Below are 57,671 nucleotides of genomic sequence, written 5' to 3'. Positions count from 1 at the left end.
TGCCGTAGCAACTCTTGCAGGTCTGGATTCAAACTTTTTGTACATCGTAGTGCCTGCGTCCCACACCTTCGTCCTAAAGATGCGAATCAGATCAACGTAGGAAAGATTCGTAATCAGCATAAAGCTGATAATAAACATGACAATCATAATTAGACGTGCTCCTAAACTGCCAAACAACCATAGGAAAAGAGCAAACTGACCTGCGCCAAGGTATCCGCCACTAATATCCTTGCCCAGCATCGATTCTCGTTCGCCTGGTGCAGGCTGAAGCAACTCAGTCTGCATATCATTATGTACCTGCGTAATTACCGCACCCGGTTCAAGCGCCCCAACGGGAATTAGCTTCTGGTGCATCGCGGAGACTGTACTCATTAAGGTTAACGCGAACACTAGAAGTACTAGTCCCGTCTTGCGCGTAGTCCAACCACTCGGCCACTTCCGGTGAATCATTACCATTAATCCGTAATAAATCCCGATCAGTGGAATTATAAAATAAAATTTGCCCAGCATTAGTCCAAACATCTTGGACAGGGAACGTCCTACTGTTGCCTCACCCGACAGTGCAATGACTGCAAGGGTAATCAGGACAATCCCGTAAATTTCATATTTTAAAACGCCACCAAACGCAGCAGCCTTTTTCTTCTTCTTTTTTCTTCTGGCCAAAATCAGGTCACCCCCAGAAGAATATTATACCATACAAATATAATCCGTACATATGTTCTTTTCTTGCTCTATTTGTCTTATTTCGTCGCGTTATGTTAATTCCTAGTTACCGGAAAGTGGCACCCTGGATCCAGGAGTATTGGAAGCATCCAAATACGCTTCGAGCGGGCAATCAAGCAAACGAATAATGACAGCCTCTGTCTCACTGACAGGCCTAACCTGCATCAACAGGCCGTTTACCTTGACCTCTCGTGTATCCTCAGCCTCTTGCCACATTCCAGACCAGAGCTGTTCAGGAGGCATTACGGTGTACATCGTCATTGCGTATAACCTCCTACCTGCATCGTTTGTTTTTTGTCCCCAATCAATTGATTCAATTGAGCAATGGCTTGTCCAATTCCACCAACAGCATCCATTAACCCATATTTAACAGCATCCGCACTGCCTACCGCAGTTCCAATATCTCGATTAAGCTCACCTGTCTTAAACATCAGTTCCTTGAACATTTCCTCTGAAATATTGGAGTGTGTGGTGACGAAACGTACGACCCGTTCTTGCATCTTCTCCATGTATTCAAACGTCTGAGGCACTCCAATGACTAGTCCGTTCATACGGATCGGATGAATGGTCATCGTTGCACTTCCTGCAATTAACGAATAAGTTGAGGCTACCGCAATAGGAACGCCGATACTGTGACCTCCTCCAATCACGACCGTAACCGTCGGCTTGCTCAGAGAAGCAATCATTTCGGCGATGGCCAGACCCGCTTCAACGTCGCCTCCTACTGTATTCAAAATAATCAATATCCCCTCAATACGTGGGTTTTGCTCAGCCGCAACCAACTGGGGAATAATATGTTCATATTTTGTCGTTTTGTTTTGTGGAGGCAAAATCAGATGCCCTTCCACCTGACCAATAATGGTCATGCAAAAAATATTGGATTCACCTGCAGGTGACTGTGTTTGTCCAAATTGCTGGATGGCCTCCGTGACAGGCGCCATGCCCTTTTCTTCTTTTTCAGGTGTTTCTGGTAGCTCTGTCTCAGGTTGATTCGCTTTAGGCATCTGTCTGTCGTTCATTTCATTATTCATTAGGCTATTCCCCTTCTCCAGTACATTTGATGTATTCCTTAGTATGGGGAATTTTCCAGCCTCCTTATACCCTCCTTGCATTCAAATAGGTATATCACGTTGCAAAAAGAATGTACCCAACACAAAAAAAGCCCCTTCTCTACGAGGAACCGTCCAATATTACTCGTAGAGAAGAGGCGACTGTGTGCCTGAATATATGTTTGTTTGTACGTTTAAACTTCCATGATGATTGGCAAAATCATCGGTCTACGACGAGTTTGCTCATACAAGAAGCGTCCCAGTGCATCTTTGACATTTGTTTTGAGCGAAGCCCATTCGTTTACGTTCTCACTCATTAGCTTCTGCAATGTGCTACTTACAATGCGATTCGCTTCATCAAGCAGTCCTTCAGATTCCCGAACGTATACAAAACCACGGGAGATAATGTCAGGACCAGATACAATTTTGCCATCCTGTTTGCTGAGCGTTACCACAACAACCAGAATACCATCCTGTGATAACAATTTGCGGTCACGAAGTACGATATTACCGACGTCGCCTACACCCAGACCATCGATCAATACGTTACCTGCAGTAACTTTACCTGCTCTACGAGCAGAGCCACCTTGAATTTCTATCACTTCACCGATGTCCGTGATAAAAATGTTATCCGGATCAATGCCTACCGATTCAGCAAGCACTGCATGTCGGCGTTGCATACGGAATTCACCGTGAATTGGCAAGAAGAATTTTGGTTTCATCAGGTTGAGCATCAATTTCAATTCTTCCTGACTACCATGACCGGATACGTGAACGCCACTGTTTGCACCGCTGTAATGCACGTTAGCACCCAGACGGAACAATTCATCAATGGTACGTCCTACATATTTTTCATTACCAGGAACCGGTGTTGCAGCAATGATTACAGTATCACCTGGCAGAATATCTACTTTACGATGCGTTGAACGTGCCATCCGAGTCAGAGCGGACATTGGCTCGCCTTGGCTTCCTGTGCAGAGAATCACAACTCGGTCAGCAGCCATTTTGCCTACTTCTTCCGGTTCGATAATCATACCATCTGGAATCTCAAGATAACCCAGCTCAGAAGCGATCCCCACTACGTTCACCATACTGCGTCCGATAACTGCAACTTTACGTCCAGTCACTTCCGCTGCATTGATGACCTGTTGAATCCGGTGTACGTTCGAAGCGAAGGTTGCTACAACAACACGTTGACTCGCTTTACGGAAAATATCTTCCAGAACGATACCCACATTTTTCTCCGAAGGCGTGAATCCTGGCTTCTCTGCATTTGTACTGTCGGACAAGAGAGCAAGTACGCCATTCGTTCCGATCTGTGCCATACGTTGGAGATCCGCATATTGACCGTTGACTGGTGTGTGGTCAAATTTGAAGTCACCTGTATGAACAACAGCACCTTCTGGTGTTTCCACGCATACACCTACAGAATCCGGAATACTATGGTTAGTGGCGAAGAATGTTGCTTTCAGCACAGAACCCAGTTGAATCTCGGAATCAGCATCGATCAAAATTCGTTTGGTTTCACCCAGCAGATTAGCTTCTTTCAGCTTGTTCTCTACAAGACCGAGGGTAAGTTTTGTTCCGTATACTGGAACGTTCAGATGTTTCAGAACATATGGCAAGCCGCCGATATGATCCTCATGTCCGTGAGTCAAAATAATGCCTCTTACTTTGTCACGATTTTCAGTCAGATAAGAAATGTCAGGAATGACGATATCGATTCCAAGCATATCTTCTTCAGGGAATTTAAGACCAGCATCTACGACAACAATGTCGTTGGCATATTGGATGACGTACATATTTTTACCAATTTCACCTACGCCGCCCAGTGCAAAAATCATCAGTTTATCGTTATTATTTTTCTTAGACAAATGAATCTAAACCTCCTATGGTAGTTGGACGTCGTACCTTATTATTTATTGTAAGTTAAGAAAAGCAGTCCTCACATCTTCAACCTAAATATTAGGTATCAATGTTAATGAACGCCTCTATTCACGATATTTGGAAGAAGTTCTTCGAAGTTATTCCCCTTCACCAACAAGTTGGATTTTTGAAATGATTCCTTCTTAGCCGTTCCTTCCCTTTTCACCGCAAAGCCACATCACCTAACGATGTCGCTTTCAATTTCAAAAAAATACCGCACCCAGTCACTTGACATCATTATACATGATTAAAAACAAAAAAAACAAGTCACTGTGTCGTTATACATAGGTTTCCCTCTGACATTGAATGTGAATCAGCCTAAAATAGGGGAATAAAAAAAGAACCGCCTTCTCATTGAGCAGAAGAACGGTTCTTGATCCATTTAACATTTTGGAAAATATTAATAAAATAATAGTCCTAAGTATTACTCACTCGCTCTAGTTAAACAGCCCGCGAATATACACTTGCTCTTCTTCCGTTGGAGCAATGAGCGGAAGGCGCACTGAACCTACGTTTAACCCACGCATTGTCAGCGCGTATTTCACCGCTACAGGGTTAGGAAGGGGCTGCGGACAATCAAATAGGCCTTTGAAAATTGGAAAGAGCTTCTGATGAATCTTAGCGGCTTGCAGAGGATCTCCTCCAATAAACGAATCAATCATCGTTTTCATTTCTGCACCAATCACATGACTTGCTACACTTACGATGCCGTGGGCACCTACAGCAAGCGCAGGCAATCCAGAAGCATCATCTCCTGTGTACACTCTGAAATTCTCAGGAGCACCTGCAGCGATTAACGTAACGTGCTCTAAGGAGGCACACTCTTTCGTTGCAATAATGTTTGGAATCTGAGCAAGGCGAAGTGTTGTAGCCGCAGTAAGGCTTGCTACTGTACGTCCAGGAACGTTATAGAGCATAACCGGAAGTTTAGTCGAGGCTGCGATGGCCTCAAAATGTTTAAACATCCCTTCCTGACTTGGCTTGTTGTAATAAGGAACCACCAACAATACACCATCAGCACCTACGCGTTCGGCTTCTTGCGTCAGGTGGATCGAATGTGCCGTATTGTTACTTCCCGTGCCGGCGATAATTTTGCAACGGCCAGCAGCATGTTTGACTGTAAACTCGAAAAGTTGTACCTTTTCCGAATCGCTAAGCGTGGGAGACTCCCCTGTCGTTCCAGAAACAACAAGTGTTTCAGACTTTTGTTCTACAATCAGATAGTCAATTAGTCGTGCTGTTTCCTCCCAATGAATCTCTCCTTGATCGTTAAACGGAGTGACCATTGCTGTAATCAATCTTCCAAAGTCCACTTCGATTCCTCCTCAAAACAGGTCTGCTCGGTTCAATTCAGCTTATAAATGAAGTTCGAATGAGGCGTGAAGCGCCCTCAATGCCTGAACCATATCTTCTTTTTTTACAAGTACCCATATGGTGGTGTTGGAATCTGCGGATTGCAGAATCTGAATATCTGCTAGCGTTAATGACTCCACAATTCTAGCCATGATCCCTGGTACACCATTAATGCCTCCACCGATCACTGATACTTTGGCACAACCGGACAAACTTTGGGGTTTGAGACCAATCTCCTGCAAAACTTGAATCGCTTTCTCAGAATCACTGTCAAACACCGTATATACGACTCCCGATGGGGTCACATTAATAAAATCGACACTAATCGAATTCTCAGCCATGGTTTTAAACACCTTAAGCTGTAACCGATCCGCACCGCCTGGAACTTCAACCGCAATCTGAGTTACATTACTTACATAGGCTATACCTGTTACATAACGGTCAATAATGCCTGTCTGTACATCCTGAAATCCTTCGGGATGTGTTACCAGCGTACCTTCACTGTCGGCAAAAGTAGAGCGAACCCGCACCGGAATTTGCGCTTGCATGGCAATCTCTACTGCACGAGGATGGATGACCTTGGCACCATGGTGCGCCATATTACAGATTTCAGCATAACTCACAACAGTCAAAGGACGCGCATCCTCTACGATTCGAGGATCGGCAGTCAATATGCCATTGACATCGGTATAAATATCTACCATCTCCGCACGTAGCGCAGCACCCAATGCTGTAGCCGATGTATCACTTCCACCACGACCCAGCGTAGTAAAGTCTCCATTCTCCGTCTGCCCTTGAAACCCTGTAACAATAACGACACGTCCCTGACCAAGCTGCTCCAGTACACGAACAGGACGGACATCCAAAATCCGGGCATTCCCGAAATTGTCGTCCGTCACAAACCCTGCCTGCGCTCCGGTCAGCACTGTCGTGGATATCCCTTCATGTTCCAGCAAACTGCTCAGTGTGGTTGCCGATATGATTTCACCACAGCACAGCAGTAAATCCTTCTCACGTGCAGATATGGCATTTCCGTTCTGGGCAGTCCAGTCCAGTAATGTATCTGTTGCGTAAGGCTCACCTCGGCGACCCATGGCGGAAACAACAACCACCAAACTTAGGCCTGCTTCAAGCTCACGTTTAATATGACGGAGCACGTGCTCTCTAGCCTGAACGGTAGATAGCGACGTGCCTCCGAATTTCTGTACCATGATGCGCATCTTTATTCCTCCATTTGTGTACGCAAGAAGACTAGACACGGGCCAAATCAACAAATGGATCAACCTAGGGAGCGTCCCGATGCGATAACTTCACCCACTGTATGACATACATGGCATCCCCGTTGGTAGAATGTTTGCACCAGACAATCTACATACGGGTCACGATTGTTACCGCCATAATATGCAAGACCTCTGAACGCATCCCGCTTGCGGTAACCTTTAAGCATCGCAAACAGGAATGCCCTTACACGACAGGAACGCGGACACAGGCTGGTGTTCACACCTGGTTGATCGTCCCCCATGATTTTCTTTGTCTATCGAACCTTATGCATCTCTTCAAGCGTATAACCGTTATCCTTGAACTTGTTCCTCTGCGAAACCGTATCTAACAGCAAACCGTGATTATATAATAAACTACATTAAGCTTGTGGAGAACGCTCAACAATCATCGGCTGCAGCTGTTTACCATCGAGTGCACTCCAGCAAGCTTCCGGAATCAGTTCCATCTTAGCTACTAACGAATTAGGTTTCTTCACCGGATCATCCTGCCCAAACGGCACAAAATACATGTATTTAGCGACAAGCAGTTTGGCAATGTTCGCCGCATTCAGACCAAGACCATCATTCGTAGAAATAGCGAGTACGACAGGACGCTGATTACGCATCTGCGCTTTGGCTGCCATTAGCACTGGACTATCGGTCATTGCATTAGCGAGCTTACTCGTCGTATTCCCTGTGCAAGGAGCGATAACGAGTACATCCAGCAATTTGGAAGGCCCTAACGGTTCCGCCTCAACAATTGTAGAAATAATATCATTACCCGTTATATCTTTCAACTGTTTCTGCCAATTCTGAGCCGTTCCAAAACGTGTATCCGTCGTTAAAACTGAATTGGAAATAATAGGGATCACATTTGCGCCTTCAGCTACGAACCGACTAATGACCGGCATAACCTCTTCAAACGTACAATGAGACCCTGTAATTGCGTAACCTACCGTTTTTCCCTGCCAGTTCATTGTTCAACCTCCCGTGCGTTTTGTTCTTCCAAAAGCAAACGGATCAACGCGTCGGCAATAATGCCGCCAGCCGTTTTGGGAGCAACTATACCGGGGAGGCCAGGCGCAAGAAGCGCCTTCATACCGCGTTTCTCAGCATACCGAAAATCACAGCCCCCAGGGGCAGATGCAAGATCGATAATGACTGCTTTTTGCGGCATTCTGGACAGGATTTGTGCTGTGATTATCATAGTCGGTATCGTATTAAAAAGCAAGTCAACTTCCCCGGTTTGAGCAGCCAAATCCGTTGTCATAAAAGGCTTCCAGCCCATAATTGTCGCGCGAGCAACATCCTCTTCACGCCTAACTCCTACCCGTACATTTGCTCCAAGTCCCTGTAATGTTTTGGCCATGGTAAACCCCGTACGACCCAAACCAAGCACAATACATTCCGACCCGTGGATCGTGAAGTCCGTTTCGCGAATCGCCATAGCGATGGCACCCTCTGCTGTCGGAATAGAGTTATAGAGCGCAATATCATCACGATCCAACACTTCGATCAAGCGCAGGCCATTCTCTTGGCAAACATTACGTAAGAATGGTTTAGCCATGCCTGTAAAGACAATGCAATGCTCCGGCAATGCCGCAACATGCTCCTTTTTTAAAAAGATTGGCAACTCACTGAATGACGTATTCACTTTACCCTGGTCATCACAACCTATTACGGGGAGAACCAATACATCTGCGGAAGCAAATACTTCATCATCCAATTCCTGAAGTTCAATTCCCGGAATTGAGCACTCCAGCTTGTCGAATCCAACCACGGTTATCGTCGCATCCAACTCTGCGCACTTTTGAATGACTTCAAGCTGCCGCGCATCTCCGCCCAGGACTACTATCCGGACACCGGTCAGCATCGGGACGTCACTCCTTTCACCACACGTATGCCTTATCGTATGCAGTTGCCTACATAGGGGTGAAGACACATTAAAAAAAGAGCCATCCCACTGTATCGGGATGACTCTTCCTTATCCGTTCACATGCGCATATCTGGTCATCGCGATCGACTCGACCAAGAATGCATATGTACTTCATTTATTTACCTGTATGACCAAATCCCCCTTCTCCACGAACCGTTTCCGAAAGCTCACTTACTTCAGATAACTCGACTGCAGGTACCGTTTGAAAAACGATTTGAGCAATGCGCTCCCCACGTACAATTGTAAATGGCTCTTGCCCAAGATTAATGAGCAGCACCTTTACTTCTCCACGATAGTCGGCATCAATGGTGCCAGGTGTGTTCAGACACGTAATCCCGTGTTTGAATGCAAGTCCACTACGTGGACGGATCTGTGCTTCAAGTCCTGCAGGCATAGCCATTGCGAGACCTGTTGGAATAAGTGTACGTTGACCCGGTTGCAATGTAACTTCTTCCTGTAATGCGGCTACTACATCAAAACCGGAAGCAAGCTCCGACATTTTTTGTGGCAGCTTAATATCTTCATTGCCCGGTAGCTTTTGAATTTGAACGTAATGCAACAAAATCATCCCTTCTGAGTCCAGCAATAGATCGATCCGAAGCCCCAACCATCGCAAGAGCAAAAGGCTCAGCAAACATCAGGTTTAGTACAGCATCGATATCGTCCATGGTTACTTGTTCAATTTTGGCAATCATTTCATCTAACGTATGATGCCTGCCCAGCATAAGCTCGTTTTTACCGAGACGGTTCATACGACTGCCCGTGCTCTCCAAACTGAGGATTAGACTTCCTTTGAGCTGCTCTTTTCCTTTGCGTAGTTCATCTTCGGACAAACCATGAACTGCCAGGTCATTAAGCACCTCTTTTGTTAGATCCAATACTTCCTTCGTCTGCTTCGGCGCAGTACCTGCATAGATTGTGAAGAGCCCGCTGTCCGCATGAGAGCTATGATAGGAATAGACTGAGTAAGCCAAACCACGTTTCTCCCGAATTTCCTGGAACAGTCTAGAACTCATTCCCCCGCCGATGGCATTGTTCAGCACAACCATAGCGAACTGAAGCGGATCACCAATTTTGCAGCCTGGGAAAGAGATACAGATATGATTCTGTTCGGTTTTTTTCTTGTGGAAGAGCTGTCCACTCTGGAATTTAGGCTCCGTCACTTGCTCGGCAACCCCGTTCACATCGAACTCACCAAAATGCTTTTCCATTAATTCAATGACACTGTCATCAATATTGCCTGCAATACTAATGACGGTATTTTCGATGGTATAGTGCTCCTTCATATATGCACGCAGATGGCTCGAATCCATCGACTTGAGACGTTCTTCCGTACCTAGAATTGGATAAGCCAGCGGATGCTCGCCATAAGCAGCGAGTGCCATAAGATCATGCACCATATCATCTGGTGTATCTTCGTACATCGATATTTCTTCAAGGATGACATTCTTTTCCTTGCTCAGTTCACCCTCATCCATTTTGGAACGGAAAAACATATCAGACAATACGTCTACTGCAATCGGCAGATGTTCGTCCAATACTTTTGCATAATAACAAGTGTATTCTTTTGAAGTAAAGGCATTCACATTACCACCAATAGCATCAAATTGCTCCGCAATCGCTTTTGCATCGTAACGATCCGTTCCCTTGAACAACATATGCTCAATAAAATGAGAAACCCCGTTGCTTGCAAGCTGTTCATTACGCGAACCTGTTTTGACCCATATACCGAAAGACACGGAACGACAGGTCGGAATCTGTTCCATGACAACCCTGAGGCCATTGCCCAGCTGAATTTTTTTCACGGTTGGCCCTCCTACATCTCTATAATTGCCCTGATCTCAATAAAATTAAATTGAAATCGACATTTGGTTCCAACTGTTTGATATTAACAAAAAAACATCGTTCACTCAACCGCCTTAGCCTTCACTCGCTCCGAAGATAAGGTTTCCGTGACCGTACCTAAGGTAAGTCCTTTGGCTCGAATAGATTCGATCATGCCTTTTAACGCGCCTGAGGAAGCAGCCGTTGGGTGCATTAGGATTAAGGTTCCAGCATCCACGTTTTTGGCAATTTTGGCTACAACCGACGCTGAGCTTGGCTTACGCCAGTCCACGGTATCCAGTGTCCATAACACGGTTTGCAAACCCATGCTGGAAGCAATATCTACCGTTTTTTGATTAAAGTCTCCAGATGGGGGTGCAAACCAACGATTTTCTACCCCCAACGTCTTTTGTAATAAATCCTGCGTCTTACTGATCTCCAGCCTTGCCCGTTCTGCACTCAATTGACTCATATTAGGGTGGGAATAGGCATGGTTTGATAACTCATGTCCACGTTTTTGAATCTCTTTTGCAAGTTCCGCATTTTTGCTTAACCAACTACCATCCAAAAAAAAAGTCGCTTTTACCTGCTCTGCATCGAGTGTATCGAGCATCGGGACAATAAATTCATTCCCCCAAGCTACATTGATCATAAAAGAAACCATAGGCTTCTCTGGGTTACCGCGGTATATCGGATGTGCCCCTAGATCCTTGAGACCAATCTCCGGTTCCGTTTGGCGATAAATATACGAAATTTTGGTATTCAGATTTCCTCCAAGCGCCTTTCGATACGTAGCCTCCACATCAATCTCTGTTCCATTATATCCGGGAATTGCTTTCCATACCCGATCTACTTTGGCATTAATTGGAGCAATTTTAGTCTCAGCTGCTTTTTCCCGTATAGCTGTTAACAAAGCATCTTCACCCGTAGCCTCTTTAAACATGTCAAATGCATTTTGAGTTCCCGGTCCATCACGAATCTCCGTGATGTATGTACGAACACTGTCTACTTGTCCGACTAATATAACCGTGATTATACCCGCCAGAACTGCAGCCAGCTTTTTAGACTTTTTTCTCACAGCTCCATCCTCCCGCCGTCTTTGTCCCCATCATATGAGGACAAGGGCAAGAATATGAATAAAACACACGGCTTGCTGTCACTTTTCTTGCAGTTTTCCGTAGATGAAACCTATTTCGGGCGTTAAAAAAAGAGCCAGAAATACAACCTTCTGTCTCTTCATTCAATGAACCTTTATAACTTAACTGTAAACTTAAGATTGAGCCGGAGCTTCTGTCGTCAATACAGCTTTACGTGACAGGTTGATGCGACCTTGTGGGTCAATTTCCGTTACTTTAACCGTAATGGAATCACCAATAGCTACAACATCTTCCACTTTGGCAACACGTTCTGTTGACAGTTGTGAGATGTGTACCAAACCTTCTTTATTCGGAAGAACTTCAACAAATGCACCGAATTTTTCTACACGTTTTACTTTGCCGACATAAATTTCGCCAACCAGTACTTCACGCACGATGCCTTCGATGATTGCCTTCGCTTTATCGTTCATCTCCTGATTAGAGGAAGCAATAAAGACACGTCCATCTTGTTCAATATCAATTTTAACACCGGTTTCTTCGATGATTTTATTGATAATTTTACCACCTGCACCGATAACATCACGGATTTTGTCCGGATTAATGTGCATTGTCGTAATTTTAGGAGCATATTGTGACAACTGCTCACGTGGAGTTTTCATTACTTCAGTCATTTTGCCCAAGATGTGCATACGACCTTCTTTGGCTTGAGCCAATGCTTCAGACAAAATTTGACGATCAATACCATCAATTTTGATGTCCATTTGAATTGCAGTTACACCTTCAGGTGTTCCAGCTACTTTAAAGTCCATATCGCCCAGGTGATCTTCCATACCTTGAATATCGCTCAGGATCGAAACGTGATCGCCGTCTTTGATTAGACCCATAGCGACACCTGCAACTGGAGCTTTGATTGGTACACCAGCATCCATCATCGCGAGTGTGCTCGCACAGATACTTGCTTGTGAAGTGGAACCGTTGGATTCAAGCACTTCAGATACAAGACGAATCGTGTACGGGAAGTCTGTTTCGGAAGGAATTACTTTAGCCAATGCACGTTCACCCAATGCACCATGTCCGATTTCACGACGACCAGGGGCACGCAATGGACGAGCTTCGCCTACGCTGAACGGTGGGAAGTTGTAGTGGTGCATGAAACGTTTAGTTTCTTCCAGACTGATACCATCCAGAATTTGAACATCACCGAGCGCACCAAGCGTACAAATGCTAAGTGCTTGTGTTTGACCACGCGTAAACAGACCAGAACCATGTGTACGTGGCAACAGGGATGTGTCACACTCAATTGGACGAATCTCAGCCAGGCCACGGCCATCCGGACGAACCTTATCATGCGTAATGAGGCGACGTACTTCTTCTTTTACGATATCGTGAAGCACTTCTTTTACATCTTTGAGCAGTTCAGGTGTTTCGATGTATTTCTCTTCAAAGTGAGCAACCGTTTCGTCATTCACTACATCAATTGCATCCTGACGAGCATGCTTCTCCGCAATTTTAACGGCTTCAACGAGACGTGCACTCGCAAATTCACGAACACTGCTATTTACATCAGCGTTAACTGCATGCAGTTTCACAGCCATTTTTTCTTTGCCAGCTACTGCTACCAGCTGTTCTATCACAGCTACAATGTTTTTGATCTCATCATGACCAAACATGATTGCTTCCAGCATGATTTCTTCTGGCACTTCGTTAGCTTCAGCTTCGACCATCATAATGGCATCTTTGGTTCCAGCTACCACAAGCTCGATCTCACTTACTTCAAGCTGTGCAATTGTTGGGTTAATGATGAACTCGCCATCAATACGTCCCACTTTTACACCACCGATTGGCCCGCTGAATGGAACATCTGAAATGCTCAATGCAGCCGACGTACCGATCATCGCAGCAATTTGTGGTTCACAGTCCTGATCAACACTCATAACGATGTTGAGAACTTGAACATCATTACGGAAGCCTTCTGGGAACAATGGACGAATCGGACGGTCAGTCAGACGGCTGGAAAGAATAGCCTTTTCACTCGGTCTGCCTTCACGTTTGATGAATCCCCCTGGAATCTTACCTACAGCGTACAATCTCTCTTCATAGTTAACCGTCAATGGGAAAAAGTCTAAATCTTTTGGTTCGCTGGATGCTGTAACGGTACACAATACAACGGTATCTCCGTACGTCACCTTAACCGCAGCGTTAGCTTGTTTAGCCAAACGACCTGTTTCAAGCACAAGCGTTCTTCCACCAAGTTGCATTTCTACACGCTTTTCCATGAAATCCCTCCTTTTAATCGTTCCTAACACAATGGATTCTGCATCTTCACAGTATTTCCTGCTTGTCCAACATTCATTAGCATCGGCAGGTTTCAACATTTCATTTACAGGGCAATAAACCCACTAGCAAAACAAAAGCTCCTTGCGGAGCTCCCATCTACAAATATATGGCAACATGTTCATCTACAAAACAACCCGGCTGTAAGTTCCGCTTGTCCTTTTAGACAAAAGGAAGGCGGATAACAGCCAGGTTGGTTTTGAAAACATGTACGATAATTAGCGACGCAATCCGAGTTTCTCGATCAATGCGCTGTAACGTTTAACATCTTTGTTTTTCACGTAAGCCAAAAGCTTACGACGTTGACCTACCATTTTCAAAAGTCCACGACGTGAGTGGTGGTCTTTCTTATGCGTACGCAAGTGGTCTGTCAAACTTCTGATGTTTTCCGTAAGGATAGCAACTTGCACCTCTGGAGATCCTGTATCGGACTCGTGAGTTTTGTGCTCGCTGATCAGTTGTTGTTTACGTTCTTGAGTCAATGCCATCCTATTCACCTCCTTCATATAATCGCCATTAGCCTCGTAACCGCCGGTGAGAGCATGCAACCAAGCTAAGGTTGTCTGTTGTCTCAATCGACAACGTAGTACATTGTATCATAGTTCGTAGGCTAAAGTAAATCTTAACCTACATTTTGTTTCATTTTTTTAGGATAACAAACGAGCAGCCGTCAATGCATCCTCACGGATCTGGCTGATCAATGCATCAATTGAGGCAAATTTACGCTCTTCACGAATATAGTGAACAAGCTCTACCTTCAATTCTTGATCATACAACTGCCCTTCAAAATCAAGCAGATGCACTTCAAATGTAGGCTTCATCCCACTTTCGTGGAAAGTCGGCTTCACACCTAAATTCATAACCCCACGCAGCATCTGTTCTCCATATTGCACTCGAACTGCATATACACCTTTGGCTGGAATCACATAACGATCCAATAGTTCAAGGTTAGCCGTTGGGAAACCAATGGTACGACCACGCTTCTCCCCATGAATCACGGTTCCTCGGATACTGTAAGGTCGACCCAGCCACTGACTAGCTTCATCCATCTGCCCGCGTTTGAGCAGCCCTCGAATGAGCGAACTGCTTACCTTATCCCCGTTTAACAAGAAAGGAGGCACTGTCTCAACCGTCATGTCGTTACCACCCAACGACCGAAGCAGTTGTTCGTCGCCTGCTCCTTGATGTCCAAACCGGAAATCAAAACCGACAACAGCCGTACGCGTCTGAAGTGGCAACAACAGATCATGAGCGAATTGCTCTGGAGTCAATTTCGAGAATTCGTCGTTGAATTCAACAACATATAATATGTCTATGCCGAGCCCCGCCAAGATTTCTTCCTTGTCTCGCAATGGAGTCAAATATCCTTCATAATCGCCTTTTCGCATGACTTCCTTCGGATGAGGATGAAAGGTCATTACCGCCGCTTGCACACCAGTTTCACGGGCAATGCGGACAGCTGACAAAATGACGCTTGCATGTCCGAGATGCAGTCCGTCAAATTGACCAATAGCTAGCACTTGGGGCTGTGTATGCAGCTCATCAGAAGTCAATGTCTGCGGATATGTTAGCATTACGGTTTTCACAATCATTCACCTGCATTTCACTTGATAGACAGAGCTTATCATCTACACAGTCTAAACTCAAGATCCGTTATTCGGGCAAAAACACCTTGACTGCTCTGACTGTCGCTTTAAGTTCGTCTCGTTCAAAAATGCCCAGAAACGTCCGATCCTGGGTGTATAACCGCAGAAGGCCAGGTTGATCTACAGGTGGCTCTAACAGACGCGCAGACAACTTCTGACCCTGAAGAGCTCCCTTGGCTAGTTCATCATTAACCGTGTGTGACGGTATAAAGTCAATTGCTTCGTCTACTGGTATGAATGCTTCGGTTATTGTATTCTCTGCCATACGCTGCTCAACCTCTTCAATTGTCAAACAACGATCTGCGGGAATCCCTGCCGACATGGTGCGTTCGAGCTGCACCATCGTGGAAGGATAACCTAGCTCACGCCCAATATCCACACATAACGTTCGAATATACGTACCTTTAGAACACAATGCACGGAATGAGATATCCGTTGTGTCTCCATGAGTCTCCATCCCGGTGAATTCAAGCTCATAGATCGTCACTTCACGGCTTTTGCGCTCAACCGTTTTCCCTTCACGAGCAAGTTCATACAGACGTTTGCCATCCACTTTAAGGGCTGAATACATCGGTGGAACCTGAGAGATCGTACCCTGAAACTTCTCCAGCACAAGACGTACCTGCGCTTCCGTCACGTTGACAGCTTCTTCCGAACGCTCAATGACTTCACCTGTCATGTCCTCTGTATCTGTCGAGAGACCAAGACGTAGTGTAGCCACATATTCCTTAGGCAGTTCCTGCATATACTCAACCACCCGTGTAGCACGTCCAAGACAAAGCGGAAGAACACCCGTAACCTGTGGATCTAATGTTCCTGTATGTCCGATACGCTTCATTTTCAGAATACGCCGTAGTTTGGCAACGACATCATGCGACGTGTAACCTGCTGGTTTATATACCGCTAATATACCTTCCAACGGTTTTACCATTGTGCATTCACCTGCTTCAGCACTTTAGCTACGATGTCTTCTAGCGTACCTTCTAATCGGCAACCCGCAGCCAGTACATGGCCACCTCCGCCAAATGTCTGCGCAAGCGCAGCTACATCAACCTTACCTGCAGAGCGAAGCGATACTTTTACGGCTGAATCATTAATGACCTTGAAAAAGATCCCTACTTCCACACCTTGAATATTACGTGGGTAGTTCACAATGCCTTCAAGATCTTCATTAGCCGCACCACAAGTAATCATATCTTCGGGCGTGATAACAACCCAAGCAATCTTGCCATCATCCGTCATTTGTAGGCTGTTCAGCGCCTGATTCAAAATACGAACTTGAGGCAAAGTAACTTGCTCAAGTAAAGCCTGAGCGAGGTAAGGGCCGTCTACACCGTGTTCAAGCAGCTTGGAAGCTGTTGTCATTACGTTTGGACTCGTGTTGGCATAACGAAACCCACCTGTATCGGTTAACAAACCAGTGTAGATGGCTGTCGCTGCATCTTTATCCAACGTCACTGGAAACAGGTTCACAAAATCAAACAAAATCTCTGCTGTTGCTGCAGCATCTGGTTTTATTATGTTCACAGTTCCGTATGCGTTATTGGTGGGATGATGATCAATATTCAAAATGACTGCATCTTCTTCAAAATAATGACGAGTCAAGCCTACTCTTGCAAAATCAGCACAGTCTACACAAATGACTGCTTTAAATTTTCGCGTTGGTGGTTGTTCGGTCATGTTCACGATGTCTTCTGCTCCCCATAAAAAGCGCATACGCCCGGGAATTTCACCTTCATTAATCATCGTGAATGTTTTGCCCAGACATGACAGCAGCCAGCCCACCGTTACCGTCGAGCTGACTGCGTCACCGTCCGGCTGTACATGCGACACGACCAGGTAATCATCATGCTCCAGCAGAAATTGCTTTCCGCTTTGAAGCGCCTGTTCATAAGTGTGCATTGCCGTCTCCTCTATTCTGTTACTGGGATTCGTTCTTGTCTGAACCAATATCGCCAAGTAGCTTCTCAATCCGGCTACCATAAGCGATGGATTCGTCGATCTTGAATATCAACTCGGGAACGTGGCGGAACCGGATACGCTTGCCCAGCTCTGAACGCAAAAATCCATTTGCTTTTTCCAGAGCTTTGAGCGAGTTATCCTTCTGTTCCTGTTCACCGAAGACACTCAGATAAACTTTGGCTTGCGACAAGTCGCCAGTTACTTCAACTCCCGTTACGGTAATAAAACCGATCCGTGGATCTTTCAGTTCTGACTGGATGAGCACACTCAATTCTTTCTTGATCTGCTCGCCCACTCTACCTGTACGAATCTTAGCCATTGTTGTTCACCTCATGCTTCCTTGCTTATCGTTGTACAGTCTCCATTACGAAAGCTTCGATAACGTCGCCTTCTTTGAGATCGTTGTAGTTATCCAGGGTGATACCGCACTCGTAGCCTTGAGCTACTTCTTTAGCATCATCTTTGTAACGTTTCAGGGAATCCAGCTTACCTTCATAAAGGACAATGCCATCACGAATCAAGCGTGCTTCCGCAGAACGTGTAATTTTACCCGAAGTAACCATACAACCTGCAATGGTTCCGACTTTACTAATTTTGAATGTGCTACGAACTTCTGCGTGACCGATAACATTTTCTTTGTAGATCGGATCAAGCATACCTTTCATCGCTTGTTCAATCTCTTCGATTACGCTATAGATGACACGATGCAGACGAATGTCTACTTGTTCTTGATCTGCTGTGATTTTCGCTTGGTTGTCTGGACGAACGTTGAAACCAATCACGATGGCATTAGATGCAGCTGCCAAGATGATATCGGATTCTGTGATTGCACCAGCACCGCTGTGAATGATCTTCACGCGCACACCTTCAACCTCGATTTTAGCAAGGGAACCTTTCAATGCTTCAACCGAACCTTGCACGTCACCTTTAATGATTACGTTCAAGTCTTTGATTTCACCGTCTTTGATGTGTTGGAACAGATCATCCAGCGTTACACGAGTGTTTGTACCCAGATCGGATTCACGTTGCGTAATCGCACGTTTGTCGGCGATGGAACGAGCTTTACGCTCATCTTCAAACACCATAAACGGATCACCCGCACCTGGAACCTCAGTCAAACCTGTGATTTCAACAGGCGTTGATGGGCCTGCTTCTTTTAATCTGCGGCCTTTGTCATTGACCATCGCACGTACACGACCGAAGCAGTTACCTGCTACGAACGCATCTCCGACTTTCAATGTACCGTGCTGTACGAGGATACGTGCAACTGGGCCACGTCCTTTATCCAGCTCGGCTTCGATCACTGTACCACGGGCACGTTTGTCCGGGTTCGCTTTGTATTCATTCACCTCTGCAACGAGCAAGATCATCTCAAGCAGACCTTCCAAACCGATTCTTTGTTTCGCAGAAACGTTAACAAAGATCGTGTCTCCGCCCCATTCTTCTGGAACGAGTTCGTAGTTAGTCAACTCTTGCTTCACTTTATCCGCATCTGCACCTGGCTTATCGATTTTGTTAACAGCAACGATAATAGGTAGACCTGCCGCTTTGGCATGGTTGATTGCCTCAACTGTTTGTGGCATTACACCATCATCAGCTGCTACGACGATAATCGTAATATCCGTCACTTGAGCTCCACGTGCACGCATCGCTGTGAACGCTTCGTGACCCGGAGTATCGAGGAACGTAATTTTTTTGTTGTTAATTTCAACTTGATAAGCACCGATATGCTGTGTGATACCGCCAGCTTCGCCGCCCGTTACGTTGGTAGAACGAATCGCATCAAGCAATGTTGTTTTACCATGGTCAACGTGACCCATGATCGTTACAACTGGAGGACGGGATTGAAGATCTGCTGGATCATCATTCTCTTCTACCGTTTCGAAACGATCATCTTCAAGCACAATCTTCACTTCAACCTCAACGCCGAATTCGCCTGCAAGCAGAAGAATCGTGTCAATATCGAGTTCTTGGTTGATTGTAGCCATAACGCCCATGCCGATGAGTTTTTTGATAACTTCTGAAGCATCTTTGTGAAGCAGCTTCGCAGTTTCACCTACAGTCATGTCACCGCGAACGATGATTTTCTTAGGCGTGTTATCAATTTTCTCACGTTGTTGGTACTGTTGTTGATTTCTGTTGCGATTGTTTTTTCCGCCACGGTTACCACGGAAGTTACCGCCACGGTTGTCATCATAACGACGACCGCCGCCACCGCTATTTGAACGGTTACCGCTGTTATTGTTACTACCCGAATTGCCTTGTCCGCCTCTGCGTTGGCCTTGGCCTTGCCCTTGGCTTTGACCTTGGCCGCCAGTACGGTTGCCACCAGTGCCACCACTGTTTGGTCCACCACTTCTTGCTTGACCGCCACCGCTATTATTTGGACGTTGTTGTCCTGAACCTTGCGGACGGGATGAAGTACTGCTTTGTCCGCCTTGAGCTGGTCTTGGACGGTTATTCGATTGTCCTCCCTGGCTGGAGCCTTGGGAAGAATTGGTTCTGTTGCGGCTATCTTGGCCGCTAGGTCTTTGGGAGCCATTGTTATTGTTGGAATTTGGTCTGTTGTTCATACCTACCTGCTTTTCCTGTTGTATTTTTGTTAGTACGGGACTACCGGATGAATTACTGTTACTCGGCGTGTTCGCTCCGCCGGCCGGCTTGTTGTTGTCCACTGTTTTGTCGCTACCCACTGCGGAAGTAGCAACCTGTTTTGCTTCATTACTTTGTTTAGAGGCTGCAGTGGATTTTATATCTTTAAAAAATTGTTCCACCTTACCCACTGATCCATTCTCCATGACACTCATATGATTGTTTACGGGAATATCCAGCTTTTTAAGAATGGTTATAATTTCTTTACTACTCATATTTAGGGACTTCGCATATTCATAAACCCGCAATTTATCCTTGTTTTCCTGTTTACTCAATATACTCCACCTCCGACATTATACCGACTTGCTTGGAGATCATTTTTGCAAACCCACGGTCCGTTACTGCAAGGACAACCCGCGTTTCTTTACCGATACTTGAACCTAAACTATCACGGTCAAATCCGATTACTAGAGGAACTTTATATGTTCCGCATTTGTCGCGAAATTTCTTTTGTGTATTGGCCGAGGCGTCGCCCGCAACAATAACCATCTTAGCTTCGGAAGAACGGATTGCTTTGAGCACAATTTCTTCACCTGTAACAAGTTTGCCTGCACGCATGGAAAGTCCTAGATAAGACAACGTCTTATTACTCATCTTCTTCACGCTCCTGTGCAGCCTTGAATGCATCCTCTACCTTAATAAAGTCTGCAGCCAATTGCTCATAAATTTCCGGTGAAACCTTGCCTTTTAGCGCCCGATCCAAAGACCGGTTTTTAAGTGCAAGCTTAAAACAGGATTCCTTACCGCATAAATAAGCACCACGTCCGGATTTTTTGCCAGTTAAATCGATCAGCACTTCATCCTCTGGCGTCTTAACGATTCGGATTAGTTGCTTTTTAGGCATCATTTCCTGACACGCCACACATTTGCGCAGCGGTACTTTTTTGGTTTTCATACGTTAACGCCCCCCCGTGCTTTACTTTAGTCGACGGAGACGGAATCTTGATGCATTTCCGAAGAAGAATCTTTTTCTCTGCCGAATTCCTGTTCCGCCTGGCTCTCGCTCTTAATGTCGATTTTCCAGCCGGTCAGCTTGGCTGCCAATCGGGCATTTTGACCTTTGATCCCGATTGCGAGGGACAGTTGATAGTCCGGAACGATAACCCGAGCCATCTTTTCTTCCTCAAACACTTGAACTTCCAACACCTTGGAAGGACTCAGTGCATTAGCCACATATTCGTCCACCTGATCGGAGTAACGAACAATGTCAATTTTTTCACCGCGCAGCTCACCCACAATGGTCTGCACGCGCATCCCTTTAGGGCCTACGCATGATCCAACTGGATCTACTTCCTCATTACGGGAATGAACAGCGATTTTGGAGCGGAAGCCCGCTTCACGCGCAACGGATCTAATCTCAACCACACCGTCGAAAATTTCAGGAACTTCCAGTTCAAAGAGGCGTTTCAACAAGCCCGGGTGTGTACGGGACAAAATGATTTGCGGCCCTTTGGTCGTATTCTCGACCTTGGTGATGTAAGCTTTAATACGATCACCATGAACAAATTTCTCGTTTGGCATCAATTCGGTCAGCGGTAAAGCCGCTTCGATTTTGCCCAGATCGATGTAGATATTGCGCAAATCCTGACGCTGCACTACTCCCGTCACGATATCCTCTTCCTTATCAACGAAAGCGTTGTAGATCAGGCCACGTTCGGCTTCACGAATCCGCTGGGTCACTACCTGTTTGGCAGTTTGTGCGGCGATACGGCCAAAATCGCGTGGCGTTACTTCGATCTCCGCAATATCTTCCAGCTGGAAGTGTGGGTTGATTTCTCGTGCAGCAGGCAATGAAATTTCGGTACGTGAATCCAGAACTTCCTCCACGATCAGTTTGCGAGCATATACCCGGATAACCCCAGTATTGCGGTTCATATCAACACGCACGTTCTGAGCGGTGTTGAAATTCCGCTTGTAGCTGGAGATCAGGGCTGCCTCGATCGCTTCAAACAGCACATCCTTACTGATCCCTTTTTCACGCTCCAACTCATTCATTGCTTCAATAAAATCCATACTCATGAATGTTGATCCCCCTTTCAAACATGGCATCTCATACGTAAAACGGCGAAAGGCTCTGAACTCCTGAGCACCTTGCCGTTATCGTGAGATGTGTCTTTTTCATTAATAAAGTGAACAAGGCACTTAAAACAAAATAGCTAGGCGCGCACTGGCAACCTTTTCATAAGAAACGGCATGCTGTTTCTTGCCTGCTTCGATGACAAGCTCCCCGTTATCAAAGGAAAGCAATTTACCTTCGAATTCCTTCATTCCATTCACCGGCTCGTAGGTTGTCACAAAGACATTTTTGCCTACGGCTTTGGCAACATCCGCCGCTTTTTTCAGTGGACGTTCCGCACCGGGAGAAGACACTTCAAGGAAATAGACGGTTGGAATCGGATCGTTCTCATCCAGCTTGGCGCTCAGCTTTTCGCTGATCAAGACGCAATCGTCGATGTCGATGCCACCTTCTTTGTCGACATACACCCGTAAAAACCAGTTGCTGCCTTCTTTGACGTATTCGATGTCAACCAGCTCGAAGCCTTGTTCATTCAAGTAGGGTTGGATCATTTCTTCCACGGTATCTTTAATGTTCGTTGTGCTCAAAACCGATAACCTCCAACTTAGGTTACACCAGCATCATCGCTGGCAGATGATTAAATACCCAAGATTCTTGTATACCAAAGACTAAAGAGTGGGTTTCCCCACTCTTCAGAAATTCGTACTATCTCGTTCACTTCAAAAATTATAACATAGTCTGGTAATAGTGACAAGTAAGCGATCTTTAAGGCAAATTACACACTAATGAAGAAAAAATTACGAGTTGACCTTAACCATGGTTGCCCCAGTAAAGACTACATTAGAAAAGAGAGAGTTGATTGCTCTCAGGAAGCCCCCGGAAACAACCCATACTGGACAACAGTTCGACAATCGTTTTAGATGCCTTAGACTTCTGCTGGAAGTCCTCAATCGACAGGAACTCACCATGATCTCTGGCACCTGCGATATTACGCGCAGCATTATCACCAATTCCTGCCAAAGCGGAGAACGGAGGAATCAATGAGGTTCCATCAACAATGAACTTCGTTGCTTCTGAGCGATAGAGGTCGATCGGCTTCAACGAGAATCCACGAGCTGTCATCTCGAGCGCCATCTCAAGAATTGGCAGCATGTTTTTTTCTTTTGGTGGTGCTTGGAATCCTAATTGCTCAATTTCTACGATCTTCTTATAGATTGCTTCATACCCCTGACATACCAGTCCAATGTCAAACTCATCTGCGCGTACTGTAAAGTATGTCGCATAATACTCTATGGGGTGGTAAAGCTTGAAGAACGCGGTACGAACTGCGGAAATAACATAAGCAGCCGCGTGAGCTTTAGGAAACATGTACTGGATCTTGAGACAAGAATCAATGTACCATTGCGGCACTTTACAATTTTTCATCTCATCAATCCATTCCTGCGGCAAACCTCTACCCTTACGCACACTTTCCGTAATTTTAAAGGCCAAGCTTGCATCCATGCCAGCCTTATAAATGAGGAACAACATGATATCATCTCGACATCCAATTACGGTTTTGATATTACATGTTCCGTTTTTGATGAGATCCTGTGCGTTACCTAACCATACTCCCGTTCCATGAGACAGACCAGAAATCTGCAGCAAATCGGCAAATGAAGTCGGCTGAGATTCAATTAACATCTGACGCACAAATTTCGTTCCCATCTCCGGTACTCCAAATGTGGCAACAGGGGAACGAATCTGTTCAGGTGATACGCCAAGAGCTTCTGTAGAGTTGAACATACTCATGACTTTCGGATCATTCATCGGAATTGTTGTTGGATCGATTCCTGTCAAATCCTGCAACATCCGCATCATTGTCGGATCATCGTGACCTAAGATATCAAGCTTCAACAAATTTTCTTCGAAAGCATGATAGTCAAAGTGTGTCGTTTTCCACTCTGCGGTAACATCATCTGCTGGGTACTGTACTGGAGTCACATCTTCAACTTCAATGTAATCTGGTACTACGACAATCCCCCCGGGGTGCTGTCCAGTGCTCCGTTTTACGCCCGTACATCCTGAAGCTAAGCGATTCAGCTCTGCTCCGCGCCATTTCTTATGATGCTCTTCCTCGTATTTCTTGGCAAATCCAAATGCAGTCTTCTCAGCTACGGTACCGATGGTTCCAGCACGGAATACACTTTTCTCACTAAATAGTACCTTGGTATAGTTATGTGCATGCGGCTGGTAATCCCCTGAGAAGTTCAAGTCGATATCGGGAACCTTATCTCCTTTAAATCCAAGGAAGGTCTCAAACGGAATATCTTGCCCTTCACCTTTCAGCGTGTTTCCGCAATCCGGACACTCCTTCTCAGGAAGGTCAAACCCGCTTCGAACACTCCCGTCAAGGAACCACTCACTGTGTTTACATTCCGAATTTATACAGATGTAATGCGCAGGCAATGGATTAACCTCAGAGATGCCGAGGAACGTAGCAACAACCGATGAACCAACCGAGCCCCGGGAACCTACGAGATAACCATCCTGGTTCGACTTTTTAACCAACCGTTCCGATATGAGATAGTTGGCAGAGAAACCGTATTTAATAATCGGGATCAGTTCTTTTTCCAATCGTGCGATAATGACCTCTGGTAGATCTTCTCCATAGATTGACTTCGCCGTATTATAGCAGGTGTTACGAATTTCTTCGTCCGCACCTTCCAGAATTGGTGTGAACAGCTTGTCCGGAAACAGCTTGATTTCTTCAAAACGGTCAGCAAGTTCAACCGTATTGGTCACAACAACCTCGTAGGCTTTATCTTGACCTAGGAACTTGAACTCTTCCAGCATTTCATCCGTTGTTCTCAAATGGGCATCTGGCTTGCGCTGATCTTTCAACGGGCTAAATCCCGTAATGCCGTGAATCGTAATATCACGATATAGCTTGTCACGTGGCTCCAAGTAGTGAACATTGCCTGTGGCAATAACAGGTTTCTCCTGCTTCGCACCGATATTAATGACTTTCTGTATCGCTGTTTTGATCTCTTCTGGGGTCGCAACTAGCCCTTTATCAACGAGGTGCATGTACATCGTCAGAGGTTGAATCTCCAGAATGTCATAAAACTCTGCAATCTCCTCAGCTTCTTCAAGCGATTTGTTAAGCACTGCTTCGAAGAACTCACCTTTTTCACAGCCAGACAAGATAATCAGACCTTCGCGTAAATTGACTAGTTTGGATTTAGGAATGCAGGGCACCCGTTTAAAATGCTCTGTATGAGAGAGAGAAACCAATTTATAGAGATTTTTCTTACCAATATCATTCAGTGCATATATTCCACAATGGAACGGACGTGTATTCGATAGATCCACACCAACATAATCATTCAGTCGATCAAGCATCGTTAGCCCTTTTAACTGAGCGGCATCATTCACCAACCCATTAAGAATACCTGCGAGCGCAATTGTATCATCAATTGCTCGGTGATGGCTTTCAAGAGCCACTTTATATTTATCTGCGAGTGTATTAAGACGGTGGTTTTTCATTTTTGGATACAACAATCTTGCGAGTTCCAGCGTATCAAGCACTGGATTCGTTAACTCAGGCATACCCAGTTGTTTTAACGAAGCCTGGATAAAGCCCATATCAAAACGTGCGTTATGAGCGACCAGAATGCCATCTCCTGCAAATTTCACAAAGTCTTGGATGACAGGTTCGAGTTCCGGAGCGTCTTTCACCATCTCATCATTGATGTTGGTCAACTGCTGGATGTTATATGGAATTCGTTCATGCGGATTCACAAACGTAGCAAACCGATCAATCTCCTTGCCATCTTCCACCTTCACTGCTGCAATCTCAATTATTTTGTTCTGAGTTACAGAGAGACCGGTGGTCTCAATATCAAAAACGATATACGTTGAGGCCCTGAGATCCAATGGCTGAGGATTCAAAACGACGGCCACAGAATCATTCACTACATTGGCTTCTAGTCCATAGATCATTTTAATCCCGTTTTTCTTAGCTGCTTTTGCTGCCTCCGGGTATACCTGAACACCACCATGATCACTCACAGCAATGGCTTTATGTCCCCACTCTGCTGCGGTTTTCACATACTTATCAATGGAGGTCACAGCATCCATCGTACTCATGGTAGAGTGCAAATGGAATTCCACCCGTTTCTCGGCAGCTTTATCCTTGCGGGATGGCGGTGCCTTTACTTCAACCAAGTCTGAAGGAATCATTGCAAGTTCAGGGATCTGCATGAAACGGTCATATTCAACACGACCACGTACTTTCACCCATTTCCCATTCGCCAACAAACTTAGAATTCGCACATCTTCTTTTGTTTTCGCAAACATTTTCATTTGCATGGAATCCGTAAAGTCTGTCAGATAGAAGGTGAACAACGTATTACCATTACGCAATTCCTTGCGATCCAGACCAAAAATCGTCCCTTGCAAGGTGACCTTCTTCTCTTCATCCTGAATTTCCTGCATCGGAACAGCGGGTTCTTTGATGTCATATCCCATCTGCAGACGGACATCCCCTTGCTCTTCTTCTTCAGGCATTTCAGGTTCTACCTCACTCATCATCTTCTCAATGACCTGACGCTCTTCTTCCTGTTTTTTAAGCTGGAACTGTTCTAATGCTTCTTTGTTGCTCTCCATCTGACCTACTTGCATTTTGACTTTCAGCGGTGTATGGAAATACTTCTCATAAAAACGGGTAATCGCTTGATCAATTTGCTTCTTCTTCGCAAGCTCCATCGATGTTGCATCACTCATGGTCAATTGCAATAAGTCCGCTTCACATTCAAATTTGGTACGGCTCATCCAGCCATTAACCGATGGAATTTCACGAGCAACCCATTCAAGGAACAAATTCCAGTACTCACTCACTATATCTGTAGACAAAACGGAATCACTATATTTAAAGCCAAACGAAATTTTGGCAATATGGTTCATTTTCTCCTGAATATGCAGGCAGAATGTACGATAGATCGGAGCAGGCACCAAGGTATCCTTGGCAATCAAAATAGTCCAGTCTCGATTACTACGGCTTGTTTCCACCTGTTCAATCCAACCATCCATAAAATAAGGCTCCACCAGCCCTGCCGGAAGATCCGTCTGTTTCATCAATAATTCAAATCTTTTTCTCTTCTCCTCGAATCCACTCATAATGTTCCTCCTCGTTGCCCCTCAAAGCATGAAAAGCCTCTGTAATCAAAAATGTCCCCGATCCGAACGGCACCGACTCATTTTATCCGACAGAAGCTTTTCATTCCTACCTTAACCAGCAAACAACCTTTTGCTAGATTGAAATTATGTTTTCATAATTTCAATGCCAATATGACGAAGCCCGTGTTACTTAGTAGGCTCTTGCAAATACGACGGTATGTTGTGCTTTTTCTCCACAAGCCAGGCACGTATGTTTTTCTTCTGCAGGCTGGAACGGGATGTTCCGGCTTGTAGCGCCCGTTACTTCTCTTACTTTATCTTCGCACGCTTCTGAGCCGCACCATCCTGCTAGCGTGAAACCACGTTTATTCTCCATTAGCTCTTTCATCTCATCCAATGTATCTACCGAATAGAAGTTGTCCGACATAAATGTACGTGCACGCGCCAACATATCGGCTTGAACTTGTGCCAGCATCGTTTGAATTTCTTCAACCAGGTTAGCCTGCTCAACAACTTTCTTCTCACCTGTAATGCGAGATACAAGAACACAAACGCCGTTTTCCATATCGCGTGGCCCGATCTCAAGACGAATTGGAACACCACGCATCTCATACTCGTTGAACTTCCATCCAGGGCGTACATCGCTACGGTCATCCATTTTGACACGAACCCCAGCTTGTTTCAATTCAGCAAATAATTCATCCGCACGGCCTACAACAGCATCACGTGTTTTTGGCGGTCCAATCGGAATCATAACCACTTGCGTAGGCGCTACTTTAGGCGGCAGCACTAAACCACGATCATCACCATGTACCATAATCAACGCACCAATGAGACGAGTACTTGTTCCCCATGAAGTCGTATGAGCAAGCTCCAACTCATTGTTACGGCTAAGATATTGAATTTCAAAAGCTTTTGCAAAGTTTGTTCCCATATAGTGAGATGTACCAGCTTGCACCGCACGGCCATCTTTCATCATCGCTTCAATCGAGAAGGTATCTACCGCACCGGCAAACTTCTCCGATTTTGTTTTCTGTCCTGTAATGACCGGAATCGCAAGGTATTCTTCAACTACTTCACGATAAATTTCAAGCATTTTCATCGTTTCCTCGCGTGCTTCTTCTTCCGTCTCATGTGCAGTATGTCCTTCTTGCCACAAGAACTCACTTGTCCGAAGGAATGGCAACGTCCTTTTCTCCCAACGCACAACGTTAGCCCACTGATTGATCAGAACTGGTAAGTCACGATAAGACTGAATCCACTTGGAGTACATATGACCGATAATCGTTTCAGATGTAGGGCGGATTGCAAGACGCTCTTCCAGCTTCTCTCCTCCAGCTTCGGTAACCCAAGGTAGTTCAGGGTTAAAACCTTCTACGTGCTCTTTCTCTTTTTGGAAAAAGCTCTCTGGGATAAACATTGGGAAGTATGCATTCCGGTGACCCGTTTCACGGAAACGGCGATCCATCTCGTCTTTGATATGTTCCCAAATCTCGAATCCGTCAGGTTTAAAAACAATACACCCACGAACTGGAGAATAATCCATCAAATCTGCTTTTTTGATTACATCAATGTACCAACGAGAGAAATCTTCACTTTGTGGTGTAATTTCAGTTACAAACTGTTTTTCATTTTCCTTTGACATAAGACTCCAGCGTCCTCCCATTACGACTACCTCCGATTTATCAGAAGATAGTCAAACCATATTATCCGTTAATTAAACGTAGTATATCATTATATGTTACAGCAAGCATCAGTACAAACAACATCGCAAACCCAATAAAGTGAACCATGCCTTCACGATTCGGGTCAACCGGTCTGCCCCGCAGTGCCTCAATTCCTAAAAACACAAGACGGCTGCCATCCAACGCCGGAATCGGTAACAGGTTAAAGATCCCTAGGTTAATACTGATCATTGCACTCCAGTATAATAAACGATCAATCCCCGATTTAGCGATTTCACCCGTTAACTCAATGGTTCTGACTGGGCCACCAATATCATCAAGCGCGAAGTTTTGTACGAGCTGTTGAAGGCCTTTGAAAATTAATTTGGATGTTTCAATGGTATATTTGCCAGATAGCGTGAAGGTTTCCACAAAACCAGCTTGTCTTGTAGGAAATCCTAAGGAGATCCCTACTTTACCACCTTCCTGGCCAGGCAATGATGTCGGAGTAACCGAAACGTCAAGTTCCTTCCCATCACGAATCACTGTCCAGTTCATAGCCTGATCCTTCGACTCAGAGATGGAAGCAATGACCTGTTGTTGGTCAACTCCAACTGGCGTACCATTAATACTCTTAATGATATCTCCCTCTTTAAATCCAGCCTTCTCCGCAGGCGTATTTGCTGAAACATCAGCTATTTTTATGTAGGAGGGATTCTCGACAGGAACACCACTTACTTGAACAAATATTGCAAACAACACAAATGCTAGAATAAAGTTCATCATCGGGCCGGCAAAAATAGCCAAGGCTCGCTGTCCAACGGTTTTACTGCTAAACCAACGATCTTTAGGCGCGATTTGCATGCTAGCATTTTTGTTCACAATAACAGCCTGAGGATGCACATCATAGGTCATGCGCTCTCCGTCAACATCAAGTTCAATTTTAAGGGCTGTTTCCAGGTCTATTTGCAAAACTTCACCTTTGATTACATTCTTGTACTTTTCAAGATTGCTCGTGAAGATTTTCTCAACCTTATCGTCCTTAATTCTAACACATATCGTTTGTCCTACATCAATCCCCGTAGTATCCGGATCTTCACCAGCCATTCTTGCATATCCACCAAAAGGAAGCAGACGGAACGTGAATTGAGTCTCACCCTTCTTATATGAAAACATTTTAGGACCAAATCCAATTGCAAATTCACGAACCAAAATGCCAGCACGCTTCGCAAAATAATAGTGGCCCCATTCATGAATAGCTACAATAACAAAGAACATCATGAATATATAGAACGCGATTTTAAGAGTCTCCAACAAACACTACACCTCCTTAACTTATTATGCATGCTCTAGAATAACATTATTCTTAATTAAATACCAAGAAGTTTTTTAAGTCCCAGTAAACGCACCAAGTACTGGAATCTCCAATGAAAGAACAGAAGGAATATCAGGATTATGTAGTCGCAGTAACCCATATCCTATGCCTGCTACCCCCGTCATCAGCCCTAATTGGAAGTCTTTCGCCGAAATACTATTATACTTCATGCATATTTCAACGCCAAGTTCTTGTAGTAAACATACGTTTAGAGTACGACCTTTAGAATGAGATTCGCCAGCAGCATTTGATAATTACCGCTAGCACAGGAGACTTGAATAAATTGTACTCCACAAATGCTCTGTTTTTAATAATACAACATAATGATCATGATAGCGATTTTCAGAGGTATGGCCTTTAGAGTTAGTAGGATGGTTGACATAAAAAGGTCACCCCTTAGATCAGCCATCGATCTTAAAAGTGACCTTTTCGCTTACTATTTCATTTTAGCTAAACTATCGCAGTCTATTATGCAATACATCCTACCGTTTTACATGAAAGGACAGACTCGCAAAAAAGAAGTGTGCATCCAAATCAGCGTTTAGAATCGCAGCTCGTTGGCTACCTTACGAGAGATTTCATCAGCATTCATTATCTCTTCTAAACTCGGATTTTGAATGTTGATATGTTTTTCCAGGATCTTCTCAATCGTATACTCTATTTGTAAAAAAGAGATGTCGCCTTTTAAAAATCTCGCTACAGCAATTTCATTTGCCGCATTGAACGCAGTTGGTGCAGTTCCTCCCATTTTGCCAGACTCATATGCCATTCTTAAACAAGGGAAGCGCTCCATATCCATCTCACGGAAATTCAGCTTGCCCACTTGAGCTAATGATAGGCGTGTAGCCTGTGACGGTAGGCGATCTGGATAAGTTAAAGCGTACTGAATAGGTACACGCATATCTGGATTACCTAACTGAGCAATAATACTCGTATCCTCAAACTCAACAAATGAGTGAATAATGCTCTCGGGGTGGAGCAATACATTAATTTGATCGTATGGAAGTCCAAATAACCAATGTGCCTCAATAACTTCAAGTCCTTTATTCACCATTGTTGCTGAATCGATCGTAATTTTGGAACCCATAGACCAGTTTGGATGTTTTAGCGCATCCTCTACAGAGACCTCTTTCAGTTGTTCGCGCGTTAAATCGCGGAAAGACCCTCCGGAAGCAGTAAGTGTAATTCCCAGCAATTGCTCACGTTTTTCTCCATTCAAACATTGGAAAATTGCAGAGTGTTCACTATCTACAGGCAGGAGCGAAACTCCCTTTGCCGCTGCTTTGGAGGTAACGATATGCCCTGCTGTAACTAAGGTCTCTTTGTTCGCTAATCCGATCTGTTTCCCAGCTTCAATGGCAGCTAGTGTCGATTCTAGCCCCAGACTTCCCACTACAGCTGTCACAACCGTATCCGCCTCTGTTCCTGCAGCAATTTCGACTAATCCTTCTTTACCGTGAAAAACCTGCGTTCCTGTAGGAATTAAGGGTGCAATATAGTCTGCCAGTTCTTTGGAGCCAACAGAAACTTTCTTCGGCTTGTAACGCTTCGTTTGCTCAATAAGCAACTCCACATTCCCACCTGCAGCAAGTCCTTCCACTTGAAATAACTCAGGATGCATATCTACTACATCAAGGGTCTGTGTTCCAATTGAGCCCGTTGACCCAAGGATCGCAATTTTTTTCATGCTGCACCTCATCTTCATTTATCCAATGCAGTTGTAATGAATGATCACTCATTACAACTGTCTTGTTTGCACAATTAATAGGGAAGTAGCATCAGTATATGTATGAACGGAAAAACGACGATCCAGCTGTCGCACCGATCCAAAATGCCACCATGTCCCGGAAGTAAAGTACCGGAATCCTTGATATTATAAACCCGCTTGTATGCAGATTGAATGAGATCTCCCATTTGACCTACCACAGCACAGGCGACTCCAATCAATATAGCTCTCGGCCAAGAGAGCAAACCGTCGGATACCCCTGCAAAAACGACCGCGGTTATAACCGCAATGATGATACCACCTAATGCACCTTCCACTGTTTTGTTAGGACTAATTGAAGGCCATAATTTGTTTTTGCCCATCATTTTGCCGACGAAATAGGCGCCTGCATCACTTGCCCAAATTGAGCCTAGCAATAGGAAAGTCCAGAATAATCCATGTTGAAGATGTCTTGATTCAGCAATGTAATAAAAGCCAATACCGATGTACAACACCCCAAGAAAGAGCATAGCAACGGTATTAACCGGAATTTTATTTTTGGTTATCACCGATGCTGTCATTAATAGCAACATCACAAGCCAGCCGATCTGAAACAGAGTCAGCGGTCTGGCTTCCCATACCATTTCCCAAGGAAATACAAGCGAAAAAACGCCTACGTATCCAATTAGAGCTACACCCGAAAAAGGCTGTACTCCTGTCATTTTCACAAACTCATAATAACCGATGAGAGCCATCACTAATACCAAGCCATGATACCAAGGTCCGCCTAGCAAGCAAAAACCCAAAAACAAAACACCTGCTATTATTCCTGTCGTTAATCGCTGTTTCAACGGCTTCATCCTCCATCTATTTCAAACCGCCGTAACGCCTTGTTCTGCGCTGATATTCGGCTACTGCTTCAATCAAATGCTGCTTGCCAAATTCGGGCCAGTATATATCCGTAAACCATAGTTCACTATAAGCAAGTTGCCAGAGCATGAAATTGCTGAGTCTCAGCTCACCGCTTGTTCGAATCAACAGATCCGGGTCAGGCATATCACTCGTTAACATGTGTCTGTCGATGAGCTCTGGTGTAATATCCTCTGCAGACAGTTCCCCCGACTGAACCTGTAGAGCTATTTTTTTAACACAGTCTGTCATTTCTCTGCGGCTTCCATAATTCATTGCAAAGTTTAGTACCAGACCCGTGTTGTGTTCTGTAAGACGTATGGCTTCACGCAAAGCGTTAATGGTATGAGAAGGTAAATGTTCCTCCTGACCCATCATCCGAATCTGCACGTTCTTTTCGATAAGCTCATCCAGCTCAATCGCCAAAAACTCTTGCGGAAGTCGCATCAGAAAATCCACTTCTTCTTTTGGACGCGTCCAGTTTTCTGTCGAAAAAGCATACATCGTCAGATATTTGATGCCCAGTTCATCCGCCGCGATGGTCGCACGTTTGACTGCCTTCATCCCATTCTGATGTCCAGCTATGCGCGGAAGGCCGAGACGTTTGGCCCATCGTCCATTTCCGTCCATAATAATAGCTACATGCTGCGGGATATTATCCTCGGATATAGTCAGCGTTTCCTGCTTTTCAGCCCCATTCCACCACGACCGAACCCGTTTGATCATTCCTGTTCCTCCAAAATCCCTGAAGTTTCTTCACCTGCAGCTTAAAAAAGAGACAAAACCCCACCGGATCGGAGGGGCTGCGCTTGTCTTACACTTCCATGATTTCTTTTTCTTTGGCAGCGAGTACCTTATCGACTTCAGCGATGAATTTATCTGTCGATTTTTGGATATCGTCTTGATGTCTCCGGGACTCGTCCTCAGAAATATCTGACTTCTCCATTTTTTTGATATCATCGTTAGCATCACGGCGAATGTTACGAATCGCCACTTTGCCCTCTTCACCAAACTTTTTAGTCAGCTTTACAAGCTCCGCTCTGCGCTCTTCCGTAAGTGGTGGAATAGACAGACGAATCATGGTGCCGTCGTTTGCTGGTGTAAGACCAAGATCCGATTTCATGATCGCACGCTCGATATCACTCATGGATGACTTATCCCATGGTTGGATCATCAGTGTGCGTGTATCCGGCGTACTGATATTAGCAAGCTGATTAAGTGGTGTCATTGCACCATAATACTCTACCTGAACCCGATCCAGAAGAGCTGGAGTAGCACGCCCTGCACGCAAAGTGGCAAGATCACGTCGTAACGCTTGAATTGCTTTTTCCATACGTTCTTCGGCATGTTTTTTAACCGCTTGTGGCATTAATCTACACTCCCTTTAACGATTGTTCCGATGCGTTCACCTAGAACAACACGCTTGATGTTACCTTGTTCAGTAATAGCAAAGACGATCAACGGAATGTTGTTATCCTTACACAGTGAGGATGCCGTCGAATCCATTACACCAAGGTCTTTGTTGAGGATATCCATATAAGTCAACTGATCAAATTTAACAGCTGTGCTGTCCTTAAATGGATCGGCTGAATAAACACCATCCACTTTATTCTTAGCCATCAAGATGACTTCTGCTTCGATCTCCGCTGCGCGAAGTGCTGCTGTTGTATCTGTGGAGAAGAACGGGTTGCCTGTACCTGATGCAAAAATAACGACCCGACCTTTCTCAAGATGACGAATAGCTCTACGACGAATGTAAGGCTCTGCAATTTGTTGCATAGCAATAGATGTTTGTACCCGTGTAGGGACTTCAATCTGTTCCAATGCGTCTTGCAGTGCCAGCGAGTTCATTACTGTCGCCAGCATGCCCATGTAATCTGCAGTTGCTCGATCGATGCCATTTTCGCTACCCGCAATGCCGCGCCAGATGTTTCCGCCGCCACACACAATAGCAACCTGCACACCTAGTTCAACAACTTCTTTTACTTGTTGCGCAATGGACGAGATCGTCTCTGCATCAATACCATAGCCATTTTGACCGGAAAGAGACTCTCCGCTGACTTTTAAGACAACACGTTTAAATACTGGCTGTTCCAATTGTTCACCCTCCACTTTAAATTGAACACCCTGCGGCATCCAACCAACAAAACTTCTCGCGCACGGCCTCCTGCTTAAAAAGAAAGGAACACAGTAGTGTTCCGCTCTTTTAGGAAAAACGTTCAACCGGTAAGGCACTGTTTTCCTGAGATATAAGGGAGTTTGCGCTTCGAAGTTTCATCATTCTTATATCTTCGAAAATCCATCCTAATTGCCGGTTTGAAAAACCGTCTTATTTGTTTACTTGGGACATTACTTCTTCTACGAAGTTATCAACTTTTTTCTCAAGACCTTCACCCAGTTCGTAACGAACGAAACGACGGATGGAGATATTTTCACCAATTTGGCTGATTTTTTCATTCAGCAATTGGGAAATTGTTTTGTCTGGATCTTTAACAAAAGTTTGTTCCATCAGGCAGTATTCTTCGTAGTATTTACCGATACGGCCTTCAACCATTTTTTCAATGATTTTTTCTGGTTTACCTTCATTAAGAGCTTGAGCTTTCAAGATTTCTTTTTCTTTTTCCAGCTCATCTGTAGGAACTTCTTCGCGAGTAACATATTTAGGATTAGCTGCAGCGATTTGCATAGCTACGTCTCTAACAAAATCCTTAAATTGATCTGTTTTACCAACGAAGTCAGTTTCGCAGTTAACTTCAACCAAGACACCGATACGTCCGCCAGCGTGGATGTAAGATTCTACAGCGCCTTCAGTAGCTGCACGACCTGCTTTGCTTGCTGCTGCAGAAAGACCTTTTTCACGCAACAATTCAGCCGCTTTCGTTACATCACCGTTTGCTTCTTCCAGTGCTTTTTTACAATCGAGCATACCAGCGCCCGTTCTTTCGCGAAGTTCTTTTACTGCACTCGCATTAACTGCCATTATAAATTCCCTCCAAATTAAGTATTGTACGTACACTCTAAAAAAAGGGCAGTGAGAGGTTATCCACCTACCAACCACCCTTTTCATTTAATTCATGAATTATGTTCGAAACTATTAAGCGGAAGTTTCTTCGCCTTGGTTAGCTTCGATAACAGCGTCAGCCATTTTACCTGTCAGCAATTTAACAGCGCGGATCGCGTCGTCATTACCCGGGATAACATAATCGATCTCGTCTGGATCGCAGTTAGTATCAACGATACCAACGATTGGGATACCCAATTTGCGAGCTTCAGCAACAGCGATACGCTCTTTGCGTGGATCGATGATGAACAGGGCGCTTGGCAGGCCTTTCATATTTTTAATACCGCCCAAGAATTTCTCAAGACGATCTTTTTCTTTGCGAAGCAAGATAACTTCTTTTTTAGGCAATACACCGAAAGTACCGTCTTCTTCCCAAGCTTCCAACTGTTTCAAACGATCAATACGTTTTTGAATAGTTGAGAAGTTAGTCAGGGTACCACCCAACCAACGTTGGTTAATGTAGAACTGACCAGCGCGTTCAGCTTCTTCTTTAACGGAATCTTGAGCTTGTTTCTTAGTACCAACGAAAAGAATAGTACCATTCTCGCCTGCGATTCCTTTAACGAAGTTGTAAGCCTCTTCGACTTTTTTCACTGTCTTTTGCAAGTCAATGATATAAATTCCGTTTCTTTCAGTGAAGATATAACGATCCATTTTTGGGTTCCAACGACGTGTTTGGTGACCGAAGTGTACCCCAGCTTCGAGAAGCTGCTTCATGGAGATTACTGCCATCTTCACACACCTCCTAGTATGGTTTTTATTGTGTCCTCCGCCGGCATCATTTTTCGCCAAGACTCTCCAGCAAGGAAAGCACCCTTAACGAAATTAGCACATGCGTGTGTTTTAACACCGTTATCTAATATAGCACAAACGCCTAATCGTTGCAACTATTTTTCAAACAAAATACGATATTTTCAGCATATTATTCTGAACTATACCAAGCCTGGATGCAAACAGACATAGGAACAATGAATCTCAGTCAAATTATAAAGAACCGTCCTGCCTGAAGCTCTCAGCGTGACGGTTCTTTGGTAATTTTGGCGATAATGGATTTAAAGCTTTCGCCTTTTTCCAGCGCATATGTGCCTACTTGTATTTTGGTGTTGATTCGTTCTGCACGGCCTGCCCGGATGAACGCTTCCGCATCGTCCACAATGCCCGATTTCTCCAAATTCTCTGCTACCATAGCCAGACTATTTCCTGAACGGACTTTGAACGATACGGTAGCACCTTTAGGCGTAACTGGAGTTGAGGGGTCCGTTGATTTGGGCTGATTAACTTGTGTCTCTTTGTCAGAAGATGTAGGCTTTTCAGGGTTCGTAGGTGTACTTGGTGTCACTGCTGTCTCCGTATCCTTAGGAGGTTCTGCTGTAGTTCCTTGTAGCTCACTGCTCTCCTGCTTTTTCTTCTGCACCCATTCTGTTTCGGTAAGTAACTCTTCATCCAGATCCACGAGTCTCATGTCCAAATTCTTCGCAGCCTCTTCCAATTGTTCTTTCGTTAGATCTGTAACGACTTGATCAGTAACCAAAGCGCTATCTGATAAGGCATTCTGTCCTACTGTAGCCAGCTGCAGCAGAATAGCTCCAACGATCATGCCACTTCCAAGTCCGATCCATAAGGAGCGCTTGTCCATCCTTTAGCTCTCCTCCCGTTCTGCGAGTTGAAGTATTAATTGAACTTCCCCACGCTGTATACCTGTTTGCTTCGTAATTGCGTCAATTGACTTACCCTCTGCATATAAACTAAAGAGTTCTGCATATCGATCTTTGATCGACTCGCCAACAGTTGGCGTTACTTCGTCAGACGGCTGGTTTTCCACTTCAGCAACTGACTCAGCTGCCTCCATTTTTACGCTCTCTAATAGCCCTTGAGCCTGAAGTCCATTAGTACTGTTTATGGTAGACAGATGGGCAACTGAATTGGGTTCAACCGCCTTGCTCTGCTCTAATAGCTCAAGACGTTTTTGCATCTCTTCCAGTTGCAACTGCATACGCTGATCGGCAGCTGTAGCCTCCCCCTTCATTTCAGCAACACGCTGAATGAGGGCGTCATTATCGCTTTCCATCTCAGTCATATAGTGTTCAAGCGTGGATTCCATCTCCTGCACCAGTTGATTCCCGTGCTCCTGTGACTTATCTTTCTTAGGCATAATCAATGCATATGCAATCGCACAGGCACCTAATATGACAATAATAATCCATGGTGACAAATTCGGTTCTCTCCTTTTGATGCAGCAGTCGATGCGCAAGACTTCTTCCATGCAAGTTTCTATTCAAACTTTATTTCTTTTAAGAGTAATCTTATGAAACTCTCTCTTCTAAACTACGTTTATAAGGAAAAATCAATATGTTTTCCTTTGTATGGGTGTTCAGCCGGTTTAATGTTCTCTTGAGCCTCAGAGGATTCTGCTGCCGGTGAGCCATTTTTCTGCTCAGCATCATTACTATGATCATCACGTAATGCAGCATTAGCTGTTTCATCCATCGCTTCACTTCGATGTCTGGCCGCCTCAGCTTCCTTGGCTGTTTGCTCTGCGAGTAAGCTCTGGTCAATGACCGGCCGCTGCTGAGTTTCATTTTGATAACGACCGGCCTCACTCGTTCTTGGTACGGCAATCTGCAACTCAACCGCTTTGAAACTCATACGCTCACCTCACGGTTTCGAATGGATTCTTGATCTGCTTGAATGCTGTACTTACACGTAAGGAACCATCGAAATATCACCATCATGATAATAAAATGAAATTCTACTCACCGGATCTTTAATAAATTTGGTGTATCTGCCGATAACTATTTTAGAGCCACCATAAATCATCTTGAGAATATCTACACGAGCCCTACTCGTATCCTCAAGTGCCTTTTCGATTTCAAAGATTCGTGTCTTTGTTTCATCATTAAGACGCATGGCTGATTTCTGTGTGGCTGTCAGTTTAATTCGCATGGACATTTTATCAGGACTTAATTGTCCTGCTGCTGCCAGCTGATCCAATAGAGTCAGAGCTTTTTTGGTTTTATCCAATGAATCCATCTGTTCTCGAATGACTTTACGAAGATCGTTCAATTCATTACGCAGTCTAGGCAGAACACCAACTTCAATGGAAGTTACGGTAGACATACCATTACCCACAATACGTGCTGATACTTTTTCACCAGCTTGAATAGAACCACCAACAATAAGTCCTTTTGTCCCAGCACAGATTACTTCTCTGCCTGCACGAATATTAGAATGCATAATACTTTGTGAAACGAGGACGTCTTCACCAGCATCAACATTGCCTTCTTGAATAAAGCTACATTTAACGTTATGTTCAGCATGTACAAGCCCTTTGTTATATCCGATAATTCCACCCGTGATTTCAACCGAACCGCCTGCTTCTAACTCAGCGCCTTCGACACCACCAACAACTCGGATATCACCTGCGGCTTTTACTTTAAAGCCTGTCAGAACATTCCCGCGTATAACTACTGTACCGACAAAATCAATGTTTCCGACGTTATAATCCACATCACCATTGATCTCATATACAGGAAATACATTTAGTTTATTGCCTTCTGTTTTGGTAACCAACCCATCCAGTGCGGCATACATTGCGGTTCCATCTGGGTTAACAACTACATTTTTCCCGACTTTAAAACGTGCTTCCTTACCTGGGCGAAAAGGGATTTCAACATCCGTTACTGCCCTACCTACTATGCCATCCATAGGAGGAATTCGTTCTGCAATAATCTGACCTGCTCGAACATTATTAAGGCGTGTCACTTCTTTGTAATCCACCGTACCATCTTCCGATTCCTGTGGTCGACGCTCATTGGAATCATCCATGCCTACGAGTACCTTGATGTATCCATCTTCTCCTGCTACAGCAGCAATGCCCTCGGCAATCTTACACTGACTATTGAGATAGGTTTCAGGATGACTTGCGAATGAAAGCAAGGCATCTCGTAAAATACCATACTTGATCCCTTTACTATCAATATATTGCTCGAGTTCATCTAAAGTGCAGGTAAAGCCCTCTTCCATTTTGGAAATTTCAAGGTAGGCCATGCTTTTATCTTCCGATAAAATAATGCTCAAGCATTGTTCCAAAGCAATCCGCTGTGTCAATGCAGTTCTTCCTCCTTTTAGACTTTCCACTCCCTATAATCCAGCCATAACTCTCTCTATTAGTCTTTACGTAGTAATAGATCCTTCTGTTTATCCAGCGTTCCTCTAAGTCTTAATATCGCCTTGGAGTGAAGCTGAGAAATTCGTGATGGAGACAAGGACATAACCTCTGCAATCTCGCTAAGAGACAGGTCTTCATAATACAAAAGAGAAACGACCGTCCGCTCTTTTACAGTCAGCTTCTCAAGACCCTGTACCAAGGCTTCTTTTAAATAAAACTCATTGACCTTATAATCAGGATTTTTCGCCTTTTCGTCAATCATTAAAGAGAGACGTGTCTCGGATTCTTCTTCTCGAATAGGGTCTTCAAGTGAGCAAAGTGACATCACGGCCACCTCCTGAAGCATGTGCTGGAAATCCTTTGTTGACACATCTAGGTAAGCACTCATTTCTTCATCACTTACAGATCTTAGATACGATTGTTCCAGTTGCTGATATGCGTCTTCAATGCGCTTAGCTTTCTCTCTCACGGAACGTGGAACCCAGTCCCCTTGTCTTAATCCGTCGAGTATCGCACCCCGAACACGCCAAGAAGCATATGTTTCAAACTGGAGCCCTCGTTCATAATCGAACTTTTCCAACGCATCAATTAAACCCATAACACCATTGCTCTCCAAATCATCTTTCGGAACGTTTTTGGGCAAACCGACTGCCAGTCGTCCAGATACATAATTGACAATATGAAGATATTTCTCGATTAAGTTTTTCTTAGCTTCAAGATCTCCATGTTCCTTCCACTTTTCCCACAGATCTGCATGGTTCAAATGTGAAGCTTTACGCTCGTTCAATTGATTTCACCCTCCTTATTTGTCTGTCAGGTGACGAACGGCCTGCGCCAATTCTTCCGGCTCTTTGGTCCGAACGAGTTTAGGCGGATCCAATGGGGCAAATCCCGTTGGAGCTTTCGTCTCAGATGGCGGAAGATCTTCCTCGGAGGAGGCGTTCTGTCCATTTTTGAGCAAATCGTTGAGCTCTTGACCATCATCTTCGAGTTTAATGTCCACCTGTGAACCTCTTAATTCTTGACCGTTTAGGGGATCGTAATCGAATCCCTTGCTATCTAAGGATGGAGTCAGCAGCAATCCCAATCCCCAGCGTAGAGCGTAAGCAAGGGCAAACCAGGCTACAAATCCGATTAACCCGCGAATTAAACTGGTCATCAACACATTGCTGCTGTAAGCTACAAAAAAAGTCAGAATAAATCCGACTATGCCTGCTCCAAGATTAATGCGGTAGTTTCCTATCATATTGGTTATAGTTCCTTTACACCCATTTGTACACTTCTAATAGTCAAAAGTCCAGTCTCACAGTCCATTTCAATAGTTCGTCCATAGTTGCCGCCCGTATCTTCAGCCAGTAGAGGAATACCGAGCTTCTGTAACCATTCCCGACAAGAATCAGCATTTCGCGGTCCAATCCGCATCGTGTCACCAGCTCCCGAAAAAGCAAACATCTGTGACCCTCCTGCCATTTTGGACACAATTCGTGACTGAGAAGCGCCGAGCTTAACCATCTTCTCCAATAACTCGGGCAATGCCGTATCCGCATATTTGGCTCTATTCAAATTCCCCTCGCGGGCAATATCTGAAGTAGGGAGCATGACATGCGCCATTCCAGCCAGCTTCAATTGTGGGTCATACATTGTTAAGCCCACACATGAACCAAGGCCAGTCGTACGGATTATGCCAGGAAGATGAGCAATATTCAAATCCGCCATACCGACTTTAACGACGCTTTTATCTTCAATCATGATCTAGCGGCACCCCTAATGATTCGAATATCTTAGCAAATGATGTCGGATCGGGAATGAGGAAGAACTGACCTTCCACTTCATCTTGTCCTTCAAAGAACGAAGTGTCAATTAGCAATGCAGCATCGCCCATTTCACCAAATTGCAGTAAACCATAACTCAGAATAGCACCTGCCATATCAATGGCAAGTCCTGGAACCGTTGGATACATGGACAGTTTCGTAAAATCTGCAAGTGAAGATAGATAAGACCCAGCCAGTATGTTTCCAATCTCAGACAGAGCAGATTGTTCCATATCCGTGAAGTCAAACCCTTCCCTCAAGTCAAAACCAGCAAGACGATTAAGCAACATCTTAGCCGCTTCAGGTGTCATCATAAAAAACAGATTACCTGGTGCTTCCCCTTCGACACGTAAGAAAACAGTAACGACGATTCGTTCATCCCCGCCCACTTTTTCGGAAACTTCTTCAAAGGGAAGCATTTGTACCGTTGGAACGCCCATGTCAATCGGTCTATTAAGGAGCTGGGACAACGCCGTTGCGGCGTTGCCTGCTCCTATGTTACCGACCTCTTTGAGCACATCCATCTGGAATCCCTCAAATCGGTTGAACATTTCCACGGAGTTATCCCTCAACACTTTCCAGCTGAACGACTTCGCTTTTATTTAAGACTTCGTGCAGGTTAAGCATGATTAGCAAACGTTCATTCTCAAGCTTCGCCACACCACGGAGATATCTAGCTTTAACGCCACCAACCACTTCAGGTGGGCTATCAATTGAACTGCTTTTGATATCAATGACATCGTTGGCAGCGTCAACGATAAAGCCTACTTGCATATCGCCTACACCTACAATGACAATACGTGTTTGATCGGTATATTCAGTTTCCGGCAATGAGAAGCGACCACGCAAATCAATGACAGGAATAACAACCCCGCGTAGATTGATAACCCCTTTTACAAAAGAGAATGTTTTAGGGACACGCGTGATTGGCATCATGCGTTCAATCGTTTGAACTCTCTCAACTTCAATGCCGTACTCCTCAGAGCCTAATTTAAAGACGATAACTTTCAACTCTTCTTCCATGTAAAAAACCTCCCTATTAAATGTAGAGCTTAAACGTAATTGGTTTATTTGATGAATGCGTTAGGATCAACGATCAGAGCTACTTGTCCATCTCCAAGAATCGTTGCTCCTGAAATGCCTTCAATCGCAGGGAGATAAGTTCCCATCGATTTGAGGACAATCTCGCTTTGTCCAATGAATTCCTCTACAGATACGGCTGCAAGTCGATCTCCTTTGCGGATAACAACAATTTCCGTTTCTTTCTCATCTGCATCATTGAAGTCTGGTACAGAGAACACTTCATTTAATGAGAGATATGGAATCAATGACTCGCGGAACGTAATCATTTTATTACCATGGATATTGCGAACTTGCTCACGCTGCACAATCGCTGTCTCTACAATTGAAGACAGTGGAATGGCATATTTCTCTGAACCCACTCGTACAAGCATGGCTGCAATAATGGACAGGGTCAATGGAAGTTGAACTGAGAAGTTCGTTCCTTTTCCCGGTGTAGAGTGAATGGTTACATTACCGCCAAGTGAAGTGATTTTTGATTTAACAACATCCAAACCAACTCCACGTCCGGAAATATCGGAGATCACATCAGCTGTACTGAAACCCGGTGCAAATAACAATTGATTAACTTCATCGTCACTCATTTTCGCACCTTGCTCCTCTGTAACAACACCTCTGGAAATTGCTGTTTTCAACAACTTCTCACGATAGATCCCCTTACCATCATCTTCAATCTCAATGAAGACATGGTTACCACTATGGAATGCACGCAGGTTAACGGTTCCCATCTCTGGTTTGCCTGCCGCTACACGCTCTGAAATCGACTCAACACCATGGTCAACCGCATTACGCAGCAAGTGAACCAACGGATCGCCAATCTCATCAATAACGGTACGATCCAATTCTGTTTCGGCTCCAGTAATCACTAGATCAATTTTCTTGTCTAGTGTTTTTGCTAAATCGCGAATCATACGAGGGAAACGGTTGAACACGGTGTCTACAGGAACCATCCGCAGCTTCAGGACAATATTTTGCAAATCTGTGCTGACTCTGCTCAAGTGAGCTACCGTATCCGACAGATCATTATTCCCCGTCTCGCTAGCTAGTTGTTCTAGTCGTGACCGATCGATCAACAACTCACTGAACAGATTCATGAGTACATCAAGTCGTTCAATATCTACACGAATCGTACGTGAAGGAGCTGCCGCTTGCTTAGGTGCCGCTGCTTTAGTTTCGGCAGGCTTCACTTCTGCTTTAGGAGGAGCTTCTTTGGCTTGAGATGCCGCAATTGCATCGTTTACAGCAACGACTTCAGCTTCGGCAGCAACGGCTGCCTGGTTCGTCATCTGCTGCAGCGTTTCTTGATCCAGCTGAATCACTTTTGCACTTTCAATTTCGGAAATACTTAAAATTCCTTGTTCAAGTTCCTGCGCTTCTTTGGTTGTTATGTAATATAACGAGAAATTGCGCTCAAACTTCTCTTGTTCAATATCCTGAACGGATGGGAATGCTTTTACAACCTCACCGGAGCGTTCTAGCAGATCAAATACCATGTAAGCACGTACGCCTTTTAACTGGCTGTGCTCACTTACCAGTACTTCAATGTAGAATACGCGGTGTCCTTCTGCAATGGATTGATCTAGTACCGAATATTGGAACTCGTCCAGTTGCACTGCAGTTAAGGTTTCTGGAGCCGTCGTTTTATCCGCAGCTGCCGCCGGAGCGTCGCCTCCAGTCCATTCGCCACTTTCAATCGCTTGAAGTGAAGTAACGATTGAGGAAACATCCGCTTTACCTTCTCCGCCATTTGTAATATCCTGAACCATTGTTTCGAGCGCATCCAAACTTTTAAATAGGGTGTCAAAGATGAAATCTTGCATTTTCAGCTTCTCATTACGCACCATATCTAACACATTCTCCATCTTGTGTGTCAGTGATGCCAAATCTTCAAATCCCATTGTTGCAGCCATACCCTTAAGGGTATGAGCTGAGCGGAATATAACCTGAACGATTCCTAAATCCTCCGGGTTACCTTCGAGTTGTAGCATGTTTTCATTAAGCGACTGCAGATGATCATTAGACTCATCAATAAACATGGATAAATATTGGTTCATGTCCATTGTGAGGCACCTCCTCCATGAGTTTCACTCCATTTATTTCACAGCTTGAACAAGTTTTGGCGCAATCTCCTGCAATGGCAGGAGATGCCGCACGCATTGCAGCTCTACAGCAGAACGCGGCATTCCATATACAACACATGTTTCTTCATTCTCGGCAAACGTTGAAGTGACACCTGATTCGTATAATTTCTTCATCATGCGAGCTCCGTCACTTCCCATCCCAGTCAATAAGACCAAATGACGCTGCAGCGATGTGTGTGGCAAAAGAGATTCAAACATCGTATCGACTGATGGTCTATGGCCATTAACCGGATGTTCCTCTGTAAGCTTCAGAATGAACTTGCCATCCGACGTTCTGTTTACTTTGATATGATATCCGCCAGGAGCAATATAGGCTGTTCCTTTTTTCAGAATCATTCCTTCTTCGGCTTCTACCACATGAAGTGGGCTGAACGTATTTAATCGCTGGGCAAGTGATCTGGTGAAATTGGGCGGCATGTGCTGCACAATGACCACAGGAGCCGGCAGATCAGCAGGCAACTGCTCTAGCAACGTTTTAAGAGCCCTTGGTCCACCTGTTGAGCACCCAATCGCTACAAGCTTATTGAATCCAACCTCCAGGGACGACACACCTCGTTGCGTAGGGGCTACTCTGCTCTCAGGAGTATTCCCGGAGGCAGACGTAGCGGCTACCTGGTCGGCAGCCACACGTTGAATACGTGCGGATCGGATTTCCTTGGGCGGAGCTGCGGGCTTGCTTGGTCTCAACTCTTTAATTTCTTTAGGTTCAAGCTTGCGATCAGAACTTTTTGAAACCTCTGTCTTTTGATCCACACGTGCTGGCTTTTGATTCAACAGCGGCGGTGTGTTCTTAGGTACAACTTTGGACTGAACAGAGGGAGTTTGTTCACTGCTCGCTCGTTTTTCAAGTTTTGCAGGCTCTATCTTTTTCTGGTCAAGCTCCCTACGCGATGGCACAGCAGCTACATCCCGCTGTATTCGCTGAGATTGATTCATCAGGTTACCCTGAGCCTCCTCTTTTTTCTGCAGGGACGCCTCTCGGTTCGCTTTTCGTTCAACTTCATTCATAGCCGCTCTCATACGCTCAACCAATGCTTTCCCTACCTGGGCAATGTCTTGATCATGTGATATGGATGGCTTACGAATGAAATCAAATGCCCCAGCCTCCAGAGCCATAATGGTCTCTTTCATGCCTTGTTCATTAATACCCGATAACATAATAACTGGAACATACGACTGCTTCATGATACCTTGCAATGCGTCAAGGCCATTCATCTCGGGCATCTCGACATCCATAGTTATAATATCGGGCTTTACATCCAATGCTTTTTGAATAGCTTCTTTTCCATTTGCTGCTGTTGCCGCCACCTTGAATTCCGAATCCGCTTCAATTAAATCTGAAACAATCTTACGCATAAAAGCGGAATCATCGACAACCAATACTTGATACACCGCCATGTTGTTCACCCCTGTTTCCTTTTTTCAAGAATCATGTTGTCTTCTTAAGCCACTTTCTCATAAATCCCCTGATTCCTGTCAAGGTTTCGGATCCGGTTGTAGCAGGTACAGCCAAATAACGAAGAGCAAGTCGCGTTATGTCTCTTGTTGCCTTGGTATTTGGGAATGCTAGGCTAAAAGGCACCTGCCTCTTTACAGCCTTTACCACCTGGATATCTTCTGAGATGTACCCTAGAAGTGGGATATCCGTCTGCAAAAAACGCTTTGCTACTCCAGCTATTTTCTCTGCCACTCGCTGCGCCTCTTGTTCGTCTTCCACCCGGTTAACGATCATTCGAAATGGTGTAGCATTTTCCTGGCCATGCATAACTTTGACTAAAGCATAAGCATCGGTTATTGAGGTCGGTTCAGGTGTGGTTACGATTAAGCATTCATCAGCAGCACCAATAAATTTCATATTCTCTCTTGAGAGACCTGCTCCGGTATCAAAGATTACGTAATCCATTTCCTGGGCAATCTCTTCTACTTGTTGTGCAAAAAATTCAAGATCTCGGTCTGACAATGAAAACAACTCTTTCATTCCCGAACCACCTGCGATATAAGGCAGGCCACCTGCACCAAGCTGGATAATTTCCTGAATGGACTTCTGCCGATACAGCAAATGATACAAATTATAAGGAGAAGAAGTTCCCATCAATACATCAATATTAGCCATCCCTATATCTGCATCAAAAACGAGTACTTTCCTTCCTAAGGATTGCAAGGCCAGAGCAAAATTCAAAGTAAAATTTGATTTTCCAACTCCACCTTTTCCACTGGCAATGGTAATGATTTTGGAGGAACGTTTCGCCCAATCGACTCCGTTTATACCATCTCGGGAAGGAACCATGCTTCTGAGTGAGGCTGCCTGGTCTTTCATTGTGCACGCTCTCCCAACAATTGTTTTGTGAGAGTGCTCGCCTCAGGCTTCAGCAGATCATCAGGAACATTTTGTCCATTCGTGACATATGCGAGTTTGAGTGGAAACTGATATAACAGGTTGAACATGGATCCACAACTGCCTGTTTCGTCCATCTTCGTGAAAATCACTTTGTCCAGACCATACTTACTAAAGTGTTCTGTGATCTGAACCATATCTGTACTTTTGGATGTCATACTCATAACCAAAAAGGTTTCACTGTTCTCAACGGGAGCCAATAGGCTTTGTAACTCGGAAACTAGTAACTCATTTCTATAGTTTCTTCCGGCAGTGTCCATAAAGATCAGATCACATTCCTGTAGCCGAGATATAGCTCGCTGAGTATCACCCGGAGACTGCACCACTTCAAGTGGAACATTTAAGATAGAAGCATACGTTCTAAGCTGCTCTACTGCCGAGATCCGGTAAGTGTCGGAAGTGATGAATCCAACTTTACGATGGTTCTTGAACATCTGCTCAGCAGCCAGCTTGGCAATGGTGGTTGTTTTACCAACCCCCGTTGGTCCAGCTACATACACGATTCGAGTGGTAGAAAGAATACCTTCAGCGATACGATCTTTCAAGAACTGCGTTATCACTTGTTCCATGGCCTCATAACTGTTTTCTTCCTTTAACTCGTCCTCAGTGATTTTCCGCTGAACAGCTTCAAACCAAGATTCCGATACATTTGGCCAAACTTCTTGCTCGTTCAGACGATCTCTTACGAGGCGCAGTTGTTCTGGTAGATTCTCTTCCGCGACTCCTAATCTGGATATCTTGGACATCATCTGTTTCAGATCTTGCAGTTCAGACATTAGTTGTTGCTGATCTAAGGTATTGCTCTTCTGTATAGAGGGAGAGCTTGAACCCGAAAAATCCGCCCCTTCCGGTCGCGGTTTATAATCGAGGTTCAAATCAGATTTGCTCTTATCTGTGTTTGAATCCAGCTGACTCGATTCAAACACAGGATTAGCATCCGCACGTTCTTCAGTTAACGAATGATCGGTTGATTTAGCAACTGGCGAATCTGAAGCCTTATCAAATGTACGGGCTGTTTGACGGTAGGCTTCAGGAACAAAAGCACGCGGTACAGGTGCAAACTGAGGTTGAGCTTGCTTCTTCGTTTCTTTTTTCTCTGCCTTATCAACTGCAGCTACAACTTCAATCCTCTTTTTACGGAACATACCGAGGACCCCGCCTACCTTGATCTCTTTGGTAGACAAGATAACGGCATCACTTCCCAAGTCTTTACGAATTTGAAGCATCGCTTCGGGCATGGTCTCAACAACGTATTGTTTTACTCTCATAAGTTCACCACCCCGACACTTTGGATTTCAACATTCGGTTCCAACTCGCTATAGGAAAGCACTGGTATGTCCTGCATAGTACGCTCAATGACTTGGCGCAAGTACATCCGAATGGTTGGAGATGTTAATACAACTGGTTGCTGACCAGATTGAATCAATCGATTCACCTGTTCTGTCAACTTTTGATAGACACTCTGTGTAGACACTGGATCTAATGCAAGATAGCTACCTTGCTCTGACTGTTGTACAGACTCAGCAATTTTTTTCTCTAAGCCAGGACCAACCGTGATTACTCTAAGTGTCTCACCTTTCTGTGAGAACTGCTGCGTAATCTGACGTGAGAGCGATTGTCTTACATACTCGGTTAGCACGTCTGGATCTTTGGTATACGTACCATAGTCAGCTAGTGTCTCAAAGATGGTAACCATGTCTCGTATGGATATTTTCTCACGCAATAGTTTGGCTAGTACCTTTTGAACATCACCAATCGCTAGAACAGAAGGAATCAATTCATCCACAAGAGCGGCATAATTTTCTCTGAGGTTATCCACAAGCGCTTTTGTTTCTTGTCTTCCAAGTAATTCATGTGCGTGTTTCTTAATCAATTCAGTTAGATGCGTTGCTACAACCGAAGGCGGATCTACAACGGTATAACCAGCAAGTTCTGCTCTATCTTTGGTCAGCTCGTCAATCCACAAAGCTGGAAGTCCAAAGGCAGGCTCTGTCGTCTCAATACCGGTTACCGATTCTTCTTCATACCCTGGACTCATCGCCAAGTAATGATTCAGAAGCAGTTCTCCACCACCAACAACATTACCTTTGATTTTGATTACATATTCATTAGGTCTTAATTGAATGTTGTCTCGAATACGAATGACAGGAACTACTAGACCCAGTTCAAGCGCACACTGTCTACGAATCATAATAATTCGATCCAACAAGTCACCACCTTGCTGGTTATCAGCAAGAGGGATCAATCCATATCCAAATTCGAACTCGATCGGATCCACTTGAAGAAGGTTAATCACACTTTCAGGGCTTCGAACTTCTTCGATCTGTTGCTCCTCCTCCAACTGCTCTTCAGCCACTTGTTTGGATTTCAGCGTATTCTGCATCCTCCAGGCGGTAAAAGCAAGTAAAGCGGCTAAAGGTAGCGTAGTAATAACATGAATTGGTGTGAAGAACCCCAGCATAGCAATGACAAAAGCTACAATATAAATGAGCGTCGGGTATGTAAATAATTGCCCCGTAATATCATCTGCAAGATTTCCTTCTGATGACGCTCGTGTAACAATCAGACCGGCAGCCGTTGAGATCAGAAGCGCAGGAATCTGACTTACCAGACCATCCCCGATGGTCAACACCGAGTAAGTAGAAAGCGCATCTGCAAAAGCCATTCCGTGTACTGTCATTCCGATAATAAATCCGCCAATGAGATTGATAATGAGGATAATGATACTCGCAATCGCATCCCCTTTAACGAATTTACTTGCTCCATCCATCGCTCCGTAAAAGTCTGCTTCTCGCTCAATCTTAGTACGACGTTCACGGGCTTGCTGCTCGTTGATCAGACCTGCATTCAAATCCGCATCAATACTCATTTGTTTACCAGGCATCGCATCGAGAGTAAAACGAGCTGCAACCTCAGCTACACGCTCAGACCCCTTCGTGATAACGATAAACTGAACAACAACGAGAATCAGGAACACGATAAACCCTATCGCAATCTGTCCACCCGCAATCCAACTACCGAAAGTCGCTACGACCGATCCGGCATCCCCTTCACCAAGGATCAATTTGGTTGTTGAAATGTTCAACGCTAGTCGGAACAAAGTTGTAATCAACAACATCGCCGGGAAGATTGAAAATTGGAGTGCTTCTTTGCTGTTCATAGCAACGAGCAAAATCATGAGCGCAATTGAAATGTTGATAACGAGTAGCATGTCCAACAACCAGGTTGGGATCGGGAGAATCATCATCAATACGATGCCGATAATACCCGCAAGGACAGCAATATCTTTAGTCTTCAATGAATGTACGGCCTCCGATCCCCTTTTATTTCGTTCTGCCCTTTAATTTATATACATAAGCCAGCACTTCGGCTACCGCTTGAAACAAATCAGCAGGTATGGCGTCTCCAATCTCAGCTCTCTGGAACAACGCCCGTGCCAGCGGCTTGTTTTCCATCGTAATGACGCCGTTTTCTTTAGCTATTTCTCTTATACGCAAGGCGACATAGTCTTGACCTTTGGCAATGATCTGAGGTGCCTCCATCTCTGACCCTTCATACTTCAGCGCTACCGCAAAGTGGGTTGGGTTTGTGATGATTACGTCAGCATTCGGAACTTCCTGCATCATGCGCTGCATAGCCATACGACGCTGGCGCTCTCGAATTTTACCCTTGATCAGTGGGTCACCTTCCATTTTTTTGTACTCATCCTTGATGTCTTGTTTAGACATCCGAATGTTTTTCTCATAATCATATTTCTGATACATGTAGTCGAAAATCGCAAGAATCATAAGAGCTACTGCAATTTTGACGCCTAAACTTAATGTAATGGAAGCTGCAAAATGTAAAATAGCATCCACCGAAAAATGTGAGAGTGAAGCAATGTCTGATTGGTAACTGATAATTGTGCTGTACACGAGATAACCAATAATCGACATCTTTAATACGGATTTGGCGAATTCTACTACTGAACGCAATGAAAAAATATTTTTGAATCCTTTGATGGGATCAAGCTTTTCTAGCTTTGGCTTAAGCCCTTCTCCTACAAGTAAAAACCCAACTTGCATATAGTTTACAATCAGAGCGATAAGAGCAACTCCCAGCAACACAGGAGCAAGTAACAGCATAACTTCGATGCCATAACGCATCATGAGTGCCATTACATTCTCACCAGTGATCTGCATGCTTAGCCGGTTGATAAAAATATCCGTGAAAAGCCGAACCATTCGTTCCTTATAAAAGTCACTAAAAAACATAAAGATCAAAAAGGTGAACAGGAGAATCGAAGCACCGGAGATCTCCATACTTTTGACGACCTGTCCCTTTTTGCGCGTTTCCTGCCTCTTATTCGGTGTCGCCTTTTCGGTCTTTTCTCCTGCAAACAATTGGAGGTCGAGTTGATATTTCATTTGGGTCTTGTCCTCCATTTCACTCAGCCCGGCCTTTGTCCAATGGTCCCAAGCAATTTTTCCATGGATCTGAACATTACTTCGAACAATTGACTAAATACAAAGGAAAAACTCGGAACCAGTAAAAGCAAAATAGCAATCCCGACAAGTACCTTAAGCGGCATACCAACAGCAAATACGTTGAATTGAGGAGCCGTTTTGGCTAGAAACCCTAATCCTACGTCTGTCAAGAATAGAGCAACGACAATCGGTGCAGACATCTGAAAAGCAAGCATAAATGTCTCACCTAACGTTCGTACTAAAAATTCTGCTATACTTCCATCTGCCAAACGAATAAAAAATGCATTGGATAGCGGTATCCATCGATAACTGTATACGATAGCGTCTAGCAAGTAATGATGACCATTCATCGTCAAAAATAGTAGCATGGCAAAAGCGTACTTGAAGTTACCTGTAAGTGGTGCTGAAGCACCAGTCATTGGATCATAGACGTTCGCCATGGCAAAACCAATCTGAAAATCGATAAACGCTCCTGCGGTCTGAACAGCAGTCATAATAAGATACGCTACGAAACCCAGCAGCAGGCCAATCAGAATTTCCCTAATGATCAGCAAAATGTAGCTTAGATCTGTAGGAACCTCTTGATTAATGCCATACACCAAGTACACGGTTAACGTGACAAATGCTGAAATTCCAATTTTAAACGTATTAGGCACATTTCGAGCTGAAAAGACGGGTGCTGTTACAAAAAATGATGCAATTCGACAAAACATAAGCAGAGCGACAGGAAAACTTTGCAACAATGTCTCCATCTGCAAAAGCCTAACCTATATATCTGTATAAATTATCGAGTATGTTGTACGTGAAATCGACCAATATATTCAATATCCATGGCCCAAACAATAGTACTGCCAGTAATACGGCAACAATTTTTGGCACAAAAGCCAGAGTCTGTTCCTGGATCTGCGTTGTCGCTTGAAATATACTGATCATAAGTCCTACAACCAGAGCAAGTATAAGCATGGGTGCGCTGGCCAACAGTGCTGTATAAACTGCTTTCCCGGCCAGACCGATAATAAACTCCGAAGTCATGACCGTCCTCCTTTACTATTCCGGCTCAAGTATTAAAACTCAGCAACAGTGACTTCACTACCAGATACCATCCATCCACAAGGACAAATAATAGTATTTTGAAAGGTAATGAGATCATAACCGGCGGAAGCATCATCATCCCCATTGCCATCAGTGTGCTTGCTACGACGATGTCTATGACCAGAAATGGAATAAAAATCATAAATCCCATCTGGAACGCTGTCTTTAATTCACTGATTGCATATGCCGGCACCATAACAGTGAGCGGTATATCTTGATACGAACTAGGCTGTTCGGTTTGATTGTATTTCATAAAAAGCAATAGGTCCTTCTCCCTAGTGTGGGAGAACATAAATTTCTTTATAGGATCTGCTGCCTTTTCCAATGCCTCGGTTTGCGTAATTTCTCCTTGAATATAGGGCTGAAGTGCTACCTGATTAATCGAAGACAATGTCGGTGACATGATGAATAATGTCAAGAAGAGCGCTAACCCGACAAGCACCTGATTGGGTGGCATTTGCTGTGTCCCCAAGGAAGTTCGCACAAAACCGAGAACGATAACAATTCGGGTAAAACTGGTCATGAGTACCAGTAATGCCGGTGCGATACTCAGTACCGTAATTAATAGGATGAGCGATAATGAGCTTGTGCTTGGTGCTCCTCCATCCCCATTTCCGATTTGAATATCAATATTCGGTATCGGTTCGGCAAAGGCGACTGTTACGGACGCCAGGCTGATCAGCCCCATCAAACAACATGCTAGCCAAATCTTTTTCTTCATGAATCCCTCGACCGATCTGTAGTATTGTCTTCTTCTTTCAGGAGCTTCTCCATCTTCTCTTTTCGGTTAGGCATCTGCCGAAGTTTGGATTCAAACAATTCGTGAAAAGAGGTTGTATCCTCTAGCTCCATTTCCCGCGGTGGTTCTTCTTTGCGGAAACGAGTAGCGAGCTTGTTGATGAGAGGCGAGAGGCTTCCGTTTGATGAAGAAGCTTCTCGTTCAAACGAATCGATGATTCGCTGTGCCTCATCCAGATCAGAAATTTTATCTACAAGTTGGATATTCTCACCTACACCAAGCAGATAAACGTTACCGCCAATTTCAATAATCTGTAGTGATTTGTTAGGCCCAAGCCCAACTCCGCCTAAAATCCGGACTGTACCGTTACGAAACCACTGCTGATTTCGTTTGTTGAGAAAACGAATCAAGTAGACGATAAGGGCTAGGATGACGGCCAGGACAACAATCACCCAAACAAGCTGCAAATAATAATTGGTACCCGCTAATGGAATTTCATCCTGAGCCATCATCATATCTCTTACACGCCCAGTGTTTTGCTGATCGCTTCGATAACGCGGTCGGACTGGAATGGCTTAACGATGAAATCTTTGGCTCCCGCTTGAATTGCATCGATTACCATTGCTTGTTGCCCCATTGCAGAGCACATAATCACTTTGGCATTGCCATCAATTTTTTTGATTTCTTTCAGAGCCGCGATTCCATCCATCTCAGGCATGGTAATATCCATCGTGATCAGATCAGGACGAAGTTCCTTAAATTTCTCAATTGCTTGTGCTCCATCCTGAGCCTCGCCAACGACCTCATATCCGTTTTTGGACAAAATGTCCCGGATCATCATTCTCATAAATGCAGCGTCGTCCACGACTAAAATTCGGTTTGCCATCTTGATTCAAGTCCTCCCTAAATTGTGCTTATTGTAATTTCTGAATTCGGTCCCATTGGCTTACGATATCTATAACACGAACACCAAAGTTTTCGTCGATAACGACAACTTCTCCCTTGGCGATCAGCTTGTTATTAACCAAAATATCGACAGGTTCGCCGGCTAGTTTATCGAGCTCGACAATTGAACCTTGTGATAGTTCCAATATATCCTTAATTTGCTTTTGGGTCCTTCCTAATTCTACGGTGACTTTAAGGGGAATGTCCATCAATAAATTCAAATTGTTTTCATCGACCTGACTGTAAGCGCCATTTTGCAAATTAGCAAACTGTACAGGCTGTACGTTTACATTCCTATTCGGCACACCGCCGTAATGCTGTGGTTCACCATAATGCGGCTGTGGTGGCATAGCATATGGTTGCTGTGGTGGCATTCCATACGGTTGCTGTGGCGGCATTCCCTGAGGCATCCCTTGCGGCATCCCCATTGGTGCTTGTCCATAACTGTTATAATCCTGCACTGGCGGCTGCGCCGCCTGCTGTGGTGGCATCTGCTGCTGTGCTGGAGGTTGTGATGGAGCTACCGGTGCCGGTGCCGCTGCCTGAGGTTCTGGCGTCTGTACAGGCTCTGGTGCCGCTGGAGCAGGTGTATTCGCTGTAGACTCCTGTGCGCCTCCAATCAGCAATTCAACCATGTGCTTCGCGAAATGAACGGGAAGCAATTGCATCAGATTGGAATCAATCAGATCACCGATCAACAACCGGAAGGATACTTGAATAAGTGTTTCGTCTTCCGGAAGGTTGCTTACCCCTTCACCACTTTCCATGTTGAGAATATCAATCCCTGGAGGAGAGATATTTACGAAACGATTAAATATCGTAGACATGGATGTAGCAGAAGAGCCCATCATCTGATTCATGGCTTCCTGCACAGCACTGATGTGGATTTCATTCAATTCCTCATCCGCAGGATTGCCCTCGCCCCCAAGCATCAAGTCAGCAATCACTTGAGCATCGCGTTTTTTGATGACGAGCGAGTTGATTCCTTCAAATCCATCGACATAATTCACATGGACGGCAACATGAGGTTTAGGGAACGCATCTTCAAACTGTGATCGGCTAATTGCCGAAACCTTAGGTGTTGTAATATCCACTTTGAGTCCTAATAAGGTGGACAAAGCGGTTGCTGCACTACCAAATGTAATATTACCAATTTCGCCCAGAGCATCTTGCTCCAGCTCGGTTAAGAAATCGTCAACCGTCTTCTCCGCTGGTTCAGAGCTGTTGATCGATTCAGATTGCCTGAGCAAAGCATCGATCTCGTCCTGGGATAAATAATCCTTACTCGTCAAATTCTTCAACTCCTTCGGTGACAATCTCGTCTATTTGTATAGCCACACGATCTTTAATCGTTCCCGGACTACCCATATACTTCAGCCTGTCGCCAACTTTAATGGATAAGCCTTCCTCAACCGGTTTGTTTAACGTAATCACGTCACCAACCGACAGACCCAAAAACTCTGAAATGGAAATTTTGGACTCTCCGAGTTCGGCAACCACTGGCAATTTAGCCTTATTGACACGTTCCCTAAGAGCTTCATATTCCTCTGGGGCTCTGGTCTTTTTCTCAGAAACAAACCATTGGTGCGTAGACAGACGTGACATAATGGGTTCAAGAACGACATGCGGGATACACAAATTGATCATGCCTGTTGTGTCACCGATTTTAGTGCTCAGTGAGATCAGCGCAATCGTTTCATTGGGTGATACAATTTGCATGAATTGTGGATTAGTCTCCAACGCTTCCAATTTGGGTGAGATATCCAGCACCGTTTTCCATGCTTCCTGCAAGCTTTCAAACGCCCGGCTAAAAATCCGCTCCATAATGGTTGTCTCAATTTCAGTCATTGAGGCTATTTTGGCTGGTGCACTGCCCGTTCCACCAAGCAACCGATCCAGCATTGCATAACCAACGTTAGGATGTACCTCCATGACCATTCGACCCTGCAAAGGCTCGGCTTCAAAAATGTTTAATATGGTCATTTTTGGTATCGAACGGATAAATTCATCATAAGGCAATTGTTCAACCTGAACGACATTGATCTGAACGAACGTCCGCAGTTGGGCTGAAAAATAAGTGGTGAGAAAGCGTGCAAAGTTTTCGTGAATCCGGGTCAAACTTCGAATATGATCCTTTGAAAAGCGCACTGCCCGCTTAAAATCGTAAGATCTAATTTTCTTCTGAGTTTCTTCCTTTTTCAATTCCTCAGCATCCATCTCACCTGAGGAAAGTGCTGCTAATAGGGCATCAATCTCATTTTGTGATAATACATCCACCATGTTCTCACCCCCTTACAGGTTTACAGCGTGTTCTGTTCATATTACATAGATACCAATAAGAAATCAGTAAAGCTAGTACTGCTGAGCTTTGGTTCTGGTAAGGCATTATTAATTAATTCTGTAAGCTTTGTGTTGAACTCAGAACGGCCTTTTGCTGTTTTTAATTCTTCTGGTTGTGTATCTGCTAGAGTCTGAATAATAATCGGTTTCACCGTAATTTCTTTGATTTTCTCAAAATCTTCTTTTGATTTAGCATCTGCTAGCTCAAAGGATAACTTCGCTTGTAAAATGTGATTGGTATCTGCTAGATTCGTTTTTATGTCTGTAATTTCTGATGTTACTTCGACAATCTCATCTGCAGTCTTCTTCTTCTCTACTACAGCAGCAGACTTATGTGCATCAGCATTGTTCCCGTTCTGAGTTTGCATAAATACAAACACAACCACCGCAATGAGTGTTATAGCAAGCAGGCTCATTGCAATCCAGGGCATCATCTTTTTCATCAGGATTCCTCCGTTTGTTGCACTTTGATGGTGGCCGCCTGAACCCCAATTTCACGGTTGTATTCTTTAATTTTGGAAATGACTTCATCCGCCTTTTCCAGCACAATGAGTCTCTTTCCTGTGACAAGAGTTATATACGTATCTGGCGTCTCTTCAACAATTTCCACCATCAGCGCATTCAACCACATGGGAGAACCATTTAACCGCGTCACCGAAATCATGCTAAGCCCCCTTATTCAGCGTGGGGGAACATACTCCCCCACACAATTAAAAAACTACTAAACCGTTATTAACGTTTCAGGTTAACAACTTCTTGAAGCACTTCATCCGATGTGGTAATGATTCTTGAGTTAGCTTGGAATCCACGTTGAGCTACAATCATCTCTGTAAATTCACCAG

At 44.6% G+C, this 57,671-nt stretch carries 59 protein-coding genes (2 of these 59 cut by a window edge); all 59 read right to left on the bottom strand.

The annotated features are described in order from the left end of the window. On the bottom strand, positions 1-663 hold the 5' end (the start) of the coding sequence (locus M3636_RS24255; RefSeq protein WP_251384278.1) for an FtsK/SpoIIIE family DNA translocase. It extends 2,064 nt beyond the left edge of the window; only the first 663 of its 2,727 coding nucleotides appear in the window; it begins with the start codon at positions 661-663; its stop codon lies off the left edge, out of view. 102 nt (positions 664-765) lie between these two features. Continuing rightward, entirely contained in the window at positions 766-984 is a 219-nt protein-coding gene (locus M3636_RS24250) for a YlzJ-like family protein (protein WP_128101441.1), read from the bottom strand. Further along, the gene (locus M3636_RS24245; protein WP_285859207.1) at positions 981-1,754 is read right to left on the bottom strand and encodes a ClpP family protease; all 774 of its coding nucleotides are present in this window, start codon (positions 1,752-1,754) and stop codon (positions 981-983) included. The genes M3636_RS24250 and M3636_RS24245 overlap by 4 nt, the downstream gene beginning before the upstream one ends. Positions 1,755-1,966: 212 nt before the next feature. Next, the gene (locus M3636_RS24240) at positions 1,967-3,646 is read right to left on the bottom strand and encodes a ribonuclease J (protein WP_056700691.1); all 1,680 of its coding nucleotides are present in this window, start codon (positions 3,644-3,646) and stop codon (positions 1,967-1,969) included. A 489-nt stretch (positions 3,647-4,135) separates the two neighbouring features. Further along, positions 4,136-5,011: a 4-hydroxy-tetrahydrodipicolinate synthase gene (dapA, locus tag M3636_RS24235; protein WP_128101440.1), complete on the bottom strand. Its 876-nt coding sequence runs from the start codon at positions 5,009-5,011 to the stop codon at positions 4,136-4,138. A gap of 42 nt (positions 5,012-5,053) precedes the next feature. Then, positions 5,054-6,271: an aspartate kinase gene (dapG, locus tag M3636_RS24230; RefSeq protein WP_128101439.1), complete on the bottom strand. Its 1,218-nt coding sequence runs from the start codon at positions 6,269-6,271 to the stop codon at positions 5,054-5,056. Between the two features lie 59 nt (positions 6,272-6,330). Next, on the bottom strand, positions 6,331-6,573 hold the full coding sequence (locus M3636_RS24225; RefSeq protein ID WP_251384277.1) for a hypothetical protein: 243 nt from the start codon (positions 6,571-6,573) through the stop codon (positions 6,331-6,333). A gap of 117 nt (positions 6,574-6,690) precedes the next feature. Further along, positions 6,691-7,287 (bottom strand): dipicolinate synthase subunit B, encoded by a 597-nt coding sequence (locus M3636_RS24220; RefSeq protein WP_145408808.1) that lies wholly within the window; start codon positions 7,285-7,287, stop codon positions 6,691-6,693. After that, a complete protein-coding gene (dpsA, locus tag M3636_RS24215) occupies positions 7,284-8,183 on the bottom strand; it encodes a dipicolinate synthase subunit DpsA (RefSeq protein WP_251384276.1) in 900 nt (299 codons plus the stop codon). Before dpsA ends, M3636_RS24220 begins: the two co-directional genes overlap by 4 nt. Positions 8,184-8,361: 178 nt before the next feature. Continuing rightward, positions 8,362-8,808, bottom strand: a complete 447-nt coding sequence (dut, locus tag M3636_RS24210) for a dUTP diphosphatase (protein WP_251384275.1) — start codon at positions 8,806-8,808, stop codon at positions 8,362-8,364. After that, positions 8,768-10,051, bottom strand: a complete 1,284-nt coding sequence (locus M3636_RS24205; protein WP_251384274.1) for a M16 family metallopeptidase — start codon at positions 10,049-10,051, stop codon at positions 8,768-8,770. The genes dut and M3636_RS24205 overlap by 41 nt, the downstream gene beginning before the upstream one ends. A gap of 101 nt (positions 10,052-10,152) precedes the next feature. Then, positions 10,153-11,148 (bottom strand): polysaccharide deacetylase family protein, encoded by a 996-nt coding sequence (locus M3636_RS24200; protein ID WP_251384273.1) that lies wholly within the window; start codon positions 11,146-11,148, stop codon positions 10,153-10,155. A gap of 192 nt (positions 11,149-11,340) precedes the next feature. Beyond that, positions 11,341-13,443, bottom strand: a complete 2,103-nt coding sequence (pnp, locus tag M3636_RS24195) for a polyribonucleotide nucleotidyltransferase (RefSeq protein WP_128101435.1) — start codon at positions 13,441-13,443, stop codon at positions 11,341-11,343. Positions 13,444-13,719: 276 nt separating this feature from the next. Beyond that, positions 13,720-13,989 (bottom strand): 30S ribosomal protein S15, encoded by a 270-nt coding sequence (rpsO, locus tag M3636_RS24190; RefSeq protein WP_128101434.1) that lies wholly within the window; start codon positions 13,987-13,989, stop codon positions 13,720-13,722. Positions 13,990-14,148: 159 nt separating this feature from the next. Further along, complete coding sequence (locus M3636_RS24185) at positions 14,149-15,087, bottom strand: bifunctional riboflavin kinase/FAD synthetase (RefSeq protein ID WP_128101433.1); 939 nt, start codon at positions 15,085-15,087, stop codon at positions 14,149-14,151. Between the two features lie 67 nt (positions 15,088-15,154). Next, complete coding sequence (truB, locus tag M3636_RS24180; RefSeq protein WP_128101432.1) at positions 15,155-16,078, bottom strand: tRNA pseudouridine(55) synthase TruB; 924 nt, start codon at positions 16,076-16,078, stop codon at positions 15,155-15,157. Next, positions 16,072-17,049 carry a DHH family phosphoesterase gene (locus tag M3636_RS24175; RefSeq protein ID WP_251384272.1) on the bottom strand — a complete coding sequence of 326 codons (978 nt, stop codon included), beginning with the start codon at positions 17,047-17,049 and terminating at the stop codon, positions 16,072-16,074. Before M3636_RS24175 ends, truB begins: the two co-directional genes overlap by 7 nt. 19 nt (positions 17,050-17,068) lie before the next feature. Beyond that, positions 17,069-17,428, bottom strand: coding sequence for a 30S ribosome-binding factor RbfA (gene rbfA, locus M3636_RS24170; protein ID WP_056700664.1), 360 nt, complete (start codon positions 17,426-17,428; stop codon positions 17,069-17,071). 25 nt (positions 17,429-17,453) lie between these two features. Then, on the bottom strand, positions 17,454-20,036 hold the full coding sequence (gene infB, locus M3636_RS24165) for a translation initiation factor IF-2 (RefSeq protein ID WP_128101430.1): 2,583 nt from the start codon (positions 20,034-20,036) through the stop codon (positions 17,454-17,456). Beyond that, on the bottom strand, positions 20,029-20,355 hold the full coding sequence (locus tag M3636_RS24160; RefSeq protein WP_174715283.1) for a L7Ae/L30e/S12e/Gadd45 family ribosomal protein: 327 nt from the start codon (positions 20,353-20,355) through the stop codon (positions 20,029-20,031). The genes infB and M3636_RS24160 overlap by 8 nt, the downstream gene beginning before the upstream one ends. Next, positions 20,348-20,656, bottom strand: coding sequence for an RNase P modulator RnpM (gene rnpM, locus M3636_RS24155; protein WP_128101428.1), 309 nt, complete (start codon positions 20,654-20,656; stop codon positions 20,348-20,350). Before rnpM ends, M3636_RS24160 begins: the two co-directional genes overlap by 8 nt. A gap of 26 nt (positions 20,657-20,682) precedes the next feature. Then, a complete protein-coding gene (nusA, locus tag M3636_RS24150; protein WP_128101427.1) occupies positions 20,683-21,780 on the bottom strand; it encodes a transcription termination factor NusA in 1,098 nt (365 codons plus the stop codon). Positions 21,781-21,903: 123 nt separating this feature from the next. After that, on the bottom strand, positions 21,904-22,365 hold the full coding sequence (gene rimP, locus M3636_RS24145; RefSeq protein WP_128101426.1) for a ribosome maturation factor RimP: 462 nt from the start codon (positions 22,363-22,365) through the stop codon (positions 21,904-21,906). A 253-nt stretch (positions 22,366-22,618) separates the two neighbouring features. Then, complete coding sequence (locus M3636_RS24140) at positions 22,619-26,938, bottom strand: PolC-type DNA polymerase III (protein WP_251384271.1); 4,320 nt, start codon at positions 26,936-26,938, stop codon at positions 22,619-22,621. A gap of 190 nt (positions 26,939-27,128) precedes the next feature. Beyond that, complete coding sequence (gene proS, locus M3636_RS24135) at positions 27,129-28,583, bottom strand: proline--tRNA ligase (protein ID WP_128101425.1); 1,455 nt, start codon at positions 28,581-28,583, stop codon at positions 27,129-27,131. A gap of 61 nt (positions 28,584-28,644) precedes the next feature. Beyond that, complete coding sequence (rseP, locus tag M3636_RS24130; RefSeq protein ID WP_145408855.1) at positions 28,645-29,916, bottom strand: RIP metalloprotease RseP; 1,272 nt, start codon at positions 29,914-29,916, stop codon at positions 28,645-28,647. Between the two features lie 75 nt (positions 29,917-29,991). Further along, positions 29,992-30,147, bottom strand: a complete 156-nt coding sequence (locus M3636_RS24125; protein WP_251384270.1) for a lanthionine synthetase LanC family protein — start codon at positions 30,145-30,147, stop codon at positions 29,992-29,994. Between the two features lie 371 nt (positions 30,148-30,518). After that, positions 30,519-31,664 carry a 1-deoxy-D-xylulose-5-phosphate reductoisomerase gene (locus M3636_RS24120; protein WP_251384269.1) on the bottom strand — a complete coding sequence of 382 codons (1,146 nt, stop codon included), beginning with the start codon at positions 31,662-31,664 and terminating at the stop codon, positions 30,519-30,521. A gap of 74 nt (positions 31,665-31,738) precedes the next feature. After that, positions 31,739-32,533: a phosphatidate cytidylyltransferase gene (locus M3636_RS24115; protein WP_128101423.1), complete on the bottom strand. Its 795-nt coding sequence runs from the start codon at positions 32,531-32,533 to the stop codon at positions 31,739-31,741. Between the two features lie 16 nt (positions 32,534-32,549). Further along, entirely contained in the window at positions 32,550-33,317 is a 768-nt protein-coding gene (locus M3636_RS24110; protein ID WP_128101422.1) for an undecaprenyl pyrophosphate synthase, read from the bottom strand. Positions 33,318-33,405: 88 nt separating this feature from the next. Beyond that, positions 33,406-33,960, bottom strand: coding sequence for a ribosome recycling factor (gene frr / locus M3636_RS24105; RefSeq protein WP_128101421.1), 555 nt, complete (start codon positions 33,958-33,960; stop codon positions 33,406-33,408). Beyond that, positions 33,960-34,688, bottom strand: a complete 729-nt coding sequence (gene pyrH, locus M3636_RS24100) for a UMP kinase (protein ID WP_056701161.1) — start codon at positions 34,686-34,688, stop codon at positions 33,960-33,962. Before pyrH ends, frr begins: the two co-directional genes overlap by 1 nt. Before the next feature lie 232 nt (positions 34,689-34,920). After that, complete coding sequence (tsf, locus tag M3636_RS24095) at positions 34,921-35,571, bottom strand: translation elongation factor Ts (RefSeq protein WP_056700641.1); 651 nt, start codon at positions 35,569-35,571, stop codon at positions 34,921-34,923. A gap of 114 nt (positions 35,572-35,685) precedes the next feature. Beyond that, on the bottom strand, positions 35,686-36,384 hold the full coding sequence (gene rpsB, locus M3636_RS24090) for a 30S ribosomal protein S2 (RefSeq protein WP_128101420.1): 699 nt from the start codon (positions 36,382-36,384) through the stop codon (positions 35,686-35,688). Between the two features lie 280 nt (positions 36,385-36,664). After that, positions 36,665-37,288, bottom strand: coding sequence for an endolytic transglycosylase MltG (locus M3636_RS24085; protein ID WP_251384268.1), 624 nt, complete (start codon positions 37,286-37,288; stop codon positions 36,665-36,667). 3 nt (positions 37,289-37,291) lie between these two features. Next, the gene (locus tag M3636_RS24080) at positions 37,292-37,864 is read right to left on the bottom strand and encodes a hypothetical protein (RefSeq protein ID WP_251384267.1); all 573 of its coding nucleotides are present in this window, start codon (positions 37,862-37,864) and stop codon (positions 37,292-37,294) included. A 119-nt stretch (positions 37,865-37,983) separates the two neighbouring features. Then, the gene (locus tag M3636_RS24075) at positions 37,984-38,298 is read right to left on the bottom strand and encodes a hypothetical protein (RefSeq protein ID WP_251384266.1); all 315 of its coding nucleotides are present in this window, start codon (positions 38,296-38,298) and stop codon (positions 37,984-37,986) included. 51 nt (positions 38,299-38,349) lie between these two features. Beyond that, positions 38,350-39,759: a flagellar assembly protein A gene (locus M3636_RS24070; protein ID WP_251384265.1), complete on the bottom strand. Its 1,410-nt coding sequence runs from the start codon at positions 39,757-39,759 to the stop codon at positions 38,350-38,352. 59 nt (positions 39,760-39,818) lie between these two features. Beyond that, positions 39,819-40,607, bottom strand: a complete 789-nt coding sequence (locus M3636_RS24065; protein WP_251384264.1) for a FliA/WhiG family RNA polymerase sigma factor — start codon at positions 40,605-40,607, stop codon at positions 39,819-39,821. A 15-nt stretch (positions 40,608-40,622) separates the two neighbouring features. Beyond that, on the bottom strand, positions 40,623-41,066 hold the full coding sequence (locus M3636_RS24060) for a hypothetical protein (protein WP_128101416.1): 444 nt from the start codon (positions 41,064-41,066) through the stop codon (positions 40,623-40,625). Between the two features lie 5 nt (positions 41,067-41,071). Beyond that, positions 41,072-41,569 carry a chemotaxis protein CheD gene (locus M3636_RS24055; RefSeq protein WP_128101415.1) on the bottom strand — a complete coding sequence of 166 codons (498 nt, stop codon included), beginning with the start codon at positions 41,567-41,569 and terminating at the stop codon, positions 41,072-41,074. Beyond that, positions 41,562-42,182 (bottom strand): chemotaxis protein CheC, encoded by a 621-nt coding sequence (locus M3636_RS24050; RefSeq protein WP_251384331.1) that lies wholly within the window; start codon positions 42,180-42,182, stop codon positions 41,562-41,564. The genes M3636_RS24055 and M3636_RS24050 overlap by 8 nt, the downstream gene beginning before the upstream one ends. 10 nt (positions 42,183-42,192) lie before the next feature. Next, complete coding sequence (locus M3636_RS24045; protein WP_056700626.1) at positions 42,193-42,654, bottom strand: chemotaxis protein CheW; 462 nt, start codon at positions 42,652-42,654, stop codon at positions 42,193-42,195. 44 nt (positions 42,655-42,698) lie between these two features. Beyond that, entirely contained in the window at positions 42,699-44,771 is a 2,073-nt protein-coding gene (locus M3636_RS24040) for a chemotaxis protein CheA (protein ID WP_128101414.1), read from the bottom strand. A gap of 33 nt (positions 44,772-44,804) precedes the next feature. Continuing rightward, positions 44,805-46,250 carry a protein-glutamate methylesterase/protein-glutamine glutaminase gene (locus M3636_RS24035; protein ID WP_128101413.1) on the bottom strand — a complete coding sequence of 482 codons (1,446 nt, stop codon included), beginning with the start codon at positions 46,248-46,250 and terminating at the stop codon, positions 44,805-44,807. 31 nt (positions 46,251-46,281) lie between these two features. Then, a complete protein-coding gene (locus M3636_RS24030) occupies positions 46,282-47,169 on the bottom strand; it encodes a MinD/ParA family protein (RefSeq protein WP_128101412.1) in 888 nt (295 codons plus the stop codon). Continuing rightward, positions 47,166-48,515, bottom strand: coding sequence for a flagellar biosynthesis GTPase FlhF (flhF, locus tag M3636_RS24025; protein WP_251384263.1), 1,350 nt, complete (start codon positions 48,513-48,515; stop codon positions 47,166-47,168). The genes M3636_RS24030 and flhF overlap by 4 nt, the downstream gene beginning before the upstream one ends. After that, positions 48,512-50,545 (bottom strand): flagellar biosynthesis protein FlhA, encoded by a 2,034-nt coding sequence (gene flhA / locus M3636_RS24020; protein ID WP_128101410.1) that lies wholly within the window; start codon positions 50,543-50,545, stop codon positions 48,512-48,514. Before flhA ends, flhF begins: the two co-directional genes overlap by 4 nt. Positions 50,546-50,570: 25 nt before the next feature. Further along, positions 50,571-51,653 carry a flagellar biosynthesis protein FlhB gene (gene flhB, locus M3636_RS24015; RefSeq protein WP_251384262.1) on the bottom strand — a complete coding sequence of 361 codons (1,083 nt, stop codon included), beginning with the start codon at positions 51,651-51,653 and terminating at the stop codon, positions 50,571-50,573. 23 nt (positions 51,654-51,676) lie between these two features. Beyond that, the gene (fliR, locus tag M3636_RS24010; protein WP_128101409.1) at positions 51,677-52,465 is read right to left on the bottom strand and encodes a flagellar biosynthetic protein FliR; all 789 of its coding nucleotides are present in this window, start codon (positions 52,463-52,465) and stop codon (positions 51,677-51,679) included. 10 nt (positions 52,466-52,475) lie between these two features. Then, positions 52,476-52,745, bottom strand: coding sequence for a flagellar biosynthesis protein FliQ (fliQ, locus tag M3636_RS24005; RefSeq protein WP_056700610.1), 270 nt, complete (start codon positions 52,743-52,745; stop codon positions 52,476-52,478). A 25-nt stretch (positions 52,746-52,770) separates the two neighbouring features. Next, complete coding sequence (gene fliP, locus M3636_RS24000) at positions 52,771-53,526, bottom strand: flagellar type III secretion system pore protein FliP (protein ID WP_128101408.1); 756 nt, start codon at positions 53,524-53,526, stop codon at positions 52,771-52,773. Beyond that, entirely contained in the window at positions 53,523-54,059 is a 537-nt protein-coding gene (locus M3636_RS23995) for a flagellar biosynthetic protein FliO (protein WP_483311541.1), read from the bottom strand. The genes fliP and M3636_RS23995 overlap by 4 nt, the downstream gene beginning before the upstream one ends. 5 nt (positions 54,060-54,064) lie before the next feature. Beyond that, positions 54,065-54,430, bottom strand: a complete 366-nt coding sequence (locus M3636_RS23990) for a response regulator (RefSeq protein ID WP_128101407.1) — start codon at positions 54,428-54,430, stop codon at positions 54,065-54,067. A 28-nt stretch (positions 54,431-54,458) separates the two neighbouring features. Further along, positions 54,459-55,781, bottom strand: coding sequence for a flagellar motor switch phosphatase FliY (fliY, locus tag M3636_RS23985; protein WP_251384261.1), 1,323 nt, complete (start codon positions 55,779-55,781; stop codon positions 54,459-54,461). Beyond that, positions 55,771-56,769, bottom strand: coding sequence for a flagellar motor switch protein FliM (gene fliM, locus M3636_RS23980; protein ID WP_128101406.1), 999 nt, complete (start codon positions 56,767-56,769; stop codon positions 55,771-55,773). The genes fliY and fliM overlap by 11 nt, the downstream gene beginning before the upstream one ends. Positions 56,770-56,810: 41 nt before the next feature. Next, the gene (locus M3636_RS23975; RefSeq protein WP_128101405.1) at positions 56,811-57,272 is read right to left on the bottom strand and encodes a flagellar basal body-associated FliL family protein; all 462 of its coding nucleotides are present in this window, start codon (positions 57,270-57,272) and stop codon (positions 56,811-56,813) included. After that, positions 57,272-57,493 carry a flagellar FlbD family protein gene (locus tag M3636_RS23970; protein WP_056700597.1) on the bottom strand — a complete coding sequence of 74 codons (222 nt, stop codon included), beginning with the start codon at positions 57,491-57,493 and terminating at the stop codon, positions 57,272-57,274. The genes M3636_RS23975 and M3636_RS23970 overlap by 1 nt, the downstream gene beginning before the upstream one ends. 68 nt (positions 57,494-57,561) lie before the next feature. Then, on the bottom strand, positions 57,562-57,671 hold the 3' portion of the coding sequence (gene flgG / locus M3636_RS23965; protein WP_128101404.1) for a flagellar basal body rod protein FlgG. 706 nt of this gene lie beyond the right edge of the window; 110 of the gene's 816 nt are visible here — the last part of the coding sequence; its start codon lies beyond the right edge, outside the window; its stop codon occupies positions 57,562-57,564.

The sequence above is a fragment of the Paenibacillus sp. MER 99-2 genome (genome assembly GCF_023714095.1).
In the GTDB taxonomy this organism is placed as follows: domain Bacteria; phylum Bacillota; class Bacilli; order Paenibacillales; family Paenibacillaceae; genus Paenibacillus.
Note: the sequence above shows the minus strand (reverse complement) of the source record. Positions and strands in the feature narration are given on the sequence as shown.

Excerpts from the sequence above, each read along its gene's own strand:
- M3636_RS24250 (WP_128101441.1), bottom strand. The coding sequence starts at position 984 with ATGACGATGTACACCGTAATGCCTCCTGAACAGCTCTGGTCTGGAATG.
- M3636_RS24245 (WP_285859207.1), bottom strand. The coding sequence starts at position 1,754 with ATGAATAATGAAATGAACGACAGACAGATGCCTAAAGCGAATCAACCT.
- dapG (WP_128101439.1), bottom strand. The coding sequence starts at position 6,271 with ATGCGCATCATGGTACAGAAATTCGGAGGCACGTCGCTATCTACCGTT.
- M3636_RS24225 (WP_251384277.1), bottom strand. The coding sequence starts at position 6,573 with ATGGGGGACGATCAACCAGGTGTGAACACCAGCCTGTGTCCGCGTTCC.
- M3636_RS24220 (WP_145408808.1), bottom strand. The coding sequence starts at position 7,287 with ATGAACTGGCAGGGAAAAACGGTAGGTTACGCAATTACAGGGTCTCAT.
- dpsA (WP_251384276.1), bottom strand. The coding sequence starts at position 8,183 with ATGCTGACCGGTGTCCGGATAGTAGTCCTGGGCGGAGATGCGCGGCAG.
- pnp (WP_128101435.1), bottom strand. The coding sequence starts at position 13,443 with ATGGAAAAGCGTGTAGAAATGCAACTTGGTGGAAGAACGCTTGTGCTT.
- rpsO (WP_128101434.1), bottom strand. The coding sequence starts at position 13,989 with ATGGCATTGACTCAAGAACGTAAACAACAACTGATCAGCGAGCACAAA.
- truB (WP_128101432.1), bottom strand. The coding sequence starts at position 16,078 with ATGGTAAAACCGTTGGAAGGTATATTAGCGGTATATAAACCAGCAGGT.
- M3636_RS24175 (WP_251384272.1), bottom strand. The coding sequence starts at position 17,049 with ATGCACACTTATGAACAGGCGCTTCAAAGCGGAAAGCAATTTCTGCTG.
- rbfA (WP_056700664.1), bottom strand. The coding sequence starts at position 17,428 with ATGGCTAAGATTCGTACAGGTAGAGTGGGCGAGCAGATCAAGAAAGAA.
- M3636_RS24160 (WP_174715283.1), bottom strand. The coding sequence starts at position 20,355 with ATGAGTAATAAGACGTTGTCTTATCTAGGACTTTCCATGCGTGCAGGC.
- rnpM (WP_128101428.1), bottom strand. The coding sequence starts at position 20,656 with ATGAAAACCAAAAAAGTACCGCTGCGCAAATGTGTGGCGTGTCAGGAA.
- nusA (WP_128101427.1), bottom strand. The coding sequence starts at position 21,780 with ATGAGTATGGATTTTATTGAAGCAATGAATGAGTTGGAGCGTGAAAAA.
- M3636_RS24140 (WP_251384271.1), bottom strand. The coding sequence starts at position 26,938 with ATGAGTGGATTCGAGGAGAAGAGAAAAAGATTTGAATTATTGATGAAA.
- proS (WP_128101425.1), bottom strand. The coding sequence starts at position 28,583 with ATGTCAAAGGAAAATGAAAAACAGTTTGTAACTGAAATTACACCACAA.
- M3636_RS24125 (WP_251384270.1), bottom strand. The coding sequence starts at position 30,147 with ATGAAGTATAATAGTATTTCGGCGAAAGACTTCCAATTAGGGCTGATG.
- M3636_RS24120 (WP_251384269.1), bottom strand. The coding sequence starts at position 31,664 with ATGAAAAAAATTGCGATCCTTGGGTCAACGGGCTCAATTGGAACACAG.
- M3636_RS24110 (WP_128101422.1), bottom strand. The coding sequence starts at position 33,317 with ATGATCAAACGGGTTCGGTCGTGGTGGAATGGGGCTGAAAAGCAGGAA.
- frr (WP_128101421.1), bottom strand. The coding sequence starts at position 33,960 with ATGCCACAAGCGGTTAAAAAACATGCCGAAGAACGTATGGAAAAAGCA.
- tsf (WP_056700641.1), bottom strand. The coding sequence starts at position 35,571 with ATGGCAGTTAATGCGAGTGCAGTAAAAGAACTTCGCGAAAGAACGGGC.
- rpsB (WP_128101420.1), bottom strand. The coding sequence starts at position 36,384 with ATGGCAGTAATCTCCATGAAGCAGCTTCTCGAAGCTGGGGTACACTTC.
- M3636_RS24085 (WP_251384268.1), bottom strand. The coding sequence starts at position 37,288 with ATGGACAAGCGCTCCTTATGGATCGGACTTGGAAGTGGCATGATCGTT.
- M3636_RS24075 (WP_251384266.1), bottom strand. The coding sequence starts at position 38,298 with ATGAGTTTCAAAGCGGTTGAGTTGCAGATTGCCGTACCAAGAACGAGT.
- M3636_RS24060 (WP_128101416.1), bottom strand. The coding sequence starts at position 41,066 with ATGATAGGAAACTACCGCATTAATCTTGGAGCAGGCATAGTCGGATTT.
- M3636_RS24055 (WP_128101415.1), bottom strand. The coding sequence starts at position 41,569 with ATGATTGAAGATAAAAGCGTCGTTAAAGTCGGTATGGCGGATTTGAAT.
- M3636_RS24050 (WP_251384331.1), bottom strand. The coding sequence starts at position 42,182 with ATGTTCAACCGATTTGAGGGATTCCAGATGGATGTGCTCAAAGAGGTC.
- M3636_RS24045 (WP_056700626.1), bottom strand. The coding sequence starts at position 42,654 with ATGGAAGAAGAGTTGAAAGTTATCGTCTTTAAATTAGGCTCTGAGGAG.
- M3636_RS24040 (WP_128101414.1), bottom strand. The coding sequence starts at position 44,771 with ATGGACATGAACCAATATTTATCCATGTTTATTGATGAGTCTAATGAT.
- M3636_RS24035 (WP_128101413.1), bottom strand. The coding sequence starts at position 46,250 with ATGGCGGTGTATCAAGTATTGGTTGTCGATGATTCCGCTTTTATGCGT.
- M3636_RS24030 (WP_128101412.1), bottom strand. The coding sequence starts at position 47,169 with ATGAAAGACCAGGCAGCCTCACTCAGAAGCATGGTTCCTTCCCGAGAT.
- flhF (WP_251384263.1), bottom strand. The coding sequence starts at position 48,515 with ATGAGAGTAAAACAATACGTTGTTGAGACCATGCCCGAAGCGATGCTT.
- flhB (WP_251384262.1), bottom strand. The coding sequence starts at position 51,653 with ATGAAATATCAACTCGACCTCCAATTGTTTGCAGGAGAAAAGACCGAA.
- fliR (WP_128101409.1), bottom strand. The coding sequence starts at position 52,465 with ATGGAGACATTGTTGCAAAGTTTTCCTGTCGCTCTGCTTATGTTTTGT.
- fliQ (WP_056700610.1), bottom strand. The coding sequence starts at position 52,745 with ATGACTTCGGAGTTTATTATCGGTCTGGCCGGGAAAGCAGTTTATACA.
- fliP (WP_128101408.1), bottom strand. The coding sequence starts at position 53,526 with ATGAAGAAAAAGATTTGGCTAGCATGTTGTTTGATGGGGCTGATCAGC.
- M3636_RS23995 (WP_483311541.1), bottom strand. The coding sequence starts at position 54,059 with ATGATGATGGCTCAGGATGAAATTCCATTAGCGGGTACCAATTATTAT.
- M3636_RS23990 (WP_128101407.1), bottom strand. The coding sequence starts at position 54,430 with ATGGCAAACCGAATTTTAGTCGTGGACGACGCTGCATTTATGAGAATG.
- fliM (WP_128101406.1), bottom strand. The coding sequence starts at position 56,769 with ATGGTGGATGTATTATCACAAAATGAGATTGATGCCCTATTAGCAGCA.
- M3636_RS23975 (WP_128101405.1), bottom strand. The coding sequence starts at position 57,272 with ATGAAAAAGATGATGCCCTGGATTGCAATGAGCCTGCTTGCTATAACA.
- M3636_RS23970 (WP_056700597.1), bottom strand. The coding sequence starts at position 57,493 with ATGATTTCGGTGACGCGGTTAAATGGTTCTCCCATGTGGTTGAATGCG.